This is a genomic window from Flavobacterium sp. SP2, assembly GCF_057626655.1.
The window spans coordinates 57,672-115,342 of the sequence record NZ_JBVHBT010000003.1 but is presented as its reverse complement, the minus strand read 5'-3'; the positions used below and the strand labels follow the sequence as shown (position 1 = coordinate 115,342).

Below are 57,671 nucleotides of genomic sequence, written 5' to 3'. Positions count from 1 at the left end.
GTAACGATTAATTTAAATCGATGTCCAGCTTCTGTAGCTTTTATTAATTGTTGTTCTAAATCTTCCATATTGGAATTTTCATAACGATATCTAGCTGCTTTACATAAACGAACGCCATCAATAATCGAGGCGTGATTTAAACTATCTGAAATAATACAATCTTCTTCTCCTAATAAAGGCTCGAAAACTCCTCCATTGGCATCAAATGCTGCGGCATATAAAATAGTGTCTTCGGTTCCGTAAAATTCGGCTATTTTTTTTTCTAATGTTTTATGAATATCTTGAGTTCCACAAATAAAACGTACCGACGACATTCCGAATCCATGAGAATCTAAAGCATCTTTTGCAGCTTGAACTACTTCTGGATGTGATGATAGACCTAAATAATTATTGGCACAAAAGTTTAAAACTGTTTCTCCATTCACAGTAATTTCTGCTCCTTGTGGTGATGTAATTATGCGCTCTTTTTTGAAAATACCATTTTCTTCAATGGTATTTAATTCGTTTTGCAGGTGTTGTTGAATTTTTCCGTACATATTTTGTTTGTTTTGATTCAAGAAACTAAAAATTGTGTTTCTCAATATTCAAGTTAATTTTTTATTTTTTTACAAATCTACAATTTCAATTTCTTCTCCTATATATATTAAGGTCTTTTTAACGACTTTGAAACCCATTTTTTCAATTGCCATTTGGTAACTTTCTAATTGTTGCTTGTATTTTGGTTGATGCGAACCTGTTTTATAATCCAACAGATACATTTCATTAGCATTAGAAAGCACCATCCTGTCTGGCTTAACAATACTTCCTTCCTTCTGAATGATGGTTTTTTCATTTAAAATTTTATGCTCCTTAGAAAAGAAAACTTCCAATTCTTCATGATTAACAATGTCATAGATTGTTTTTTCGAATAGTTCTTTATCAGAAGAAGTAATCAACCCATTTTCAATTGCCTTAGTGATTGCAAGTGAAACATCATTGCTCGTATTTATATATGATAAAATTTCGTGCAAAATATTTCCGTATTCTATTGCTTTTTGCTGCTGCGTATTCCACATCAAACTTTCTCGTTGTGCAATTTTAATGTTTTTCGGATTCAAAGTTGATTGCAACTGCGGAACTATCTCAGTTACATTCGCATCAATTTTAGTTTCTGATAATTTTGTAGACGAACCAAATTCATATTCCAATTGATTTTCATCAAAACCTTTATCTTGTAAAAATTTGATAAACAACGACGACATATTATTCGGTAATTTTCCGTCTTTGCCAATATTCAAACCTGAAATTATGTGCAATTGTTCTTCGGCACGCGTTAATGCAACGTATAAAACATTAATATTGTCTAGTAAATCTTCTTGTTTCTTTTGCAAATAAATTTCAGATGCATCGTGACCATAACTTTCTACTTTGCTGCTTTTGTCAACTAATGCTTTGGGTAATCCAACAATTTCTTCATCGGCGTTGAGCCACATTTTTTCTCTTGGACCTTTGCTGTAATCTTCTTCGGCAAACGGAAAAATCACCACCGGAAACTCCAATCCTTTTGATTTATGAATGGTCATAATTCGAACGGCATCGTTTCCTTCTGGCGACGGAATGCTTAATTTATGCGAATTGTTATCCCAATAATATAGAAAATCTGAAATTCCGGCTTGCTTTTTTAAGTCGTGTTCTAAAATCAAATCTAGAAAAAACTGAATGTATGCATTTCGCTTCTCGATTGGAATAACTTTAGAAATTATAATTTCAACAGCTTCGTAAAGTGATTTTTTTCTGATGTTTTGAAAAGAAAATTCAATTTCAAATTCCAACAACCATTTCTGGAAATCCTCTTCACTTTTTTGTTCCATTCCTTTCGAAATAAAATCATGAACAGGAAGCTGATTTTGATAATTATTAGCAATGTAATAAAGAAAATTAGCTTTAGCTTCTAAGTCAGAATTGTTTTTTAAATATCGCAATATATGAATGACATTTTTCACTTCTGATGATGCCTCAAGCATAAGACTTTCTGATGATAATATAGGAATTCCTTGTTCGGTTAGATAATTAGCAATTGCCGTTCCGTGCGCTTTTTTACGCGTTAAAATTACAATATCTTTATTTCTAAATCCTGTTGATTTTACTTTCAGAATTTTGTTTAAAACCGCCAACAAATACAGTTCATTTTTATCTAAACTTTCTTCTTCTGTGGTTTCAACTTTTGGAATAAAAGAAATGTTTACATAGCCACCGGTTTTAGAATTTGTCTTCTGCCGACTGTGATTTTTATATAAATCTTGATAATCTTCATTCGAAAATTCATTGGATAAAAATCCGAAAAAATCATTGTTGAAATTAATAACCTCCGAATAACTGCGAAAATTAGTATCTAAAGAAAACAACTTCTTATCTGGATTAACAAAGGGGTTTTTGTCTTTGCTAAGTTCAATAAATTGCTCTGCTTTTCCACCACGCCAACGATAAATAGATTGTTTCGGATCACCAACGAGCATCAAACTTCCCTGCTCGCCAGATAAATCTTCGCTAGAAAGTGAGTTGTCTATTAACGGAATTAGATTTTGCCATTGCATTTCTGACGTATCTTGAAACTCATCAATGAAGAAATGCTTGTATTTTTCACCTAATCGTTCATAAATAAATGGCGCTGGTTGGTTCTGAATTTGCTCGTTTATTAACTTGTTAAATTCGGCAATAGACAAAATATTTTGTTCTTTCTGAATTTTTGCCAACTCATTACTCACTGTGTTTAATAGCGAAAGTGGCGTAATATTTTTTAGAAATGCTTCGTAGAAATTTTTCTTTTCAAACTGTGAATAAATAGATTGTACTATTTGTAGCAATTCTGGAATAATACTTTCTATAATTCGAGCGTCTTTGGCAGATTTATTTATTTGAATATCATCAAACTCATAAAACATTTTATTATTAGGATTAAACTTTCCGATTTTGATGTTTTCTAAATGATTAGGAAATGTTCCTCTTGAAAATGATTTTAAATCGATTCCGTTACCTTCTATTAATTGCAAAGCTTGCGTCGCCAAGTCTTTGGTTTCGGTTTCTAACTGACTGCAGAGTTCTGCTAATTTCGTTTTTATGGAAACAAAATCAGCTATGGTTTTGTCATGAAAATGCATAATTTCTTCGCGATTGTTTTCGTTTAGAATTAATCGTCCAGTATCCATAATTTCTCTAGAAACATCCCAACTTTTATCGTCGTCGGTTTTTTCCATCGTGAAATCTACCAGTAAATTAGTCAAAGTTTCGTCTTCTCCAGCTTGTGCAATTATAGCATCGACGGCTTCTGTTAAAAGATTTTCAGTATCGAGCGAAACCTCGAAAGTGATGGGAAGATTTAAATCGTGTGCAAAGGCTCGAATGACTTTGTGTGTAAACTTATCAATAGTAGAGATGTCGAAAGCAGCGTAATTGTGAATTAGATTTTTAATAATTGCTTGCGACTTTTCTTTTATGGTTTGCAGACTCAAATTGGTTTCTTCACGAATAATTTGCATTAATTGCTGCGCTTTTTCCGATGGATTGTCTTTGGTAAATTCCGACAAGCTTTCTACCACACGACTTTTCATTTCGTGAACGGCTTTGTTGGTAAAGGTAATCGCAAGAATGTTTCGGTACGCATCGTTTTTACTCGATAAAAGAATAATTTTTAGATATTCTTTTACCAACGTGAAGGTTTTTCCCGATCCTGCCGATGCGTCATATATTGAGAATGCTGGTTTTTTCATTTGATTTTTGATTGCTGATTAACAATTTTTGATTTTTGATATTTTAAATAGTTACAAACAAACACTATTAGAGTAAATTCAAACATTTTAATCAAAGCAGAAAGTAGTATTTGCCACCAAGTAATTCCGACACCATAATTATATAAAGTCCAACTGCTTGGCAAATAATCTCTTTGAAATGACGTATAAATTATAACAAATCGTTCAAAAGTCAAAATAAAAAATATACAAATCAGTACTCTTAATAATAAATATTTTCTAACAAATTGAATTCTTAATAACTGAGTTAATGCAACCCAGAAAAGTGGTTGAAACCATAATCCAAATGAATATTTTCCAGTTAGTAATCGGATAAATTGAGATTTTTGATCTTCATCCATTTCAACAAAATAATTTAGAATTGATGCTAAAAACCAAACAATACCGTATAAAATTCCTAAATAAACAACTGTTCTACAGGCGCTTTTGTCAAATTCTATTAAAAATTCTTTCTTAACAGAAAAAAGTAACAATGAGAAAAAAACTATTGAATACCAACCAAAACCAATAATTAAATCAACGCTAATAAAGTCCAATAAAAAATCTAAAGCTGTTATCATTGATTTCTATTAATTTGATAAATATAATTCAATTTAGATTCTTCACCGAAATATTCTACTTCGAATTCATCAATTTTTATGGCGCCCAATTTTTCGATGGCTTTTTGTGATCTAAAATTGCTTGCGCCAATGTGAAAGATAATTGTTGACACATACTGAAACGCATAATCCATCATTAGTTTTTTAAGTTCTTTATTGTATCCTTTTCCCCAAAATTTTCTTCCTACAAAGGTGTAACCTATTAAAATTGAATTGTCTTCTTGATTGTAATCATAAAATCGGCTGCAGCCAATGGTTTCGCCTGTGATCGCTTCTAATACAAGAAATGCACCTTTAGATTGTATTGCGCCTTCGAAAAAGGTTTGGAAGACTTCACGCTTGTATCGGTTTTTATTGGGATGTTGTTCCCACAGAAGTTCATCTGAAGCTACGGAATACAGTTGCTCAAAATGATTTTCTTGAAGCGGAAATACTTGTAATAACTGACTTTTAAGATGTGATGGTTGTAAGTTGAAACTCATTGATGTATTGATTGTGTTAGCCCAGACAGCAACGGCATCCTTTTTCTTTTTTCTTTAAAAAGAAAAACATAGAGTATAGGGCTGGATTGGCTTCTAAAAATGATTTAATAAAATTATAACGCAATTGTGTAACTTTTTCTGAAGTTAAATTTATAACTTTGAATTTAGATATTTAATAATCTTTAAAAAAAATATATTATGGCTTTCGAATTACCACAATTACCTTACGCGTACGACGCTTTAGAACCACATATTGATGCTAGAACTATGGAAATTCACCATTCTAAACATCATAATGCTTATACAACCAACTTGAATGCGGCAATTGCTGGTACTGATTTAGAGGGTTTAACAATTGAAAATATCCTAATAAATTTGGATATGAAAAACGGCGCTGTTAGAAATAATGGTGGTGGTTTTTATAATCACAATTTGTTTTGGACGGTAATGTCGCCTGATGGTGGCGGATTGCCAACTGGAGAATTATTGGAAGCGATTGAAAAAGATTTTAAATCGTTTGAAGAATTTAAGGCGCAATTTGCTAAAGCTGGTGCCACTCAGTTTGGTAGTGGTTGGGCTTGGTTGAATGTTTCTAAAGGTGGAAAACTAGAAGTTACTTCGACTCCAAATCAAGACAATCCATTAATGCCTGGAATTTCTACTGGTTCAACTCCTATTTTAGGAATGGACGTTTGGGAACATGCCTACTATTTAAATTATCAAAACAGAAGACCTGATTATATTGAAGCTTTTTTTAGTGTAATTAACTGGACGGAAGTTGCAAGAAGATATGCTATTGAAAAATAAATAGGTTAAAAGTTTAAAAGACGTAAAGTCGAACACTACCACTTATAATTTAAAAACCCCGAAGAATTAATTTCTTTCGGGGTTTTTTATAAATTAAAAAGACGGAATTGCTTCCGTCTTTTTGCCCCAAATCTATCATAAACTTAACCTACTAAATCTATGATGTAACAAATTTAACAATTGTAAATGTTTTACTCCAACTCAGTTAACAATATATTGGCATTATAGTCAAATGAGTGTGAATTGATGTATTGTGAAAGATATTGTCTGTTAACAACTTATAGAAAATAAAAAAGGTGAAATTGCTTTCACCTTTTTTGCCCCAAATCTACCATAAACTTAACCTACTAATGCTATGGTGAATCAAATGTATATTGATAACGATTTCTTAGCAAACATTTAAGACCAACTACACCAAAAATCGTTTAAATGCTTATTTTTTATATAAATTAATAGGCTCTAGCGTTTTTACCTTCGTAAAAATTCATGAAAGCGCGATTTACAACTCGGTTTCCACCAGGTGTTGGATAATCTCCAGTGAAATACCAATCACCTAAATTCTTAGGACAAGCAATGTGTAAGTTTTCAACGGTTTGAAAAATGATTTTAACTTCCGCTTTTACATCTGGTGTGGTAAGTAATTCTGCAATTTTATCTGATATCTCCATATCGCTAAATGGCGAATAGATTTCTGTAACAAAATTAACCACTTCGGCGTCTTTTAGGTTTTCTTGCGCTTTACATTTTGCATAAACTTCATCAACAATATGATATAAATTTCGCTCTTTTAAAAGTGCAGTCGCAGCTTGAAACGCCACAAGACCTTCTAGCTTTGCCATGTCAATTCCGTAACAATCGGGATAACGTATTTGTGGTGCTGACGAAACAACTACTATCTTTTTAGGATTCAATCGATCCATCATCTTGATAATACTCATTTTTAATGTAGTTCCACGAACGATACTATCGTCAATAATAACAAGATTATCGGTTGGTTTTATAACTCCGTAAGTCACATCATACACGTGCGCTACTAAATCATCTCGATTGGCATCGTCGGTAATAAAAGTTCTTAATTTTGCATCTTTAATGGCAATTTTCTCGGTTCTAATTTTTACTGCTAACAACTCGTTCAATGTTTCAGCGGTTAACGTATTTCGATTATCTAGAATATGTTGGTTTTTTCTTTGATTTAAAAAATCATTTGCAGCTTCGACCATTCCGTAAAAAGAAGTTTCTGCAGTATTTGGAATATAAGAGAAAACCGTATTGTCAGTATCATCATCGATTGCATCTAAAACTGCTGGAAGAATTAACTTTCCAAGTTCTTTACGTTCCTGATATATTTCGGCATCACTACCACGAGAAAAATAAATTCGTTCGAACGAACATGCTTTTTTTACCGTTGGTGTAATAATTTCTTCCTCAGTAACTTTTCCGTTTTTCTTGATTATTAAGGCATGTCCAGGTTGTAATTCCTGAACTTTATTGAATTCTACATTAAAAACAGTTTGAATTACTGGTCGTTCTGAAGCTACAACTACAATTTCGTCGTCTTCGTAGAAATATGCTGGACGAATGCCTGCTGGATCGCGAAATACAAAAGCATCACCATGTCCAAAAAGTCCTGCCATGGCATAACCACCATCCCAACCTTTGGATGCGCGTCTTAATATTTTTTTGATGTCTAATTTTTCAGCAATTACTGGCGATGCTTCTCTTTTAGACAATCCGTTGTTTTTACATTCTAAGTATAAATCGGTTACTTCATCGTCTAGAAAATGTCCTATTTTCTCCATTACGGTAACGGTATCTGCCATTTCTTTAGGATGCTGACCAAGTTCTATCAAACTGTTGAAAAGTTCGGTAACATTCGTCATATTGAAATTTCCGGCAACAATAAGATTTCTATGCATCCAATTGTTTTGACGTAAGAACGGATGAACGCTTTCGATGCTGTTTTTACCAAATGTTCCGTAACGCACATGTCCAAGAAACAATTCGCCTATGTACGGAATTTTGGCTTTTTGTAATGCAACATTATGGGCATATTCTGGATGCAAAGTCAGTTCTTCATTAATGCGATCGTTTATTTGCTTGAACACATCTTGAATAGGTTGTGCATCATTCGATCGAACTCTGCTAATGTATCGTTCACCAGCTTCGACATCTAATTTTATAGAAGCAAATCCAGCACCATCTTGACCTCGGTTGTGCTGTTTTTCCATAAGAAGATACATTTTCTGAATTCCGTAGAAAGCAGAACCGTATTTTTCCTTATAAAATTCTAATGGTTTTTTTAATCTTAAAAAAGCTATTCCACATTCGTGTTTGATTGCGTCGCTCATAATTGTTGTGTGTTGTAGTAGTTATTATATTTTAAACAAACTTGTAAGGTTTGTACACTTTTGTAATTATCCAAATTTAATTTTGCAAAGGTAAAATAATCCTTTGTGATACTTAGTGAAATTCGTGTTAATTGAAATAAAAATGCCCCGAAACTTCGAGGCATATTTTTATGATAATTCTATATCGAATTGTGTTAATGCTTTAAATTGTTTCAAGCGACTTTTTACTTCCACTTCTTTTAATTCTACCATTCTATCGGTTCCAAATTTCTCAACACAAAATGAAGCTAAATTAGAACCTTGAATAATTGCGGTTTTCATAGTTTCGAATGAAATGTCACCTTGTTGTGTAATAAATCCTGCAAAACCACCTGCAAACGTATCACCCGCGCCAGTTGGATCAAAAACATCAGCTAATGGTAATGCTGGTGCGAAGAAAATTTCTTTTTCATGAAAAATTAATGCTCCGTGTTCTCCTTTTTTAATTACTACATATTTTGGACCCATTGTGTGGATTTTTGCTGCAGCTTTTACCAAAGAATATTCGCCAGAAAGCTGACGCGCTTCTTCATCATTGATTGTAATTACGTCTACGCGTTTTATAACGTCTAATAATTCTGGTAACGCACAATCCATCCAGAAATTCATGGTATCTAAAACTACTAATTTTGGTTTGGCTGTCATCTGATCTAAAACACCACTTTGTACCATTGGATGCAAATTTCCTAGCATCACAACATCTGAATTTTTAAAATTTTCAGGAACTATTGGGTTAAAATCGGCAAGCGTATTTAATTCAGTAGCCAAAGTGTCTCTGGTATTCATATCATTGTGATACTTTCCACTCCAGAAAAACGTTTTTCCACCTTTTACAATTTCTAATCCAGAAATGTCGATGTTTCTTGACGTCAAGAGATCTAAATATTCCTGAGGAAAATCGTCACCAACAACAGAAACTATCGCTGATTGTAATTTAAAATGAGAAGCCGAAAGACCTATGTATGTTCCTGCTCCACCAAGTATTTTATCTGTTTTTCCAAAAGGCGTTTCGATAGCGTCAAAAGCAACCGTTCCTACTATTAAAAGTTTGTTCATTATTAAGTTGTAAAATTAAAGGTGCAAAGATACATTTTTAGTTTAAAAGTTTAAAATGGTTTAAAGTTTAAAGTTTTGAATGGATTTTTGTAGATTTGGGTAAATTAATTTCTTCAAATGAAAAAACTGTATTTAATAATTTTTATATTATTTATAAGTTGCAACAAAAATGGAAACTTTGAAAATTTAATTACACATAAGGACAAACATTGGTTTTATTTTTATGATAAACCAGACACTTTGTTAAAAAATATTTATTTTTATAAATTTTCGAATGATGGAATAATTAATACTACCATGTATCTCGATGGCGAGGAAGAAGAAACCCTTTTTAATTTTGAAAACAAAAATCCTAAACCAGAAAAATGGAACTATAATAAATCTGATAGTATTTTATCTTTTTATGGATATAATTTTAAAATTATAAGATTTGTTTCCGATACAATTGTAGTAAAAAATTTAAAATCAAACACAAATAGTTATTTTGTAAATATGAAATTATCAAAGTAACTTCTCATCTTCATTTTCATAAAAAGCATCAATAGATAAATTTGGTAAACCTGATGCGTAAACGGCAAGTTGATCACAACGTTCGTTTTGAGGATGGTTGTTATGGCCTTTAATCCATTTAAAATCTACTTGATGTTTCCGATAAATTTTTAGAAAACGTTTCCACAAATCTGGGTTTTTCTTTCCCACAAAACCTTTCTTTTCCCAACCAAAAACCCATCCTTTTACTACAGAATCGATTACATATTTAGAATCGGAAACCACAAGAACTGTCATGTTGGGATTTTTTAGTTTTTCCAAACCCACAATTACAGCAAGAAGTTCCATTCTATTATTGGTTGTATGACGGAAACCTTCATAAAATTCTTTTTTGTGTGGCGTTCCTACCAATTCCATCACAACGCCATAACCACCGTTTCCGGGATTTCCTTTGGCTGCGCCATCTGTATATATATGAACTTCGTGTGTTTGCAAAATAATTAATTTGTTAGAATCATACTTTTTACGAGTTCGTCGAAAAACAACCGATTGTCTTCTTTACCAACTTGTTCAATAAAATTGACTGAAATATAATATCCATCTTTAGGAATATAGTAGCTGTTACTGATTATCTCATAATCAACAGCGCCATTTTTTAGAGAAAACTGCGACGAAAACTTTATAACATCACTATTAGAAATTTTAATAATTGAAGGATTATCGATAAATCTAAAATTAGTTAACGATTTTTTAGCGCTTTCACTTGAACTCTCTACAAATTTTAGGAAATCGGCTGTAGTGTTAGTCGGGTTTTTATTAGTTCTGATTTTTACTGTAGGAATAATTCCGCTAACTTTTTTAAAATCATATTTTGTAAATGTAGCTAAGTTTACCGATGAATTATTCGATTTTAAAAGTTCATCCAGTTGTTCTTGAGTAAAATCGTACTTATTCAAATTTTTCACAATGTCACCATTTTCTACCGAAATCCAATCTTTAGGAACAGCGATAGAAAAACCTAATTTTTTAACTTCAAAACGCTTTTGACCAAATCCGTTGACCGCACTAAAAGCTAAAAGCAAAACAATTAAACTATTTTTCATCCTTTTGACAGTATTTTTTCTATGACTTCTGGAAAATGCAAATGCTCTAATGCATGTACTTTTTCTGCAATTTCTTCTGGTGTTTTACAATGTTGAATCGCTACCGATTGCTGAAAAATAAATTCTCCTTCATCATAATGTTCGTTTACATAATGAATAGTAATGCCACTTTCCGATTCTTTATTCTCTAAAATAGCCTTATGAACATGCATGCCATACATCCCTTTTCCTCCATATTTAGGCAACAATGCTGGGTGAATATTTATTACTTTGTTAGGGAAATTTTCAATAATTGACACCGGAAATTTCAATAAAAATCCAGCAAGAACAATCAAATCTGGATTTATTTCTAGTATTTTATTTAAAAATTCAGGTTGTTCAAGTGCAGTCTTAGATACTATTTGCGTAGGAACATCATATTTTTTTGCTCTTTCTAAAACTTTGGCTTCAGGATTATTAGTGAAGATTTCAACAACCTTTGCCTGACTATTTTTTTCAAAATGCATCATGATTTTTTCGGCATTAGAACCCGACCCAGAAGCAAAAAGAATTATTTTTTTCATTTATACAACTATTATTATGGTACAAAAAAAAGAATAATAAATGATAATAAATAATATAAAAACAGACAATATGAAAATATTTTTTTAAATTCGTAATCATATTTATTAACTAAAAGCTGGTTTTAAAATAAAGTTTTTTATTTTTGCCAACAATTAAAATTTAAAAATCAAAGATTATGTCAGACATTGCATCAAGAGTTAAAGCGATTATCGTAGACAAATTAGGCGTTGACGAAAACGAAGTTGTACTAGAAGCAAGCTTCACAAACGATTTAGGAGCAGATTCATTAGACACTGTTGAGCTAATTATGGAGTTCGAAAAAGAATTTGATATTCAAATTCCAGACGATCAAGCAGAAAACATTGCTACTGTTGGTCAAGCTATTTCTTACATCGAAGAAGCTAAAAAATAATAAAATTCTAAACCCGTAAACATATTCATGTATGCGGGTTTTATTATTTTTTTTGGTTTTTGTAAAAAAAATGGATTATTTTTGATTGAATTTTCAATCACAATTATATTGAAAATACCCTTGTCTCTTTAATCTATTAAATGTAAAGAATGCATGGGTATTATTTATTTAAAAGATATTTAAAAAAAATTATATGCAATTAAAACGCGTTGTAGTAACTGGTCTCGGTGCTTTAACTCCAATTGGAAACTCTATTCAAGAATATTGGGACGCACTAATAAGCGGAAAAAGCGGCGCTGCGCCAATAACTTATTACGATACTGAAAAGCACAAAACTAAATTTGCTTGCGAAATAAAAAACTTCAATATTGAAGATTATATGGATCGCAAAGAATCTAGAAGACTTGATAAATTTGCCCAATATGCAGTTGCTGCAAGTGACGAAGCTATTAAAGACGCTGGAATTACATTAGAAAATTCTGACAAACATAGAATTGGTGTAATTTGGGGTGCAGGAATTGGTGGTTTAGAAACTTTTCAGGACGAAGTAATGTATTATGCCAAAGGCGATGGAACTCCAAAGTTCAATCCTTTCTTTATTCCTAAAATGATTGCCGATATTGCTCCAGCTCACATTTCGATGAGAAATGGTTATATGGGACCAAATTATACAACGGTTTCAGCTTGTGCCTCTTCTGCAAATGCTATGATTGATGCTTTCAATTATATCAGATTAGGAATGTGCGATGTAATTGTAACTGGAGGTTCTGAAGCTGCTGTAACTATTGCAGGAATGGGTGGTTTCAACTCGATGCACGCATTATCAACAAGAAACGAAAGTCCAGAAACTGCTTCACGTCCGTTTGATGCTACGCGTGACGGATTTGTACTTGGCGAAGGCGCTGGAGCTTTAGTTTTGGAAGAATACGAACATGCAAAAGCGCGTGGAGCAAAAATTTATTGTGAAGTTGGCGGTGGCGGAATGTCGTCAGATGCGTACCATTTAACAGCGCCACATCCAGAAGGAATTGGAGTAATTGCTGTAATGCAAAATACGTTGCGTGATGCAGGTATGAATCCAGAAATGGTGGATCACATCAATACGCACGGAACTTCAACACCACTTGGTGATGTTGCCGAATTGAAAGCAATAAGCCACGTATTTGGAGAACATGCGAAAAATATCAACATCAATTCAACCAAATCTATGACTGGCCATTTACTTGGAGCAGCTGGAGCGATTGAAGCAATTGCATCGATACTTGCAATGAAATATGGAATAGTTCCTCCAACAATTAATCATACTGTTGTGGATGAAAATATCGATCCTTCATTGAATCTAACTTTAAATACGCCTCAAAAAAGAGAAATAAATGTAGCAATGAGTAACACCTTTGGTTTTGGTGGACACAATGCTTGCGTTTTATTTAAAAAATTACAAGCATAAACTACAATGGGTTTATTTAAAAAATTATTTACTAAGAAATCCCGTTCTCAAGAAGGCGGGATTTTTTTTGATACTATCGAGAAAATCATAGGTTTTACTCCCGGAAACATTAAAGTATACGAAAAAGCGTTTACCCATCGATCCACTAATAAAATTGATGAAGACGGGTTTCCTATGAATTATGAGCGTCTGGAATTTCTTGGTGATTCCATATTAAGCTCGGTAATTGCAGCCTATCTCTATAACGAAGTTCCAACAGGAGACGAAGGTTACCTTACCAAGATGCGCTCTAAAATAGTAAGTCGAGAACATTTAAACGAATTAGGAAAAGATTTAGATTTAGTAAAATTTGTAGAAAGCAAAGTGCAAGTGCAACATTTTGGAGAGAATATTCACGGTAATATTTTTGAAGCACTGGTTGGCGCAATATTTTTAGACAAAGGATATACTTATTGTAACGAATTTATTCATCTCCGCGTTATAAAACCCTACGTAGATATTGCAAAATTAGAAGGTAAAGTTATAAGTTATAAAAGCTTGGTTATTGAGTGGTGTCAAAAAGAGAAAAAACATTTTTTTTATGATGTATATGACGATAATGCAATTGATGGACAACGCTATTTTGGAGTAAAATTAAGTATTGATGATAAAGTGATTGCAAAATCTCGTGCAACCTCTAAAAAGAAAGCTGAAGAAATTGCATCGAAGAGAGCCTATTTTGCATTTCAAGAAAAAATTAACAAAAAATAATTCATATTCTTAAAAAACTACAACGATTTCGTTTATAAAATAACGTTAATCTAACATTTCTGTTGTGTTTTGTTTCTTATAAATCTTATATTTACAACTTATTTAAACAGAAAATGGCTTCTACAATTAAAACATTTTTAGAAGAAATTAACGAAATAGAATACCAATTGATTGCAATTCATACTTCATTAGAAGATTATCGACTGGCCTATTTTATCAACCAACAACTTTCTGTAAATTTAAAAAAATGCAATAAAGACCTTCATGTAAAAGTCAAACAAGGTGAAACTCATTTTGCAAGATTTACGTTTGAAGACGAGAGCAACTCAATCGTTTGGAATTTAATTGAAAATAAAAACGATATTCTAAACATACAAAATGATGCTGTAAACGATTTATTTTCTTCTGAAGTAAATTCATTTTCATCAGCAGCCTATTTATTGCCCGAATATAAAAAAGTGAATTTTTTTCTGAAAATTGAATGTGAAAAGAACCTCAATTTATCAGAATTCATTTCAAAAATAAATACAATAGACAAAATAGCGATGGTATATTCCATTGAAAAAGACAAAATAAAATCTAAAAATAATTTAATTTTTTAATGCCAATGTCAACAAACAAAAAGACGAAAATTGTAGCAACACTTGGACCTGCATGCAGCTCGAGAGAAGTTATAAAAGATATGATTGATGCAGGAGTTAATGTTTTTCGTATCAATTTTTCTCATGCAGATTACGAAGATGTTTCCGAAAGAATTGAAATAATTAGAGGTTTAAATGAAGAGTTTGGGTACACAACTGCAATACTAGCCGATTTGCAAGGGCCAAAACTTAGAGTTGGTGTAATGAAAGAAGATGTAGTTGTAAAACCTGGCGACATTATAACCTTTCAAACTGCTGAAGATGTTCCAGGAACAGCAAGCAGAGTCTACATGAACTATAAAGAATTCCCTAGAGATGTAAATCCGGGTGAAAAAATATTACTTGATGACGGGAAATTAATGTTTGAAGCCATTGAAACCAACAGAACTACTGAAGTTGTATGTAAGGTTATTCAAGGTGGACCATTAAAATCTAAGAAAGGTGTAAACCTTCCAAACACTAAGGTTTCGCTTCCGGCATTAACCAAAAAAGATATTAAAGATGCCATTTACGCCATCGGAAAAGATGTAGATTGGATTGCGTTATCATTTGTAAGAACTCCAGAAGATTTAATCGAATTGCAAGAATTAATTGCAAAACATTCCGATCATAAAATTCCAATAGTTGCCAAAATTGAAAAACCAGAAGCTGTAGAAAACATAGATAAAATCGTAGCTTATTGTGATGGATTGATGGTTGCACGTGGCGATTTGGGAGTTGAAATTCCAGCACACGAAGTTCCATTGATTCAGAAAAAACTAATTCACAGAGCTAAAACTGCAAGAATTCCTGTAATTGTGGCAACACAAATGATGGAAACAATGATAACAAGCTTAACTCCAACACGTGCAGAAGTAAACGACGTTGCGAATTCTGTAATGGATGGAGCTGATGCTGTAATGTTATCTGGAGAAACATCTGTTGGAAATTATCCAGTTCAGGTTATCGAAAAAATGACACAAATTATCGAAGCTGTAGAAGATTCTCCGCTTATCGTTGTGCCACAAAATGCACCACATGTAAGAACCAAACGTTTTATAACTAAATCTATTTGTTATCATGCTGCAACAATGGCAAATGACATTAAGGCGAAAGCAATTTCAACTTTAACAAATAGCGGTTATACAGCATTTCAAATTTCAGCTTGGCGACCATCAGCACATATTTTAGTGTACACTTCAAATAAAAGAATACTTACACAACTTAATTTACTTTGGGGAGTTAATGCATTTTTCTATGATAAATTTGTAAGTACTGATGATACTGTAGACGACATTAACCTTATCGCTAAAGAAAAAGGCTATGTAAAAAAAGGTGATATGTTAATAAACCTTGCTGCAATGCCAGTGGCCAACAAAGGAATGGTAAATACACTTAGAATTTCTGAAATAGAATAGTTTCAAGAAATCTATATAAATTAAAGGATTGTTAAATTATCATTGGTAGTTTAATAATCCTTTTTTAATTTCAAAAAATAAAAGTATATTTGATACTCAAAAATTAATTAATTATGGAATCAAAAAATCCGTTTTTTAGAACAAAATCTTTTAACGAAAGTTCTTCATCCAATAGTTATGAAGCTCAAGTTATAGATTACAATAATACAATGACAGTTTCTGGAACTATAAACAAAACATTCATCATGCTTTTGTTACTAGTTGCTACCGCATTTGGAACATGGACACTTACTTTTAATGGATACAATCCTATGATGTTAGCCATTGGTGGTGCAATTATTGGATTTATTTTAGTACTAATTTCAACTTTCAAGCCGCATCTTTCTACCTATTTAGCGCCAGCTTATGCCTTGTTTGAAGGACTTTTCATCGGTGGAATATCAGCTGTTTTTGAAGCCAGATATCCAGGAATAGTTTTAAATGCTGTTTCGGCAACATTTGTAACTTTCTTAGTGTGTTTAGGACTTTACAAATACAATATTGTAAAAGTTACCGAAAAATTTAAGTCAATCGTAATTGCAGCAACAGTTGCAATAGCAGTATATTACTTAGGATCTTGGATTTTTTCTCTACTATTTAAAAGTTTTCAACCTGTACATTATGGAAATTCGACTGCAAGTATTGGTATAAGTATTTTTGTAATTATTATAGCAGCATTAAACTTATTTCTAGATTTTGATCAGATAGAAAAAAGTGCTGATCAAAAAATGCCTAAATACATGGAATGGTATGGTGCGATGGGATTAATGATTACATTGGTTTGGTTGTACATTGAATTCTTAAGATTGCTATCGAAACTAAGCAAAAAATAATTTTCAACCGTATTTAATAAAAAAACGTCAAGAGATTTAATTTCTTGACGTTTTTTTATTTGTAATTAAAGCTTTTATGCCGCTATTTTCTCAAATGCAATGAAGTTGGTAAGAATTCCTTTTTCGTTAAAAACTGGATATCCTTTAATATGGCATTTGTATAATGAACCATCTTTGCAATAATTCATAATAACTTTATCAAAAGGTTTTTGCTCTTTCACTGCAATACTAATTTCTTTCGAAACCTGTCTATCTGTTAATTCACCTTGAAACATTTTTGGCGATTTCCCAACCACTTCATTTGGCAAATAACCATTCATTTTCACGATATTTTTTGATGCAAAAACAATATTCAAAACAGCATCGGTTACAACAATAACCGTATCATCTTGTAGTTTTTGCTGAAAATCCCACTCTTTACTTTTAATTATTGAATTCAAAACCGATGAATCTCCTATAGAATTTTTGGTTTTATCGTAATAAGACCCAAAAAAATCCCACGAAGTTAAAGGCAGTGCTTGAATTGCTAAATTATTGAAATGCTTACTAATAGCATTCTCGTATTCTCTAAATTCCATTATTAATTCTTATAGTATTATTGGGCAAATATATAATGATTTTAAATACCTTAACTACAACAAGTTAAAGTTTAACTTTTGTTCAACATTTTAAAATTGACTTAATATTTCTAATAATTTTAATTCATTACTTTATATTTGACAAAATTGAAAACAAAGGCACATCATTTGCTAAATAATACAGAAACGAAATAAATGCATTTTAAAATTTTTATTCTAATATTTTCCTGTCTTTTTATTCAAATTGGATTTGCTCAAATTTCAAATGAATGGGTTTCGCCACAACTTGATTCAAATTTAGATTCCAAAATTAATAAAGAGAAAAACTATTTATATAATGTAAATTCACTTTTTCCTTTACTAACCAAATTGTATAAAATTAAGCATTACAGCAATGAAAAAGCGGTAATTGTTCACATTGGAGATTCTCATATTCAGGCAGATATGATGACATCAGTAATTCGAACTTCATTTCAAAACTATTTTGGCAATGCCGGTCGCGGACTTTTATTTCCATTTCAAGTAGCCAAATCTAATGCTCCTACCGATATAATTTCAAGCTCAAAAAACTCTTGGAAAGGCAGTCGTATTACTCGAGCAGACACAACGATAACTTGTGGCATTGCAGGATTTGGTTTGGAAACAACTGTTGCTAATTCTGACATAAATTTAGCATTAAGAAGCATCAATGGAACTAAAGATACTTTTGATAAAGTAACACTTTTTTTCAACTCAACTGCTACCGATTTACAAATAGAAAGTGAAACAAACGAAAGCGCTTATTTTTGTTTTGAAAAACCACAAGATTTTTTTACTGCACAACTTAAACAACCCACATCAGAATTTAAAATAACATTCCCAACATCTGAAACTGTTAAGTTTTTTGGAGCATCTGTCGAAAAAGATAGTGTTGGCGGCGTAATTTACCATAGTATTGGTGCCAATGGAGCCAAATTTTCTGATTATAATAAAACCAATTTCTTTTGGAAGCAGTTGCCCAATCTAAAAGCTGATTGCTACATCATTTCATTGGGTACAAACGAAGCGCAAGATCAAAATTTATCTGCAGAGTCGTTTTTACTTCAGGTTAAAACCATGGTTGAAAAATTAAGGATAGCATCACCAAATGCCGCTATTATACTATCAACACCACCAGTTTCTTATTTTAAAAAACTTCGTCCGAATACTTCTCTAATTACAATTACTAATGCATTAATTGAATATTGTAATCAAAACAACTTAGTGTATTGGGATTTATTCAATGCAAGTTTGGGTTCTGAAGGCGCCAAAAATTGGAAAAACAATCAATTGTTAAATACAGATCTAGTACATTTTACCAAAAAAGGTTACGCTCTTCAAGCCGATTTGTTTCTAACAGCATTTATAAAAACTTGGGAAGAGTTTCTTTTAAAGAAGTAGTTATTTGAATTTAAAATTGTAAATAAATAGGCATTACTGGTGTTGTACTTTTGAAGAAAGAATACAATGCAATAAAAAAAAATACTACAACTATATAGTATATTATAGAAAATTTCTTCTGTACTTCAATTAATTTGTCTTGAAAAGTATCTGGAATCAAGTGAATAGCATATCCTAAACCTATCATTAAAACAACATACTTGTAATTTTCAAAAAATTCATAACTACCTTCAAAAGTAAATTGATAAACTATTTGATGAATAAATTCTAAAGCGATATCTAAATTGGATGCTTTAAAAAATATCCAACAGAAACACACTAAATGAAAGGTTAGAAGCCCATAAAATAGATTGCTAACAACTTTTGGTACGATTTTGATTTTGCCAAACATTGAAGTCCATAGCTTATTGATAATTAAAGAAACTCCATGAATGGCACCCCAAATAATAAAATTCCAACTTGCGCCATGCCAAAAGCCTCCAATAAGCATGGTTAAAAACAAATTGACGTTGGTTCTAAATTTTCCGTGACGATTTCCACCCAAAGAAATGTACAAATAATCACGCAACCAACTTGATAGCGAAATGTGCCATCTGCGCCAAAACTCGGCAATAGAAGTACTTTGATAAGGTGACAAAAAGTTGGTAGGAATGGTAATTCCGAGCCATTTTGAAATTCCGATAGCAATATCACTATATCCACTAAAATCGCAATAAATTACTATTGCATAACCGTAAAGTGCGATTAAACATTCAAAACCGTTATGCAGATTTGGTCCGTCAAAAACATAATTTACCAAGTTTAAAGTAATGTAATCGGAAATAATAAACTTCTTGATTAAACCCGTTATTATCAAATAAAAACCTTTTGAAAAATCAGAATCACTAACAAAATAAGGCTGCTTTAATTGTGGAATAAAATCTTTGGCGCGAACTATTGGTCCCATTACCAATTTTGGGAAAAAAGAAAGAAATAACAAGTACGGAATTAACTTTTTCTCGGGTTCGATTTCTTTTCTATATACATCTATGGTGTAACTCAGATTTTCAAACGTAAAAAACGATATTCCAATTGGCAACAATATGTGTAAGAAATTGAATTTGGTTGTTGAAAAACTGTTTACCAATTCGATGAAAAAATTGGTGTATTTGAAATAAAACAGTAATCCTAAATTAAAAACTACACTTAAAAAAAGCAGCAATTGCTTACTAATTTTTTTATTTGACTTAAAAATTAAATTCGAAATTCCGAAATTAAAAATAGCTGAAACAATTACTAATAGCACAAAACTACCGCTTGCCTTGTAAAAAAAATACAAAGAAAACAAGGTTAGAACCGTGGCGCGATGCATAAAATTATGTCGGAAAATATAATAGCACAAGATAAACGCTAAAATAAAATACATAAAAAAACCATTGTTAAAAAGCAACGGATTTTTGGCATCATATAAAAACTGATTTAGTACGCTATTCCAATCTATTTGAATCATATAGCAACATCTTTTTTAACAATTGTATTCGATATTGGTTTAGTCTGTAGTTGTGAATTCTTGATTTTAAGTGCCTTATTATAATCGTTAATTAATGCTTTGTAAATAATTTTTGCTACCGATTTTGCTCCTCTAAAATTAAAATGAACATAATCTTTATTAGCAAGTTTTACGGTACTGTCAGCCCATTTTACAATTGTTCCATTTCCTCCAATAGATTGATAAAAATTATAAAAAGCTAGATTATTGTTGTACGCTAATTTGGCTTGTGTGTTTATTAATGAATCTATTCCAACGGCAGTTTTCCATTGTCCATCATAATTAAAAGCTCTATCGGAGCAACTTAACATGAGGAATTCCGTATCGGGCATGTTGGCTTTGAACTTTTTAAGCACATTTTTCATCGCACGATAATAATAATCATAATTGGTATCGTTGGGCTTGAACATCAAGTTTACGCCGTATTGAAATACAATCAAGTCATAATAACCCGAATCGTTTATTTCTTGAAGCATTTTACTATCTACTTTTTTAAGCTCAACACCAGTAATTCCTCTAAACGAAAAATTGTCTAAAACTATTCCTGTTTCTGGTTCTGAACTAACTCCGTAAAGCGGCGTTTTGTTAGACATTACTTGAAACTTGGCTTTGTTAGAAACGCCACTTCCAACCAAAATTCTATTAAAATCTTTTTCGGCTGGATATTTTCTAATCGAGTCATTTATCTTAACTGCAATCGAATCGCCTTTTCCATAAAGCAACCACTTTTGCGTTATTTGACCATTGTTTTTAATAACGTTATCTTTAAAATCTACTTGCAAATCATTACTAAAAAAAGAATATCCAGACAAAAATAAATTGGAATTAGTATGTTGCTTTTTTAAATTATCAGACGTTATTTCGCCAACAGTAAGCAATTGCGCTGAATGTCTAAAATCGGCAGAAACACTTGAAATTGGAACATAACCAACACCTTTCTGTTGACCAAAATAATTTTGAAGTAATTCGCGTAAATCTTGCGTGATGAAATCACCTTCTATTTGACTGTCACCAAACCACGCGATTCTTATTTTTACTTTTTTGTTAGCTGAAAGCGCCATTAATTTATCCGTAAATTTTTTCAATGCCGGATTTATGGTATCTTGATTAAAACTTATTAAAGTTCCTTTTTTGAGATATGCATCAAAATTATTTACAGGAGAATCGTAAGGAGAAGCTGCTGGAGCGACTGGAATTTTGTTGTTTTTTAGTTTCTTACTTCTTTCTGGTTTCAAAGCAATATCAGACACTAAATTAACATTTTTAAAACTTGGAAAATAACCAATAAAAGAATTTGAAAAAACAGATAATGCCAAGTGTATACTAATAACAACTAGTATAAAGAGAACAACTTTTCGATTATGGTTCATTGCAAATCGTTATAAAAAAATGAAGCTTGTACCGCTTAAAACTTCTAACTAAAATACTGTAAAAATATTGTGTTAAGCGATTGTAAATAGTAGCGCAAAAATAAAAAAAAGGACGTCTGTTTTACATTTTATCAAAAAATATTTTAAAATTTTTAAATCACTGTATATCAGATGAATAGTTTAAAATTACATTAATAAAAGTTAAAAATCGAAGCGCAATTGAACTACAACAGTTTTCTTTACATCAGTATTCAAATTACTAACCGAAATACCCAATAACCTAACCGAATCCTTCATTCGTTCTTGGTACAATAATTCTTTAGCGGTTTCGGCTAATAAACCTTTATCAGAAATAAAATAAGGCAATGTTTTACTACGTGTTTGCGTAGTAAAATCGCTGTATTTAATTTTTAAAGTAATTGTTTTCCCAGAAATGGTGTATTTTTTTAACCTTCGCTCCAACTCACTTGCTATTTGCTCAAGACGTTCTTGCATATAAATTTCTGAGGTAAGATTTTCATTAAAAGTATGTTCGGCTGCAACCGATTTAGAAATTCTATTGGGTTTTACTTCGCTGTTATGAATTCCTCTCACAATGTTGAAATAAAAAGAACCGCTTTTGCCAAAATGATGTTCTAAATATTCTAGCGACTTACTTTTAAGGTCTTTACCAGTAAAAATGCCGTGTTGGTACATTTTTTCTTTGGTTACTTTTCCGATACCGTAGAATTTTTTGATGTCTAAGTTTTCTAAAAACTCAATAACTTCATTCGGATTAACTGTCTTCTGTCCGTTAGGTTTGTTGTAATCTGAAGCAATTTTGGCAACAAATTTATTTATGGAAATTCCTGCAGAAGCCGTCAAACCAACTTCTTCAAAAATTCGTTTTCGTATTTCTTGAGCAATTAAAGAAGCACTTGGATTTCCTTTTTTGTTCTGAGTAACATCGAGATAAGCTTCGTCTAACGAAAGTGGTTCAACCAAATCGGTGTAATCGTGAAATATCTTTCTAATTTTTTGAGAAATTTCTTTGTATCGATCAAATCGCGGTCGAACAAAAATTAAATCCGGACAATTTCTTGCGGCTTGAACGCCACTCATAGCACTTCTTACACCAAATTTTCTTGCTTCGTAACTTGCAGCCGAAACTACACCGCGCACTTCACTTCCGCCAACTGCAAGAGGTTTTCCTTTCAGCTCTGGATTATCCATTTGTTCTACCGAAGCATAAAAGGCATCCATATCAACATGAATTATTTTTCGGTAAACAATTTCAGTTTCCATACAATTACTGCTCTTTTAAAGGAATAAAAAATGATAATGGTTTTTTTATAAAATGCTTCCAGATGGCTTTATTCATAATAAAAAGCTGTTTCACAGGGATATTTCTTGATCTAAAAGCTAGACCTAATGATAACAAAAAACTCACCATAAAATTAATAAATCCGATAATACCAATTCCGAATACCGACCAAAAAATAGTCCAATTAGTTACCAGAAAGTGATTTCCATAAACACCTAAAGCAAAATTTCCGCTAGCAAATGTAATGTGTCTAATGTCTAAATTAAGTCCAAAAAACAGTCCTAACGAAGCGGTACTTCCTAAAAAAATACCGAGCCAAGCATTAGAAACTATGCCAGCCCAATTACTTTCGAACCATTTTGAAATTCTTATAGTTCTCGAAATCCCAAATGTTTTTTTCAATACTGGATGTTCTTGCAACCTGTAATATACTTTGTGATGTTTGTTCTTATTGGATACATTACCCGAAATTATTCCCGACAAAAACAAGAAAAAACCAGCAATGGCAGCATGAAGAATCGATAAAGATAATATTGGATTTAAATCGGTTATAAATTTAGCCGCGCCTAGTTCTGCAAAATTATAATCAAAGAATAAATCTATAGAATAAATTATTCCTAATGAAACTGGAAAAGCCATTAGAATATTTCCAACGAATGCTATGAATTGCGAACGAAACAATCGTGCAAAAAGTTGCGCAAAAGCTTTGTGTTTGTTTTTACTATTTCCTGAAGCATTAGAATCGTTTTCTAAAACCTGAATTATGGTAGATGCCGTCATGGCTGGTTGCTTGGTTGCTAATGTAAATCCGAAAAGATAAATTGCTATAAAACCTAAAGCATAATTTAGACTATAAAGAAACGCATGCCCAAAATTGCTGGTTTCTACTTGTGAAAAAAACATTTTTATAACACATAAAATACCTACAATAAAGCCACCACCAAGTGCTGATTTGAACATTCCAAAATACTCTTTCTTCGATTCTGTAATATAATGTTCGCCTGTCTTGGCTGTATGTTGTGTAATTTCGTATGAAATTAATTGTGTGCTTTGATTTATGAGTTGACTTACATTGTTTTTGATACAATTTAGCTGAACCAATTGCTTGAACAAGTTAATTGAGTTTTCAATTTTACTAAACGAATCATTTACAATTAGGAATGGAAATAGATTTTTCAAGCGGTCTAATTGTTGTCTTATTCGAAGTAAACTTTGATTAACCTTTAATGATATCCCGAATTTAGAACTATTTTTGAATGCTTGCTCGACATAATCTTCGCACTGCTTGTGTAAGACTAAAAGTTGTTTGTAATTAATATCAGCATCGGTTATGTAATGAAAAGAATTCGTTTTTAGCGTACTTTCTATTTGTAATAATTCTTTTTCAAATGCTGCAAATGGACTTTCATACTGTTCGTATTCAGGAACCATTTTAAGCACATCATCTTCCATAGCACGACCGCTCATTCGTTGAGAAATTAAAGTCATCGCCGACATCATTTCTCGCAGCGGACTCAAGTCTTCAACCGACAAATAAATATCATGAAAATTAAGCAATTCGAATAATTCAAAAATCTCATTCTTTGGTATTTTATTGATCCAAACACTGTCGGTATCTTTATAAAACACTTGATTTAAAACATATTCTAGAGTATCTTTTTCGGGTTGATGCGGCAATAACTTTGCAAAAATTCTTTTTTTAATTTCAAATAAAAAATCAGAATCTTGTAAAATGCCAGAATTAGAAAGCATTCTAGTAATTTTTTTCTTTGAAAATACGACCTCCAAATATTCTTTAAAAAAAATTAATTTTGAAGGGTTTTCCTTTAGATATTCGATAAGTAATTGAATAGAAACCGTATCGATTTGCTTTTTTTGTGGACGAAAAAGACCAACCAATTCAATTAAAAAATCAAGTTTTATAATTGATTCCTTTTTTACAACCAAAGCACTTGACTTTCTAAAAAGAAGATCAATCTTAGTTGTTTTTGAAGGCTTTATTCTTTTAATCATTCTTTTTTATATAGGCATTTACAGTATTTGTAAAATTACATTTTTAAAAGGCAAAAAAAAACTTAACTTGCCCAATATTAGAAAAAAATTAGCAAATGATGATTGAAATTGAGCGCAAATACTTGGTAACCTCTTCCGATTTCATAGCGCAAAGTGTATGTAAAAATGAAATAGCACAAGGTTATATTTCCTCACATCCAGAACGAACTGTGCGCGTTAGAATTAAAGGTAATAAAGGTTTTCTAACTATAAAAGGCATCGGTAATGAAACAGGCGCTTCACGATTTGAATGGGAAAAAGAAATTGCAATTGAAGAAGCCAAAGCACTTTTAAAACTATGTGAAAAAGGTGTAATCGAAAAAACACGATATGAAGTACCTTCAGGAAAACATACTGTTGAAATTGATGTTTTTCATGGCGACAATAACGGACTTATTATAGCCGAAATCGAACTAGAACATGAATTTGAAACGATTGTAAAACCCGATTGGTTGGGTAAGGAAGTGACAAACGATGAACGGTATTACAATTCATACATTAGTCAAAACCCTTATATAAACTGGTAATTACTTTTGTAAAACTTCTAACGTTACATTAATATAACCAGCGCCACTACTTGATGCGATAGTGTAAAATGCTTTTCTAGACAAATCGATTTCACGGCCTTTTACAAATGGACCACGATCGGTAACTTCTACAATTACAGATTTACCATTACTTTCATTAGTTACTTTTAAGATAGTACCAAAAGGAAACTTTTTATGCGCGGCAGTTAATTTAGTTTTATCATATTTTCTTCCACTAGCGGTTCGACGACCATGAAACTTATCGTGATAATACGATGCATGTGCTTTTTTCTTGTAAGGTTTAAACTTTCCTTTGTATGCAATTATAGAATCAGAGGCGATTTCTAAAGTTGTCTTTTCTTTTTTCAAAGAATCGTTTTTAGCCTTTTTTAGTTCTTCTTGCTTTGCTTTTTTAGGATCTTCTTGTTTAGGTTTATGTGGATTTATAGTAAAACTAATTAACAAAAATGAAATGCTGCAAAGAAAAAGAAGTATTGAAATATATTTTTTCATTGGGAAACTTTTAAATTAAACATACAAAAATAATGCCTTTATCAAATTTAAGAAATAGAATTACGCTACTTATTCGATAAAAAAAGTCCTTTTCAGGACTTATTATTTTTGTTTTAAACCCATAGCGACCATGGAATTCTTGCTAAGATAAGAAGTAAACCAATTGCATAAAGGAAGGCTAAAGACTTAAATTTAGCTTCGCTTGTAGCTCCTTTTTTATGTTTAGACCAACCAATTGTAATTAAAACAATAGCAATGATATTAATTAAAGGATGTTCTAAAGATGTCAATCGTAAAGCTGCATCTTTCATGTTTCCTAAGCTTGCTTTTCCTAATAGAGAAACGAAATATAAAATTAAACCTACTACCAATTGGATGTGCGTAGCGATTAATGCATAGAGTGCAATTTTTTTATCTTTAGCGGTAAATTCTTTTTTAGATAAATATCCAATAAATGAGTTTACCACGGCAACTAAAAGTAATAAAAGTGCTAAGTAAGCCCAACCTGAATGAAATTTTTGAATAAAATGGTACATAGAAATAAGATTTATTTTAACAAATATATAAAAAGTAAAAACTCTTTCACAATAATTATGAAAGAGTTTTTAAATGTTTAAGCTTTTTATTTGATTAATTAAAAGTATATCTCACGCCAACTTGCATTTGCCATCTTGACGAGTTTAAACCTGAATCATCAATCTGATTTTTAGTTTCACTTACATTTGGATTGAATCTGTAGGTTGGTGTTCCTCCAGCATTTACAGCAACAAAATCTAACAATTGTACTTGATCAAATGTTGCAAAATATCTTTTACCCCAATCTTTGTTTAACATATTTGTAAAATTGAATATATCGGCAGTCAATTCAAATGTATGCTTTCTTTTTCCGCTGTAAAAAGATATTTCCTGTGCAAATTTCATATCGATTACATGACTCCATTTAAGACGATCTCCATTTCTTTCTGCATATTGACCTCTTCTTGTACGAAGGTATTTATCATTAGAAATATAAGAATCAAGCGCTTCCCATTGTTGTTGTGGAGTTAAGTTGGTAACAGGATCATTAACAAGGATTATTTCACCTTGTGATGCAGGTACATAAATCAACGCAGATTCTGAAAATGTGTCTCTTAAAATTCCTCCGTTGTCGTTGTATACATAACTAAATGGTGCGCCTTCAGTTCCTTCATAATAAAAACCTAGTCTAGTTTTTAAGTTTTTATTCCATTTATAAGTTAGAACTCCATTTCCTAAAAGTCTTGTTCCTTGTGAGAAATCTGAAATAGATGGTCCACCAATTTTATTAGAACCATTTACAGTTTCAATATTGTTCCATTGTGAACTATTTTGAGAAGAAGTTGCATCAAACAAAACAGTTGATCTTCCGTAAGCATAAGTTCCTTGAACATTTACATTCAATTTATCTGTAGTAAATAGTTTTGATAATGTTACAGATGTGTTGTATGCTTCACCTTTATCTGTATTAGAAGCTAAATATATTCCTTGATAAACAGGATCCAATCTTGTTGTACTGTATCTTGGTCTATTGTCTGCACCAGTTAAAAATTGTGTTGGTTCAGCTAAGTTTAAATTTTCATAAGTTATAGCTGATAGATTATCATTATAAGTAATATCAGCAGATAAAGTAAATCCTGCAGGCAATCTTTGATCTACAGCTAAACTTGCTTTAAATACTTGAGGTAATCTAAAATCTTGTGAAAAAAGGTCGATATTTCCACCAAATTGTCCTGGAGCTCCTACATTTCCTGGTACTGGTCCAAGAGCTACACCATTATTGTAAAGTTGACTATTTACACTTGGATTTGGATTAAAACTCGGCATTTGTGGATTGGTTGTCCCATTAATATCAATTGCTCCTTGAGTAACTCCATTATTATTATACGTTCCTCCTGGCCAAACTAGAGGTAATCTTGAAGTAAATATACCTACACCACCGCTAATTTGAGTTTTCTTATTACCATTTAAATCGTAATTAAATCCTAATCTTGGTGAAATATGAGCATAGTTATCAATTTTCTTTCCAACTCTTGCTCCTTTTAAATCTTTACCATTTGAACTTAAAATACCAATTGTTCTGTTGTTAAAATCGTCATTTTCTAATCCATTTTCCCAAACTGGAACGTCAACTCTAAATCCGAATGATAATTTAAATTTATCAGTTACTCGCATTTCATCTTGAATATAACCACCTAATTGCATAATATCAAATTCAGCAGCACCAAGAGAACCATCGCCTTCACCTCCTACTAGAGAATATCCTAAACGAAAACGATTAGGCTTTGCATTATTTAAGAAATCTGCTAAACTATTATATCGGTAGTATCCGTAGTTTCTTCCAAAAAATACATTTTTAGAACTTGAAAATTCGTTGTTAGTACCAATTGTGATATTGTGTTTTCCAGAACTAATTTCAAAATTATCTGTAACCGTTAGTGTTTTTTGCTCTAAAAAGTTAGATGTTGAAAATGCTTCAGAACCAAAGAATATAGTACCGCTACCATCACGTATTTCTAATGCTGGAAATGGACTTCCCATAGGATTTCTATCATCTTTTACTGTTGTATACCCAACAACTAAGTTATTAGAAAACTTATTATTAAAACGGCTATTTAATTCTAAACTCGTTGAATTAGTAATAGATGAAAAATCTACACCTCCATTACCAAAGTTGATTGCTCTAGCAGAAGAATTACTTGGAGATATGTTTATTGCTTTTACAAAACTATGACGCAAAGCTAACTTATGCTTCTCGCTTATATTCCAGTCAAGTTTTGCAATTAATTTATCACTACTTAAAGTTTGTACATTGTTACTAAATCCACCAGGATTATAACCATAATTAGTTCCTAAAAACGAAACCAAATTATCTAATTGTTGAGTTGCTAATGCGCCACTGTAAGGATTCCCACCAGCTATACCAATATTTCCTGTGTAATTATCAATATTAAAGGGTTGTGGTGTTTCATTTTCTTGTCTTTCATAGTTGATGAAATAAAACAATTTATCTTTAACTAATGCACCACCAGCTCTAACTCCGTATGTTCTTGCACTAAAATCTGAAAGTCTTTCTCTTGCATTTGACCCAGCTAAATCAGCAGGTGTTTTTCCAGCAATAGATTGATCTCTATTGAAAAAATAGGCCGAACCTTCAAACTCATTAGTACCCGATTTGGTTGTAGCACTAATTGCACCACCTGCAAAACCTGAAATTTTAACGTCAAATGGAGCAACACTTACTTGAAACTGATCAATAGCATCAAGAGAAATTGGACTAACTCCAGTTTGCCCTCCGTTAGTTCCATTAGCGGATAAACCAAAAACATCATTATTTACAGCACCATCAATGTAAATTGCATTGTATCTATTATTTTGACCACCGATAGAAATTACATCGTCACCTCTCAATTGTGCTTGAGGCGTTAATCTAGCAAAATCTGAAATATTTCTTGATAGTGATGGCAAGTTTTGAACTTTTCTCGAATCAATAATAGTTTGAGCTCCTGTTTTTTTGCTGTTAAAAACATTATCTTGTTTTGTTTTTACAACAACTTCCTCTAAAACACTTGCTTCAGAGATTAAAACTACATTGTTGTTACTAGTCTCTCCTAGTGATAAAAAAATGTTTTCCAAAGTTTCGGTTTTATAACCAACATATGAAAGAACCAATTGATAAGGTCCGCCAGTTCTCATATTTGATATTCTAAAATACCCATCTGCATCTGTAGAAGCAGAATACTTTGTACCAGATGGAGTATGGATAGCTAAAACAGATGCTCCAGGTAAAGACGCATCTTTATCTGACACCTTACCTGTCATTGCTGAATTGGTATTACCTTGTGAATAACCAAATGATACTAATAAAAATAGCATACTAAGTGATGCCCATTTCTTAAAATTTTTCATTTTCTTGTTGTGTTAAAATTTTACCGCAAAATTCCAACATTTATCTATTTCTAAAGTTAAGTAAATGTTAACAAAATAAAATATGTTGATTAATTATCAATGAAAACGAAAAACTAATTTAAAAATTCAATAAAATTAAGATTTTTAACAGTAAAAATAAAAAAACCTCAATTTATATCAAAATTGAGGTTTTAATTCCATATTCTCACAAAAAATTATTTTTTTTCGAGAAAATAACGTAATAAAAATTGTGTAGAACTATCGTGATGATTTACAGTTTTGGATTCAATTTCTGATAAAATGGAGTTTGCAAGCTGCTTTCCTAATTCAACTCCCCATTGATCGTAACTAAAAATATTCCAGATTATACCTTGTACAAATATTTTATGTTCGTACATCGCCACAAGTGAACCAAGTGTTTCTGGTGTTAATTGTTGTACCAAAATAGTATTTGTAGGTTTGTTTCCATTAAAAACTTTAAAAGGTTTTAAATAGTCAGATTTTGATTTCTCACTATTTTGCTTATCAAACTCTGCTTGTACTTGCGCTTCAGTTTTACCATTTAATAGAGCTTCTGTTTGTGCGAAAAAATTCGACATTAGTTTGTTATGATGATCCTCATTACCGTAAAGTGGTTTAACAAATCCAATGAAATCGGTAGGAATTAATTTAGTTCCTTGATGAATCAATTGAAAAAATGCATGTTGCGAATTGGTTCCTGGTTCACCCCAAATAATAGTTCCGGTTTGATAATTTACAGGCTTACCATCGCGACCCACACTTTTACCATTGCTCTCCATAATTCCTTGCTGAAGGTAGGGTGCTAATTTTTGTAAATATTGTGTGTAAGGAATGAGCGCTTCACTTTCGGCTCCAAAAAAGTTATTGTACCAAATACTAATTAAAGCCAAAATTACTGGAATGTTTTTTTCAAAAGATGCCGATTTAAAATGTTCATCCATTTGGTTTGCACCTTTTAATAATTTATCAAAATTATCATATCCAACAGCTAAACTAATAGATAATCCAACTGCAGACCATAATGAAAATCGTCCGCCAACCCAATCCCACATTGGAAAAATATTGTTTTCATTTATTCCAAACTCAGTTACTTTTTGAATATTGGTCGATACTGCTACAAAATGGTTTGCCACATCGTCTTGAGAAGCTGATTGTAAAAACCATTTTCTGATAGTTTCAGAATTGGTAAGTGTTTCTTGAGTTGTAAATGTTTTAGATACAATTACAAATAAGGTTGTTTCTGGATTTAGTTTTTTGATTATTTCATTTACATGATCACCATCAATGTTAGAAACAAAATGTAAGTTTAAATGATTTTTATAAAATTGTAGTGCTTCAACAACCATTGCTGGTCCTAAATCTGAACCTCCAATTCCAATATTTACGATATCCGTAAACGCTTTTCCTGTAAACCCTTTTCGTTTACCTGAAATTACTTCATTAGAAAAAACTTCGATATTTTTCTTAACCGATTGAATCTCTGGAATAACATTTTTTCCATCTACCAAAATCGTACTGCTTTCTGATGCTCTCAAAGCGGTGTGTAAAACTGCACGATTTTCGGTTTTATTAATCACTTCACCATCAAAATAGCTTTCTATTGCCTTTTTCAGTCCAACTTCATCGGCAAGTTGAACTAACAATGTGATGGTTTCGTTTGTAATATTATTTTTAGAAAAATCTATTAAAAAGTCATCCCATTGAATATTGAAATTTTTTACTCTATCCTCATCATTTAGAAACATCTCCTTGATAGAGTTGTGCTGCATCAATTTGAAATGGTCCTGAAGTTTAGACCAAGATTTAGTAGTTGAAGGATTTATATTTTGTAATGCCATTTTTTAAATTTTAAACGGCAAAATTAGATAAAAGAATGAACTTTAAACTACCAAAATGTAAATTTTGTCAAACAAAACCAAGCTAAATCGTTATAGTAGATTAAAATTTAAAAGAAAAAAGAAGCACTATTAAAAATTCGGAAACTTAATTTTTGTAACGCTATCTAATTCTCGTTTCAGAGGTTCCATTTGATTTTTAAACTTAGGAAGATTGCGACTTTCCATTGGTTGCGAATTTGGAAGTTTCATTTTAAGTGCATCTACTTGCACACCATTTTTCCAAAAACGATAGCATACATGTGGTCCTGAAGCTAATCCAGTGCTTCCAACCTTTCCAATAATTTGCCCTTGTTTAACACGTTGACCTCTTTTTACAAGAATTTTAGACATGTGTAAATATTGAGTAGAATAAGTTTTATCATGTTTTATTTTTACAAAATTTCCATTTCCAGCGGTATAACCTGCTTGTTCCACAACTCCAGCAGCTGTTGACATAATAGGAGTTCCTGTTGGCGCAGCATAATCGGTACCATTGTGCGGTTTAAATCGCAATTGCACGGGATGAAATCGATTTTTAGAAAATCTTGAAGTAATATTTACAAATTTCAGTGGTGCTTTAAGGAAAAAGTTTTTTAATGCCTTTCCATTCTCATCATAATAATCTGTCTTACTATTTTTTTCTTGAGCAAAAGGAAAAGCATAAATTTTTTCACCTTTATATTCAAAAAAAGCAGCACGAAGACTATCAATTCCATCGTAAATAGTATCGTTGATGTATCGTTCAGTATAACTAATGGCAAATTTATCTCCTTTTTTAGATTTAAAAAAGTCAATTGACCAAGCGTAAACTTTACTTAATCTTCCTGACAATGTAGGATCAACGTTGAGACTTTTTAGGGTTTTTGTAAGTGGTCCAGTTAGTTCACCTGCTACTGTTCGAACCTTAAAAGTTAATGGTCTTGATTTTTTGAAACCAATAATTGAATCGGTCAAGTCAACTAAATAATAATCAATTCTATTGGGCTGGTAAATTAAATATTGAAGTTTATTGTATTTATCTTTTGATCGCAAGGCAACATAAGGTCTTTTAAATCTTACGTTTGTAGAAAAAGAATCTTTTACAACACGTATAATGTCGGCTGCTCTTTTACCATTAAGATTTTGTTTTTTTAATATTCTTTCAAATGTATCTTGACTTTGAATGGTATCATAATGCACATTAAAATCGTCAAATTTAAACCCAAAATCTACAACGGGTTTGTGTGGCTCAACGTCTTCAATAATAAAATCTTCTTCTTCTTGTTTGCAAGAAAAAAATGTAGTCAACACCAATAAAATAATTACTAATTTTCTCAAGATGAGTTTTTTATATTATTTTAATTTTCTTCTCCCCAATTTTTCAATTCTTCTTCGCTCCACAATTCTGGAAAGAAAATACGGCGTTGGTATTTGGGATGCATGTATTTTTTCCAATCGCTACCACCGGTTGCTTCGCCATTACCTTTACCGCTTTCAATGTATTTTTTTGCAGCATTTAGATGTCCCATTACCCAAGTAATATTTACCGTCTTATCGTAATGACGCATTGCTTGAATTAGATCTTTGTTTAGTTGATCTTGTTGTGGTAAGCTTTTAAATTTTTGCCAGATATTGGTTGTATTATACGCTTCCATGTTTCTTAAAAACTCGGCTTTGTACTTGCGCTCAAACTCTAAAATTAAGAAACTCTTCTCTCCAGTTTTATAATCTTTTCCTGCAGCTTGCCAATATAAATGTTCGAAAGCATGTGTATAAGGTGTATTTCTATCAATTGTTGCTCTAAAACGATGATCTATTAAATTTATCAAATCGGTCGAAGCAAATTCAATTAATCGGTATTGGGCACTTTGAAAACCACTTGCTGGGGTTAATGTGTTTCGAAATTTCATGTATTGATCAACTTCCATACCATCGCCCATGATGTCAAAAGAAGTTGTAAGCATATTAAAATAACGACTTATACGCATTAATCTTTCTGTAAAAAATGTAGTCTCGGGTTGTGCACAAGTAGTAACTTGATTGATTTCCCAAAGTATCATTTTAAACAAAAGCTCGTTTACCTGATGGTACATAATAAAAACCATTTCATCGGGCAGAACAGTTCGTTGTGTTTGCAGGCTTAAAAGCGCATCAGTTTGAATATAATCCCAATAAGTGATTGGTTTAGACCACAATAAACCTTCCAAATGAGTTTCGGTTTTTTGGTTTATTGCATCAAATTTTTTTTCTAATTCGGCTAGTATTTGGGACGATATTGTTTCACTCATTACTTTTCAACTTTTACCATAAATGGACTTTTCAAACCTTTAAAAGATTCTAAATCGGCTTTTATAGAACCAACTGCCAAACTGGCTTTTATTCTTACTGGAATTTTATTGTCATCGTTTGAAATCCAAACGGTTAGACTTTCTTCTTCTTTAAAAACTCGTCCCGATTGAACCAATGGTCGAAATATTAAAGCAGATGTAACCCCAAATTTAGTTTTTATATCCTCTTTTCCTAGATATTTTAACTTAAATTTTGTGGTTTCATCGTCAAAAAACATATCTACCGCAATTGCTTCTCCAACTTTTAGCTTGTCAACATTTGGATGATTTCTTAAAAAATAAAATGTTGAAATAATATCTTGAACGTTTTCTGGTACCGAAAAGGTTTTCTCGGTTTTATTTTTATAATCTTTAAGTAAAACTTTATTGGTAGTTTGATTAAAAAATCCTTCTTGATTTTTTTTATATCCACCTTCATCAATTTTTCTGACAAATTGATAAGGCTGACCTGTAGTTTTATCAAAGTAACTTTCGTAATTATCATCGACTTTGAAGAAAAATCGAGACATTCCTGTGGTATATCCTTTGCCAATAGCATGGTATACTTTTTTATTATTTTTAACTGCTTCTTTAACCTCTAGCGTTGCATAACCAGCGTTTATAAGTCCATAATGGATTCTAAACTTAAACCACTCGCCTACTTGAAATGCATTTTCTCTTTGAGAATCGAAACTAACAGTTAAAAATAACAATGCGACTATTATGACTTTTTTCATTTGTTTTTTGAATTGAATTTATAACTGTAATACAATTTCTGTTCCAAATGTATAAAAACAAAAAAACCCAGTCAAATAATGACTGAGTTTTTATGCTATTAACCAACCAAAAAACTATAAATTATGAAAAACTTATATAAAAATCGAAGGAAACCACTCCTTCTCTTTTTTGTTGGTACAAAGATACTATGCTTTGTTGTGTTATTCGCAATAAAAAATTGACTTTAACATTTAATTATCAATAATGATGTTACTACAACGTTGTATTTTACGATATCTTTAAAATTATGTGAAAATTATAGTGTTCCTCTCAAAGCTTGTTCTCTCTCTATTGACTCGAAAAGGGCTTTAAAGTTACCGGCTCCAAAGCCTTTAGCTCCCATTCTTTGAATTATTTCAAAAAATAAAGTTGGTCGATCTTGGACTGGTTTCGTAAAAATTTGTAATAAATAGCCATCTTCATCGGCATCAACCATAATAGCTAATTTTTCGATTTCATTGATGTCTTCTTTCATCATATCCATGTGAACTCCCAAACGTTCTGGGATGGCTTGGTAATAAGTATGTGGAGGCGCAGATAGAAATTCTACTCCACGAGCACGCAATTCAGAAACTGTTTTTATAATATCATCAGTTGCAATAGCAATGTGCTGAATTCCTGGACCACCATAAAAATCTAAATATTCTTCAATTTGCGATTTTTTCTTTCCTTCGGCTGGTTCGTTTATCGGAAATTTAATTCTTCCATTTCCGTTACTCATTACTTTACTCATCAAAGCCGAATATTCGGTATTGATTTGTTTATCATCAAACGAAAGGAAATTTACAAATCCCATAACGTCTTCATAGAATTTTACCCAGGTATTCATTTCGTTCCATCCTACATTTCCAACCATATGATCGATGTATTTCAACCCAGTTGGAGTTGGATTGTAATCGGATTTCCATTCTTTATAACCTGGTAAGAATACACCGTTGTAATTTTTTCGTTCCACAAATATGTGAACCGTTTCGCCATAAGTGTAAATTCCAGAACGAATTACTTCACCAAATTCGTCCTTTTCGACTGTTGGCTCCATAAACGAACGTGCGCCACGCTTCATGGTCTCTTCGTAAGCAGATGTGGCGTCTTCAACCCAAAGTGCTGCAACTTTTACGCCATCTCCATGTTTTTGAAGATGTGCGTGAATTGGTGAATCCTGCGTTAGTGGCGTTGTAAGAACAATTCTAATTTTGTCTTGCTTTAAGACATAACTTGCTTTGTCTTTAACTCCTGTTTCCAATCCTGCGTAAGCTAACGATTGATAACCAAATGCGGTTTTATAATAATGCGCCGATTGTTTTGCGTTACCTACATAAAACTCTACATAGTCTGTTCCTAAAAGCGGAAGGAAATCTTGCGCTCCTTCAAATATTTTTTCTAATCCGTATTCTACTGATTTTACTTCTTTACTCATAATTTTATTTTTTAATTTCATCTACCGTAATAGAATCTGTGTATGTTGTGTCTTTTTCTTGGTACATTCCATCTATTTCTTTATCGATATAAATAGAATCTGTTTGTCTATCATTATTCCTAGCTTCTTCAAATTTTTCTTTAAGTAATGTTGTAAAACTCATTTGATAAAACAACATGAATATTACAATTATAAGTAAGAATATGCCGCTTAATATTGTTCCTATTAAAGAAAGGATTTTTCCGATGTAAACATTTTGCCTACTTTGGTGCGAATAATTTTCAGGATTTTGGTTGTATTCTTTTAAACTATTGGATGCTAAAACCAATCCTATTATACCAAGCGCAAGTGATATTACGGCTAAAAACCCGCAACAACATCCTAGAAACAAAATTACTAAACTGATGATTCCAAGTATTAAAGCTGTTGGATCAGCCGAAAGTTTATTATAATTCATTTTAAAATTTTATTACTTTATTATTATTCCAACCAAGATTTATAATACTTTCCATCGTCTAATCCCATGGCTATTTCTGTCACCATTAGCGGTCTGAATGTATCAACCATTACGGCTAGTTCTTCTGTAATTGTTTTGCCAATACTGCGTTCCATTGCGCCAGGTGCTGGACCATGAGGAATTCCTTTTGGATGCAATGTAATGTGACCAACTTCAATATTATTCCTGCTCATAAAATCGCCATCAACATAATACAAAACCTCATCGGAATCGATGTTGCTATGATTGTAAGGTGCAGGAATTGCTTTCGGATGATAATCGTAAAGTCTTGGACAAAACGAACAAACTACAAAAGTTGACGTTTCAAAAGTTTGATGTACCGGCGGCGGTTGATGTACTCTTCCTGTAATTGGTTCAAAATTGTGAATTGAAAATCCGTAGGGAAAATTATATCCATCCCAACCTACAACATCAAAAGGATGTGTTGCATAAATAAATTCATGCATCATTCCTTCTTTCTTAATTTTTACAAGAAAATCACCTTTTTCATCATGAGTTTCAAGTTCTGAAGGTAATTTAAAATCGCGTTCGCAAAAAGGAGAATGTTCTAAATGTTGCCCAGATTCGTTTTTATATCGTTTTGGAGTATAAAAAGGGGCAAAACTTTCTACATAAAACAATCTGTTTTCTTCGGTTTCAAATTGAATTTGATAAATCATTCCGCGTGGAATAATGAGGTAATCACCATATTCAAAAGAGATGTTACCCATCATGGTTCGCAATTTCCCTTTTCCTTTATGGATGAAAATCATTTCATCGGCATCGGCATTTTTATAAAAATATTCGGTTAACGATTTTCTTGGCGCTGCAAGTCCAATAGTGCAATCTTTGTTTAAAAGAAGTGCTTTTCGACTGTCTAGAAAATCATCTTCTGGTTTTAATTCAAAACCTTTTAACAATAATGATTTTATGTTTTTATCAATAGCAATTTTTGGCTCTACCGAATACGATTTTATAATCTCTTTGACTTGTGTTGGACGGTGAACATGGTATAACAATGATGAATGACCATGAAAACCTTCGGTTCCAAATAATTGTTCGTAATACAATCCGCCATTTGGTTTTTCGAATTGTGTATGTCTTTTTTGAGGAAAGTCTCCTAATTTATGATATAAAGGCATTTCTTTTTGTTTAAAAGTTTAAAGTTTAAAAGTTTAAGTAGCACTTAACTTTACTAACAATCAAAAAGCGATATTCTCATTCAGGATTTCTCTTGATGAGGAATTTGAGGTGTATTAATAATTCGGCCCAGTTTTTTGAAATAATCATATACAAATATCGTAAAAAATAAAAAAAAGCCACTAAAAAGTGGCTTAAATTTATTCTTGATTTTCTTTGCCTAGTTTAGCATTTCGCATTCCGTAAAGGAAATAAACTACAATACCTATTGCTAGCCAGCCTAAGGAAAGTAATTGAGCGTCTTTACTAAGATTTATCATTAGGTAAGTATTAATACATATTCCTGAAATTGCAATAACTGGCAATGCAGGAACTTTAAATGTTCTAACAATGTTGGGTTGCTTTACACGTAAAATCCATACCGCTATACAAACCATAGTAAACGCAAACAATGTTCCGAAACTGGTCATGTCTGCCAATTTATTGATTGGAGTAAAAGCTGCAACTACAGCAATAACACCTCCTAAAATCATTAAATTTGTTTTTGGCGTTCCAGAAAGCGGATTAATTTTAGAGAAAACTTGTGGAATTAATCCGTCTTTCGACATTCCTAAAAATATTCTTGATTGTCCCATAATCATTACCATTAGCACTGATATCAATCCAACAGTAGCTGCGATTGTAATAATATATCCTGCCCAAGCTTGACCAGCAATGTCAAAAGCATAAGCAACTGGCGCTTTAATAGCATCAGGATATTTACCTAGCGGATTAAAATCGGTATAATTCATCATACCTGTTAGCACTAACGATACTAAAATGTATAAAACAGTACATATTAATAAAGATGCAATAATTGCAAATGGCACATCTTTTTTAGGGTTTTTAGCTTCACCAGCTTGTGTTGATACCGCATCAAAACCTACATAAGCAAAAAATATCGCTGCAGCTCCAGAAATAATACCAGTAAAACCGTAGGCATTATGGGTTGTTTCTTTCTCCACAATTTGAGTTGCCTCTGGAATAAATGGAGACCAATTTTGAGTGTCAATAAAAAATAACCCAGCAATAATAACAAAAATAATTGCGGATACCTTTAAAAGTACAATCATATTGTTTGCTTTTGCAGCACTCTGCGTACCTTTCATCAAAATTGAAATTACAAAAATTACAATTAAGAAGGCTGGTAAATTCATCGAAAAACCTTCTCCGGTGTAGCTTGCAGGATCAGTTGTTAAATACTCTGGCAGTTTTATACCAAACATTTTAAGGAGTTTATTAAAATACCCCGACCATGAAACGGCGACCGTCATTGATCCCATGGCGTATTCTAAAATCAAGCCCCAACCAATTATCCAAGCAAATATTTCTCCAATAGTACCATAAGCATAAGCATAAGCCGAACCTTCAACCGGTAATATTGATGCAAATTCAGAATAACATAATGCTGCAAAAACGCATGCAACACCTGCAACAATAAAAGATAACGCTAATGCTGGACCAGCATGATAGTAAGCGCCAGTTCCAGTTAACACAAAAATACCGCCTCCAATAATCGCTCCTACTCCAATTGCAGTAAGGCTCCATTTTCCTAATACTTTTTTTAATTCACTTTTTTTCATGTCTGCTTCAAACGCAGAAACAGGTTTAACTCTCCAAATAGACATAATGTATCTTTTTTATTAATCTGTCCAAATATACTTTTTTTGTTTAATATTTCACAAAAAAAATAAATATATACGAATTTAAAACCAAAATCCTACACCAAACCACAAATAACCCTTTGGTAGTTCTGGCGACCACGAATATTTCATTTCAATTGGTCCAATTACAGTTTCGAGACCATAACCTACTGCATATCCTGAAAATTCTGGAGTTGAAAACCAATTTCCTGTTGAAAAAAGTTTGTTGCCAACATTAGCATAATTGGCTGAAAAGTTGATGTGGTTTTTTTTATAAAATTCGTAATCTATAGTTGCAGCACTTTTAATATAACTATTCCCAGAAATTGAAATAAAATCATACCCATAAAAATGTCGGAAATTATTGATGGTATTGAAACCATAGCCGCCTAAAACAAAATCTAGTGTTGAAACACTTTGCTCACCTACTGCAAAACCTGCTTCTGATTGTAATTTAAAGGTTGCCTTTTTTAAAAACGTTTTAGCAAAACCTGCATCACCTTTAACAATTGAAAATCGGTTGAATTGATTAGTAAAATTACTAGAAAACAAGTAGGATTGTATATCACCATTGAAATACCAACCTTTATTAGGAAAATATTTATTATCAAATGAATCGTATTTTATATATCCAAACGCACTTGTGTAATCGCTATTTTCAAAAATTGCTTGCGTATTTTCTAGTGTTTTAGATTCTACTTTTAAATGCTTGAATTCCAATCCTGCTCCGATTAGAAACTTTTGAGCAAATACGGTTTGCAAATAAGCTTGATTGGTAAAATCTGAATAATCAACGTTTATAGTACTAAATCCTGGCTGATCAAAAATGCCATTTCCAAACGTAGTCGAAATATTTCTGTTGAATTGGTTGTATCTAGATTTAAAACCGAAGCTGAAATAAAAACCGTTATCGATATAATAATCTAAATAATATCTAAAATTATCGCCAAGTGCTAAATCAACCGAAAGCACGTCATTCTTGAACAGTGATTTTTTATGAGTCAAGTTTACCAACACAGCACTTTTATACAATCCATCGTAGTGTAATCCGAATTTTAAAAATGTTTTATTGCTACTTTCAGTAAGGGTTACCGCAAGTTCTTCTCCAAGACTATTATCATTTATTTGATAAGAAATACTGTTAAAATTGCCCGATGCGTCAAGCTTGTTTACGCCATTCTTTAAATCGTCGTAACTTATTTTAGTTTTTTCTTTAAACCCAAGTTGTCCAATAATATAGGCTCTTGTATAATTTTTTAAACTATTTATTGAAATTGAATTAATATAAATACTGTCTTTTATACATTTTATATCGGGTCTGTTGTAAGGTGTATTTTTTTGAGCAACTTCCTTCAACTCTTCAAAAACTTGAAACGCTGCTTCTTCTCCTTTTTTAATGATTTCTTTTCCTTTATCAAAAGAAATTACAGTATACTTTTCGACTTCTGGTTTTATGTAGATGTCCGTTCTTTTTACTTTATCTTTCATCCCTTCTATCATGGAAAGATTGGATATTTGAACTAAAATTCGAGTTGCTTCTTTAAGTGCATTTCTGTCTTTTAGTCCGTCTTGAACGTCTACACCTATAATAATGTCTGCTCCAAGTTTTTTAACTTCGTCAATAGGATAATTGTTTACAACACCTCCATCTATGAGCATTTTTCCATTTATTTCAACAGGTGAAAAAAGTGTTGGAAATGATGAACTTGCCAATAGTGCTTGTGGCAAATATCCTTTATTAAGAAGTTCTTGTTCGCCAGTTTCAATATTTGTAGCGATGCATAAAAAAGGTATTGGCAAAGCATCAAAATCTCTCACATGACGAACTTTATGTGTTAGTCGTGTGAGCAAACTATAGTTGTATAATCCTTTAGATAATGCGATGGGAACACCAATGCTAAACTTATTGAATGGTAGTGAAATGGCGTACATTTCGTCATTTCGTTTTTCGTAAAAGCTCTTAGATGTTCTTGGAATATAATCTTGAAGTAGTTCATCAAAGTTGGTAGTACTAAAGATGGAGTCGAGTTGACTTGCATTATAGCCAGAAGCATACAAACCTCCAACAACAGCACCCATACTTGTTCCGCCAATGTAATCTATTTTTATTCCTGCGGATTCTAATACTTTTAAAACTCCGATGTGGGCAAAACCTTTAGCGCCACCACCTGTTAAAACCAATCCTATTTTTTTTCTTGCAATTGTATCTTGAGCAACACTGTTTTGAGGAATTAACAAAAGTAGTGTAGCAATTACGATGATAAAATTGGCAAATTGCGCTTTGTAGACGGTATTTTTTATTTGGAATACTGATTTTGGCAAAAGACCATTATAAAATAGCCCCGATAGCAACGAAAATCGTTTTTCTTTAGTTGCCAGATTATGGCAAGTAGAGAAAACGATTGCAGTGGATAGCGGGAATAAGGATTGAAAGTATGCCTTTAACATTTGCTACAACTATTAATTATCTTTTTTATGGTAAAAGTCGGTAATTTTTTTGGCTTTTGATCCACCTATGACCTCAGAAATTTCCTTTTCGGTGGCTAATTTTAATCTTTTAACACTTTTGAAATGTTTAATTAACGTTAGCATGGTTTTTTCGCCAATTCCAGGAATTTCTTCTACCGATGAGTTTAGCGCTGCTTTGCTACGTTTGTCACGGTGAAATGTGATTCCGAATCGGTGTGCTTCGTTACGTAAAAACTGAATTACTTTGAGTGTTTCTGATTTTTTATCGAGATATAGCGGAGCCGAATCACCTGGGTAAAACAATTCTTCCAAACGTTTTGCAATACCAACGATAGCTATTTTACCGCGAAGTCCTAAATCGTCTATACTTTTTAAGGCTGATGACAGTTGGCCTTTTCCACCATCTATAATTATTAATTGCGGTAAGGGTTGATTTTCGTCCAACATCCGCTTGTAACGTCGGTAAACAACTTCTTCCATCGAGGCAAAATCGTTTGGACCTTCAACTGTTTTAATATTGAAATGGCGGTAGTCTTTTTTGGATGGTTTTCCGTCTTTAAAAACTACGCAGGCTGCAACAGGATTGGTTCCTTGAATGTTAGAGTTATCAAAACATTCTATGTGTCTTGGCTCTACCGACAATCGTAAATCTTTTTGCATTTGCGCCATAATTCTATTGGTATGACGCTCTGGATCGATAATTTGAATTTGTTTTAATTGATCCAATCTATAGTATTTGGCGTTACGTTCTGAGAGTTCTAATATTTGTTTTTTATCGCCTAATTGTGGCACTGTAACTTTTATTTTGTCGCCAAAGTCTAGCGGAAACGGCAAAATTATTTCTCTGGTAAGCAGGTTAAAACGCTCTCGAAGTTCAATAACTGCTAATTCTAGAAGTTCTTCGTCGGTTTCTTCTAATTTCTTTTTTAACTCTAAGGTGTACGAACGAATTATAGCACCATGCGCTATTTGTAAAAAATTGACATAGGCAACTGCTTCGTCTGAAATGATTGAAAACACATCAATATTAGAAATTTTTGGATTTAAAATTGTAGAACGCGACTGATAATTCATCAAAACCTCAATCTTTTCTTTGATTTTTTGGGCTTCTTCAAATTGCATTTCTTGAGCAAAATGCTGCATTTTTATTTTAAAATCTTTAAGACTTTCTTTAAAATTTCCTTTTAAAATTTCGCGAATTGCATCAACTTGGCGTTGGTAATTTTCTAATGTTTCATAACCTTCGCAACCTCCTTTGCAATTTCCTATATGGAATTCTAAACAGACTTTAAATTTACCTGAATCTATATTCTTTTCGGTTAAATCGTAATTGCAAGTTCGTAAAGGATATAGCTCTTTAATCAATTCTAAAATGGTATTGACTGTTTTAAAACTAGTGTATGGTCCGAAGTATTCTGAACCGTCTTTTATCATTCTTCGAGTTGGAAATATTCTTGAAAAAGGTTCTTTTTTAATACAAATCCACGGATACGTTTTATCGTCTCTAAGCAAGACATTGAAACGCGGCTGTAGTTTTTTAATTAAATTATTTTCTAACAGTAAAGCATCTTGCTCACTCGAAACCACAATGTGCTTTATGGTAACAATTTTTTTAACCAACACATTGGTTTTTCGGGTATCATGAATTTTATTAAAATAGGAAGCAACACGTTTTTTGAGATTTTTTGCTTTTCCTACATATAAAATTTTTCCGTCTTTATCATAATACTGATACACACCAGGATTATCTGGTAAGGTTTGTATTTGAAGTTCGAGCGATGGATGGGTCATTTTTAAGAAATAGAATAAAAAGTATAGAAAATAGATTGTTCTTCTTTCTTCAAACAAATTTAACTTTAATTCTTTCATAAAGCAAATGCGTTTTTTACTTTTACTAAATGGAAAAAAAAGAGTTACGAACTAGATACAAACAACTTCGACATCAACTATCAACTGAAGAAATTGAAGAAAAAAGTTTGGCCATTGCCAATGCATTACTTCAATTGACTATTTGGGATAAAACATATTACCATCTATTTCTAAACATAGAAGAACAAAAAGAGGTTAACACCGAATTTATTCTGCATATTCTGCAAGGAAAAGATAAAGAAATTGTGGTTTCTAAAAGTAATTTTGAAACTTTAGAAATGTCGCATTATTTGTTAACAGACAACACTAAATTTATAAAAAACAACTACAATATTCCAGAACCAATTGATGGAATTGAAGTACCTGAAAACAAAATTGAGGTCGTATTTATTCCGCTTTTAGCTTTTGACAAAAAAGGAAATCGAGTAGGTTATGGTAAAGGTTTTTACGATAAATTTTTATCCAAATGTAACCCCGAAACAATTAAAATAGGTTTGTCGTTTTATGAAGCCGAAGATGTAATTACCGATTCTTTTGCAGGCGATGTTACCTTAGATTATTGTATAACACCATTAAAAAATTACCAATTTTAATTGTTTTTATGCTCTTCTTCTGGAGATAGAAACGTTACGTTAGGATGAAGTTTCACAGGTGCAAAAGCGCGTTTATTAAATACAATTAAGATTCCTACACCAACTGAAATAGCCAAATCGGCAACATTGAAAATAGCGTTGAAAAATCTAAAATTTTCGCCACCCCAAATTGGAATCCAAGAAGGCAAAGTACCTTCGTAAATTGGAAAATAAAACATATCTACCACACGACCATAAAACCAAGTTCCATAATGGTTTTCTGGAAAAATAGTAGCTAAATGAGTACTGGTACTGTTGTCAAACATTACGCCGTAAAAAACAGAATCAATAATATTTCCTAAAGCACCTGCAAAAATAAGTGCTATTGCCACACTTAAAAAATTAGATCTTCTTTTGGTTGATGTATCCCACATCCAATAACCAATTCCGCAAACAGCAAAAATTCTAAAAATAGTTAAAAACAGTTTTCCATATTGACCCGGAATTACAGTTCCCCAAGCCATTCCTTCGTTTTCTATAAAATTAATTTTAAACCAACTTAAAATTTCAACTTCTTCACCATAGTAAAAATTAGTTTTGACAAAGACTTTTGAAAATTGGTCTACAATTAGAATTGAAATAATTAATAATATGGAACTACTTAATTTCATTATTTTATTTTTTTGATGTGCAAAAATAGCAATTAAATAATATAAAAAAAGATAATTTGGCAATAACGAACAACATTTTATACTTGATAATTAAATAGTTGTACAGTTTTAACACTATTTTTTGAATTCACATGAACAATTGTTAAAGTGTAAAAAATAATTTATTACATTTGATACAATTTATAAATCATTAACTATGAAAACGTTAAAGTATTTAATTGCTGTTTTTGCAATCGCTATTTTTGCTTCCTGCGAAAATGACGACTCTAATTCTGAGAAAGTACAATTTGCAGTTCCAACCATAAAATCGTTAACAAAAATTAGATCGAATGTTTCGGTTACAGGAGCTAAAACAACTAGTTCGGACGGTAAAATATACGTTTCAGAAAATTATCTTTTCTACATTGCTCAGGAAGAAGGCGTTCATATTTATAACAATCAAAATCCTGCAGCGCCTGTAAATACAGCCTTCATTAATTTGGAAGGCGTTCATGATGTTGCGGTAAAAGGCAATTATCTGTATGCCGATAATTTTGTAGATTTATTAGTATTTGATATTTCTAACATCAACAATATCACGTTAGTACAAACGGTAGAAAATTCTATTTCATTTAGTCCAACCTATCCAACGGAAGCTGCATTTTATGATTACACAGTTTATCCAGCTGAAGGAGAAATCATTACCGGATTCCAACTACAATTAAAAAATAAACCTAATGATTCAGAGGTTGTTTTTGCAAACGATGCCTTGGCTGGATTTGAAAGTTCGGCTGCAAACAACGTTGGAACAGGCGGTTCTTATGCTAAGTTTCAAATCAATAACAATGCGCTTTACACCGTAGATTCGTATCAATTAAATGTATTTAACATCACGAATCCCGAAAACACGTTTTTTGACAAATCGGTTTATCTTAATACATGGATGAATGGAGGTGTTTTTGAAACCTTATTCATTCAGAAAGAAACATTATTTGTTGGTGCCACTTCTGGTATGTATACAGTAGATGCTTCGGATGAATTCAACCCAAATTTTGTTGGAGGTTTTTCTCACGCAACGGCTTGCGATCCAGTTGTAGTTTTTGCAAATACGGCTTACATTACCGTTCGCGGTGGTTCTAGTTGTGGTGCAATTGAAGATCAAGTGAATGTGATCGATGTGACTGATATTGCTAATCCAACTTTGCTTTCAACAACTTTACTAAATCAACCTTATGGATTGGGTATTCGCAATGGTGTTTTGTATGTATGTTGTGGTACAAATGGTTTGAAGGTTTTTAATGCCGCAAACAGCGCTAACTTAACGTTAGAAAATACGTACAATGAAAATGTAAAAGATGTAATTCCGATGGACAGTCATTTAGTTGTTGTGGGAAATAACAAAATCATACAATACAATTATGGTGCGAATTTTACATTGATTCCTATTAGTGAAATCAGTTTTTAAATAGTCTAAACAAAAAAAACCTCGCCAATTAGCGAGGTTTTATATTTTAACGATATATTATCGTTGTAAATTTTTAGCTTCAATGCTCATTGTAGCATGAGGAACGATTTTTAGTCTTTCTTTTCCTATTAACTTTCCGGTTACTTTACAAACACCGTAGGTTTTATTTTCTACACGGAAAAGCGCATTTTTCAAGTCACGAATAAATTTCTCTTGACGAATTGCTAATTGCGAATTCGCTTCTTTGCTCATGGTTTCGCTGCCTTCTTCAAAAGCTTTGAATGTTGGCGATGTATCATCAGTACCATTATTCAAATCATTCATATAAGCACTTTTGATTAAATCTAAATCGGCTTGAGCTTTAGCAATTTTTCCTAAAATTATTTCTTTAAACTCGGCTAAATCAGCATCAGAGTATCTTGCAATTTCATCTGTAATCATTTTATACTATTTTGAAATTAATATTTTTGTTTTTATCTCATCAAACTCAATTTCTATACCACTTTCTAAATTATCAACAAATTTTAATTCTTCTGTTAACGTTTCCGACTTGATATAGTCTTCGTTATTGTTTATTGCGTGTTCTAATTCGCCACTTTTTTGCAATTGTACTCGTATTTTATCGGTAACTTCAAATCCCGAATCTTTTCTAATATTTTGAATTCTATTTACCAATTCTCTAGCAATACCTTCTTGCTTTAATTCTGGAGAAATAGTAATGTCTAAAGCAACAGTAATTCCGTTAGCATTAGCAACCAACCAACCTGGAATATCTTGGGTTGCTATTTCTACATCTTCAGAAGTTAAAGTTATACTTTTTCCTGAAATAACAAGTGTTAGCTCGCCTTTGCTATCAATTTCGTTAATTTGATCTTGCGAAAATTTTTGTATATCACTAGAAATCAATCCCATATCCTTTCCAAAACGTGGTCCAAGTGCCTTGAAATTTGGCTTAATTTGCTTCACTAAAACGCCCGATGCATCGTCTAAAAGTTCAATTTCTTTGACGTTTACTTCGGCTTTTATCAGGTCAGAAACTGCCTCGATTTCAGCACGTTGATTTTCGTCAAGTATAGGAATCATAACCTTTTGCAACGGTTGGCGCACTTTTATCATTTCCTTTTTACGAAGCGATAAAACTAGTGACGAAACCGTCTGTGCTTTCATCATTTTACTCTCTAACGATTTATCAACAAAGTTTTCAACCGAATTTGGAAATTTCGCCAAATGTACTGACTCAAATTCCTCTGAATGTGTTGCTTGTGTTAAATCTCTGTAAAGTTTATCCATGAAAAATGGAGCGATTGGCGCACTCAATTTGGCAACAGTCAACAAACAAGTATAAAGCGTTTGATAAGCCGCAATTTTATCTGTTCCGTATTCGCCTTTCCAGAATCTTCTTCTGCACAAACGAACGTACCAGTTACTTAAATTTTCCTGAACAAAGTCAGAAATGGCTCTTGCTGCTTTTGTTGGTTCGTAATCAGCGTAAGCTTCATCAACCGTTTTTATCAAAGTATGTAATTCTGATAAAATCCAACGGTCAATTTCAGGTCTTTCGTTTAATGGAATTTCGGCTTCTTCATATTTAAAACCATCGATATTAGCATATAAACTGAAGAACGAATAAGTATTATACAATGTTCCAAAGAATTTTCTACGAACTTCTGCAACACCTTCGATATCAAATTTCAAGTTATCCCAAGGATTGGCATTCGAAATCATGTACCAACGAGTTGCATCTGGACCATATTCGGCCAAAGTGGTGAATGGATCAACGGCGTTTCCTAAACGTTTCGACATTTTTTGTCCGTTTTTATCCAAAACCAAACCGTTTGAAACTACATTTTTATAAGCAATTTTATCAAAAACTAATGTTCCGATAGCGTGTAATGTAAAAAACCATCCACGAGTTTGATCGACACCTTCAGCAATAAAATCGGCTGGAAATGCTTTATTCTCGTCAATCAACTCTTTGTTTTCAAATGGATAATGCCATTGCGCATAAGGCATTGCGCCTGAATCGAACCAAACGTCAATCAAATCACTTTCGCGTTTCATTAATTTTCCTGATGGCGAAACCAAAACGATATTATCGACTACATTTTTGTGTAAATCAACCAAATCGTAGTTTTCTTCGCTCATATTTCCAACAACAAAACCTTTGAATGGATTTTCTGATTGAAAACCAGCTGCGATTGACTTTTCAATTTCAGCATACAATTCTTCAACCGAACCAATTAGGATTTCTTCGGTTCCGTCTTCGGTTCTCCAAATTGGCAATGGAATTCCCCAATATCTTGAACGCGATAAGTTCCAATCGTTGGCATTTTTCAACCAATTTCCGAAACGACCTTCACCAGTTGCTTTTGGTTTCCAGTTGATGGTTTCGTTCAAATCAAACATTCTATCTTTGATTTCGGTTACTTTGATGAACCACGAATCTAATGGATAATATAAAATTGGTTTGTCAGTTCTCCAACAATGTGGATAACTGTGAACGTATTTTTCGACTTTGAAAGCTTTATTTTCTTCTTTTAATTGAATTGCAATTTCCACGTCGGCAGAGCGTTCTGGAGCTTCGCCATCGTTGTAATATTCGTTTTTAACGTATTTTCCAGAATAATTCCCTAAACCTTGAATGAATTTACCTTGTAAATCAACTAAAGGAACAGGATTTCCGTTTTCATCAAGAACCAACATTGGCGGAACTTCAGGCGTTGCTTCTTTGGCAACTTTAGCATCATCTGCACCAAAAGTTGGCGCTGTATGAACGATTCCAGTTCCATCTTCGGTAGTAACGAAATCGCCCGAAATTACTCTAAAAGCATCTTCCGAATTTTGATATGGTAAAACCAATTTCATCAATTGTTCGTAACGGATTCCAACTAAATCAGCACCTTTAAATTCTGATAAGATTTGGTATGGAATATTCTTATCGCCTTCTTTAAAATTTTCAAAATCAGAAGGTTCAACAGAGGCAAAAAATCCTTTTCCGAATTGTTTTCCGACAAGGTTTTTGGCCAAAATTACTTTAACAGGACGATAAGTGTATTGATTGAACGTTTCCACCAAAACATAATCGATTTTTGGACCAACGGTCAACGCAGTGTTTGATGGTAAAGTCCAAGGAGTTGTCGTCCAAGCTAAAATGTGAACTTCGCCAAAACCTTGTAAAAAGCTTGGTAAAGTTTCTGCTTTTGCTTGAAATTGAGCCACAACTGTTGTGTCGGTTACATCTCTATAACTTCCAGGTTGGTTTACTTCGTGTGAAGACAATCCGGTTCCAGCTTTTGGAGAATACGGTTGGATAGTGTAACCTTTGTATAATAAGTCTTTGTTGTAAATTTGTTTCAACAACCACCAAACGGTTTCCATGTATTTGGATTTGTAAGTCACATATGGATCTTCCATATCAACCCAATAACCCATTTTTTCGGTCAAATCGTTCCATACGTCGGTATAACGCATAACGGTTCGTTTACAAGCTTCGTTGTATTCTTCTACCGAAATGGTTTTCCCGATGTCTTCTTTGGTGATTCCTAATTCTTTTTCAGTTCCCAATTCAACAGGTAAACCGTGTGTATCCCAACCCGCTTTACGTTTTACTTGGTAGCCTTTTTGCGTTTTATAGCGACAAAAAATATCTTTAATAGCACGCGCCATCACGTGGTGAATTCCAGGTAATCCGTTTGCTGAAGGTGGACCTTCAAAAAACACATACGGAGTTGCACCTTCACGCGAAGTTACACTTTGTTCAAAAACGTTGTTTTTCTTCCAAAAATCAAGAACTTCTGACGCTACTGTTGGCAAGTCAAGTCCTTTGTATTCAGTAAATTTTGTGCTCATTTTGTCGTATTCTTAAATCAGTTTGCGAAAGTAGTAAATTTTAGTCATAAAGTCGAAAGTCTTAATGTCGAAAGTCCTAAAGTTTCTCAAAATCAGAAAAAGGTATGTTGTTGCATATAAAAATCGATTTTTATAAATATTATCTTAAATTTGAATTCTAAACGTTTTAATATGAAAACATTCATAATTTCTATCTTCAGTTTACTGTCTTCATTATTATCATTTGGTCAAAATCAACAACCAAAAATGATTGTTATTTTGCCGAACACAACATATTCTCATTACCAAAATACAAATTGTGTAGGCTTGCCTGTATCTTGTCCGCGTCAATTTAACGATGTCGGATTACAAACTATTTTTACCACCTATTCTATAACCGTTCCAGAAGTAGGATATTATGGATGTAGTACTCAAAATCAAAACTACAACGCAGTAGAGTTATATGGTATTTCATCTAGTACAAACCCCGCTTTTACACAAGATTTAGAAAATTATAATCAAGGTGTTATTGCAGTAGACTATTTACCTGGCATCCCAAATCAAGTTTATTATACTCTTATAAATAATTCGGTAGGAAGTTTTCAAAATATTACCAATGGCATTGTTACTACGAACAACGCTGCGCTAAATCAGATTTTTATTGATTTTAATGTCTTTAACATTACAGAAGTTAACCAGCAAAAGCTAATATCGTGCAATTGTAATGGAGTTCAACTGGCCAATACATTGAATAACTTGACAAATGTAACGCAATCATCTTTTACAAATTGTGGTGTAGCTTATTTAAATAATGAAAGTTTTTCTAAAAGTAGAAGTGTAATTTATCCAAATCCATTCTCGACTATTTTAAATATTGAAACATCTGAAAACGTAACTGTATTTAACGTTTATGATAGTTTAGGCAAAAAAATTATTGAAACATCTGTTAAAGATGATTTAAAAACTAAACTTACTCAAGTGAATTCAGGAATATATTTTTTGAATTTATTATTCGATGACGGAAAAATTGAAAACAGAAAAATTATTAAAAATTAGTTACTTCTAACTAAAAACTTCCTTTAAAACGTCAAGTGATTTGGGTTTTTTGAATCCGTCAATGTGAATGGAATAGTAATCTAAGAGAATTTTTAGGAGTAGTTGACGTTCGATACCTGCAAAGACTTTTTGATTGGAATCAAACTTTAGATTAATTAATTTTTTGAAAAGAAATGTTTCGTGCTCGTTAAGACAATTGGTGCCTTGAAATGGCGAAAAAATGCCATCAATCATTTCAAAATGTTTAAAATCTGCTTCGGAATTATCTGGATAAAATCCAAGGAATTTTGTGATTTCTAATAGTAAAATCAGATGGAAATTGGATGTTTCTTCGTGCGTATCTAACCACAGTAGCGCCGCTTCTAAAAAAGTAAATAAATCTTCATTTTTTTCTTCTTCGTGAATACTATGATGTAACATTTCGGACAAAAAAATAACGATGGTACTTTTAAAAATATCCGAATTTATTGTTTGGTAAGCAGTAGCTAATTTTATTTCTTTAAAATGTTCTAATGTGCCTTTATTTTTGTGATTGGCTTCTATTTCAAGAATAGTTAAAGGTTGAAAATAAGCAATTTTTTGGTTGGATTTTTTCCCAGAATAGGCACTTTGTACAAAGTAACTTTTTAAACCATCACTTTGCGTAAAACATTTTACAATCAAGCTTTTTTCTTGATACCTTAATGAAGAAATTACGATGGCTTTGGTTTTGACTAGCATACTGTTAATTACGAATTTAGAATTACAAATTACGATTGGAATTCGTTATTAATTTTATTAGAATGAATTTGTCAAGGTTGTTCATTATTTATAATTTTCTATTATTCAAGTGTTTTTCAAATCCTAATACTGCAATCACAAAAGCTATTCCTTGAACAGGCATCATAAATCTTGAACAATTTATTGGCCCAGTTACAATAATGTAGTAGAAAAAAAGTAAAACAATGTAGTACACATAGAAATCTTCTTGCAAGGCAAGCAATCCTTTACTAAAATAGAACCATTTAAAAATTGCGAATAAGAAAATTGGTATCAATAAAATGTAAATCAAAAAATAAGGATTTTTTGATAATGAAGAAAATGATTTTGTGCCATTTAAGATTTCTAAAAACCCTTGTTTACCATCTTCTTTTTTAAAAAAAGTCATTAAATCGAATCTGCCCGGATCCAAAACTCCTCTTAAAGCATTAATAGTGTGATAAAATGAATAGCTAATAAAATTATCTTTTATTTCTTTAAACCCTATACTTTTTAAATTTTCATTTTGTTCTCTAAAATCCATTTTTTGAAATTTAGCATCATAAACAGAATCTTTCCATTGACGTGCCTGTTTCTCTGAAGTGGTAAAAGATTTGAAATAGTATAAATTATAATTAATTAAATTGATGTTTTCTATTGACGAAAAATGTTTATATCCTGTTCTATATTCATTATAATTTAAATAAGCGAAAAGAGATAGTATGGGAAAAAATAGCCAAAAACTAAAAACTCTACTCTTCAAAAAATAAAAGAAAAAATAAACAAAATTTATAAATATAAATGGATAAAAAACTGGTTTAGTAAATGCCAAAAGCACAGTAATTATTTGTACATAAACAAAGTATTTTCTATTCCAACCTTTAATTAATAACCAAAACAATAAAATTAATAGAAAAAACAATATCCACTCAGACATCACTAATTGTGAGTATATAAAAATAGAAGGTGTAAATAGAAAAAAAAATATCAAATATGGTTTTATAGTTATCTTATAAAATTTTAAAATATCAAACAAAATTAATATCGAAAAAAACGAGACGACAGTTTGAAAGATTATAAGTATTATAATATGAAAACGATAAAAAAAAGCTAAAATTAAAGGATAAAAAAAAGGTCTTTTTGTAAGTAATGTATAATCTAAATTATCATTGAAATATGATAATGAGGCTATACTTTTGGCAATTTCAAGATATTCTAATGAATCTACTAAATAATAGTTTTGTGAGATAATTCTAAAAATTAAAAAAACAACAAACAATAAACCTATTGCAGATAAAACCTTTTTTTCCTCTTTATTGTAATTATTTATATCAAACATATTATCTGATGATCATCACTTTCTTAACTGTAGTATCAATGCCATCTTCCGCAGAAACCAAAATCATATAAACACCCGATGCGACTTTGTATTTACCAAATGCCTTGGTATCCCATTCGATTGTTCCACCTTCAGATGTGGTTTCGTATACTAAGTTACCTTCAATATCCGTAATTTTAATAACTGCTTTTGATGTTAAACCCGCGATTTTTACCGTTCCATCAAATCCTGGTCGTACTGGATTGGGATAGGCGTATACATTTTGCAAATCGTTGCTTGGCTTTGTCGAAGTTCCTTTGTAAGAAACCAACCCTTTATCGGTTGCAAAAAACACTTCGCCTGAAACTCCGTCAATTTCGATATCATTCACATCATTACTTGGTAATGGCGAATTTTCTTTGGTGAATTTAAAAATGGTTTCTTGACCATTGGCAGAAACCAAAAATACGCCACCACCCGCTGTTGACACCCATTTTCTGTTTGCGCCATCGACTGCAATATCTAGAATAAATTGCTCAAAAAAGAGTTCTTGTGCCAAATTATCTTCTAAAATAATAATCGATCTGGTTTCTATTTCATCTTGGGATAAAAATTGATCGACACTAGATATGATTCGCAATCCTTTTCCAGTTCCAATCCACATTTGATTTCTATTATCAATTGCAACACAACGAACATCGGCAATAGGCAAATTACCTTGTGTATCGTTCTTAATGACTAAAGATTTATTTACAGTTTCGTTAAAAGCTACCAATCCGTTACGTTGCGTTGGCAACCATTTTGTACTATTTTTATCTATAACTGGAATAGCATAACTTTCATTTAATGTTTCGGGAATAATATCGGACAAATCATAGGATTGCCACTGACCATTGGCGCGCAATACTTTTAATGCTTTTTCTACAAAATTATTGGTCATCCAAAGATTTCCTTCCTTGTCAAAAACTGGTCCGTTTACTCGTATATCAATATAATTTGGATCAGGAGTAGGAGTTAAAACTAAAGTTTCTAAACCGTTAGAACCTGTATTGGTATTATTAAAAATTTGAGTTGGCACTTCATCTTCAATCTTTAAAAGTCCAGAAAAATAGGAACTTACATAGAAATCATTTTGATTATTTGGGCTAAAAGCGATGTTGGAAAGTGATTTTGCTCCAAATAAATCGGAATACGGAATACTAGTCCAACCCAAATCAGACGAAAATTTGCTAATTGGAAATTCACCTGGAGTTGGATCGTACGGATTATACAATCTTGAGTACCTACCATACAATGCCCAAAGCGCTGTATTGGATTTTTTTACCCGAAAAACATTGTTTTTTACTGGACCATTTGGCATTATAAACTCAAAACTTGTAGGGTTTGCAAGCGGTGTTGATATTATACCATTTTCATTCGTACCAATATATACTATTCCGTTAATTACTGTTGCACATGAAAAAGTTACGGGAATTTCTGTAATTTGAAAACTTTGAACACGCGCTTGTTGTTGAAATGCTTCGTTATAAACATACACATTTGTAGCATTACTAACAATCAAATTACTTTGATATACTCTAATATCTAGCGCAAACTGATTGATATTTGCAAATTCTACTGCTACGTTGCCATTAAATCGGTACATTCTACCATCGGCATTGGCACCAACTAATTGATTGTTAAAAGTTACAACTCCTGTCCAAAAACCTCCGTCAAAAACTTGCCATTGACTAAAATCAACCAAATTAGGATTAGAAGCAGCTGCTTTTTTTATACCGTTAAATTGTGTTGTGGCATACAATTCATCATTAAATACGGTTATTTGCTGAATCTTAATTGAAGCTCCATTATCGCCAATAAAATAGGTGTCTCCAAACTCTAAGTTGGTTAGATCGAAAACAGTAATTCCGTAATCACATGAAATGTAAATTTTGTTATTGTATTCGTAAAAATGATTAATTCTTTTTATAAATGGAGAAACCGGAACCTCTTCTACAATACCATTTTTAAACAATACCGTTCCGTCTTGATTTACAACCAACAATAATCCGTTAGTGTTTCCGATAAAAGTTTTATTTATGGTACTACTGTGATAAACTGCTGAAATTGTTTCTGCTTTTAACCCATCAATAGAGTTGATTGTTTTTAGAGAATTGGAACTTAAATTTTTTAAAAAAAGTGCATTTTCTGAAGCCGCATATAATGTAGTTGGCGATTCTGCGATGTCTTTAACAAGATTATACGAAAAATAACCTTGCCAAAGCTGATTGGTTTGAGCAAAGCAATTTGATATAAAAATGAACGTTAAAAGAAAAAAACCTTTTTTAAACATTGCAATAAATTTAGTGTTACAAATATACTATAAAACGAAATTACTACTAGTTTCATATTTGCAAAATAAAAAAACCTTCTTTACAATTAAGAAAGAAGGTTTTAGATAAAATTATTTTGATGCTATTTACACTATTCCTTGTGCTAGCATTGCATCGGCAACTTTTACGAAACCTGCAATGTTTGCTCCTTTTACGTAATCTACGTATCCGTTTTCTTCAGAACCGTATTTTACACAAGAAGCGTGAATGTTCAACATAATATTTTTAAGTCTTTCGTCAACTTCTTCGGTTGTCCAGCTTAAACGTAATGAGTTTTGAGACATTTCCAATCCAGAAGTTGCAACACCACCAGCGTTAGATGCTTTTCCTGGCGCGAATAATATTTTTGCATTTTGAAAAACAGTTACTGCTTCTGGTGTAGATGGCATGTTAGCACCTTCTGCAACACAGATACAACCGTTAGCAATTAATGCTTTTGCTTCTTCTTCGTTCAATTCGTTTTGAGTTGCACAAGGTAAAGCTACATCACATTTCACTTCCCATGGACGTTTCCCTGCAACAAATTTTGCATTCGGATATTTAGTTACATAATCTGAAATTCTGCTGTAGTTTACGTTTTTAATTTCCATAACGTATGCTAATTTTTCAGCATCAATTCCGTCAGCATCATAAATATATCCTGATGAATCTGACATTGTAACTACTTTTCCACCCAATTGCGTCGCTTTTTGCGCAGCATATTGAGCCACATTTCCAGAACCAGAAACTACAACAGTTTTACCTGTAAAGCTATCGCCTTTAGTTTGCAACATACTTTGTGCAAAATACACATCGCCATAACCGGTTGCTTCTGGACGAATTAATGATCCACCAAAAGAAATTCCTTTACCAGTTAAAACTCCTGTAAATTCGTTTCTTAGTCTTTTATATTGACCAAACATGTATCCTACTTCTCTTCCACCAACACCAATATCTCCAGCTGGAACGTCGGTATCTGCGCCAATATGTTTAGATAATTCGGTCATAAAACTTTGACAGAATTTCATTATTTCATTATCTGATTTTCCTTTTGGATCAAAATCTGAACCACCTTTTCCTCCACCCATTGGCAAAGTCGTTAAGCTATTTTTGAACGTTTGCTCGAAAGCTAAAAATTTCAAAATACTTAAGTTTACAGAAGGATGAAAACGAAGTCCACCTTTGTATGGTCCGATAGCCGAGTTCATTTGAATTCTATAACCACGGTTAACCTGAGTATTTCCTGCATCGTCAACCCAAGTTACACGAAACATGATTACTCTTTCTGGCTCGACCATTCTTTCCAAAAGCATTTTGCCTTCGTATTTTTTATTTTTTTCAATAAATGGAATTACAGTTTCAGCTACTTCTTTAACAGCTTGTAAAAATTCAGGCTCGTTAGGGTTTTTCTTAGCTACCGCTTCAATAAAATTGTTGATGCTTTGTGACATAATTTTATACTATTAATGTTTAAGAAAACGTTTTCGTTAATTTCCGACAAAGATACATTTTATAAGAATAGTGCGATAATTTTTTTGAAATTCTCTTTCTTTTTATATTAATGTTAAAGAAATTTAAAGAAACGTATTTAAAATATGCCATTTTAAAACTTTTTATGATTTTTTTCGTAAGTA

47 protein-coding genes (1 of these 47 only partly in view) are annotated in these 57,671 nt (G+C 32.1%); 13 read left to right on the top strand and 34 right to left on the bottom strand.

Features of this window, described 5'->3' with window-relative positions; translation table 11 throughout:
- The 4 genes from kbl to ACZ098_RS08415 all read right to left on the bottom strand — a co-directional run.
- A protein-coding gene (gene kbl, locus ACZ098_RS08430; RefSeq protein ID WP_487311315.1) for a glycine C-acetyltransferase crosses the window boundary here: on the bottom strand, positions 1 to 536 show its 5' end (the start). Its footprint begins 655 nt before the window's first position; only the first 536 of its 1,191 coding nucleotides appear in the window; the start codon lies at positions 534 to 536; the stop codon falls past the left edge of the window.
- A gap of 69 nt (positions 537 to 605) precedes the next feature.
- Positions 606 to 3,746: a UvrD-helicase domain-containing protein gene (locus ACZ098_RS08425; RefSeq protein ID WP_487311314.1), complete on the bottom strand. Its 3,141-nt coding sequence runs from the start codon at positions 3,744 to 3,746 to the stop codon at positions 606 to 608.
- Entirely contained in the window at positions 3,743 to 4,345 is a 603-nt protein-coding gene (locus ACZ098_RS08420; RefSeq protein WP_487311313.1) for a hypothetical protein, read from the bottom strand. Before ACZ098_RS08420 ends, ACZ098_RS08425 begins: the two co-directional genes overlap by 4 nt.
- Positions 4,342 to 4,866, bottom strand: a complete 525-nt coding sequence (locus ACZ098_RS08415) for a GNAT family N-acetyltransferase (protein ID WP_487311312.1) — start codon at positions 4,864 to 4,866, stop codon at positions 4,342 to 4,344. The genes ACZ098_RS08420 and ACZ098_RS08415 overlap by 4 nt, the downstream gene beginning before the upstream one ends.
- A 198-nt stretch (positions 4,867 to 5,064) precedes the next feature.
- On the opposite strand from ACZ098_RS08415, the gene ACZ098_RS08410 reads away from it, so the two are divergent.
- Positions 5,065 to 5,673 carry a superoxide dismutase gene (locus ACZ098_RS08410; protein ID WP_487311311.1) on the top strand — a complete coding sequence of 203 codons (609 nt, stop codon included), beginning with the start codon at positions 5,065 to 5,067 and terminating at the stop codon, positions 5,671 to 5,673.
- A gap of 449 nt (positions 5,674 to 6,122) precedes the next feature.
- On the opposite strand, the gene ACZ098_RS08405 is transcribed toward ACZ098_RS08410, so the two are convergent.
- Entirely contained in the window at positions 6,123 to 8,021 is a 1,899-nt protein-coding gene (locus tag ACZ098_RS08405; RefSeq protein ID WP_487311310.1) for an amidophosphoribosyltransferase, read from the bottom strand.
- Between the two features lie 168 nt (positions 8,022 to 8,189).
- The gene (locus ACZ098_RS08400; RefSeq protein WP_487311309.1) at positions 8,190 to 9,116 is read right to left on the bottom strand and encodes a PfkB family carbohydrate kinase; all 927 of its coding nucleotides are present in this window, start codon (positions 9,114 to 9,116) and stop codon (positions 8,190 to 8,192) included.
- A 117-nt stretch (positions 9,117 to 9,233) separates the two neighbouring features.
- Between ACZ098_RS08400 and ACZ098_RS08395 the strand changes: the two genes are divergently transcribed.
- A complete protein-coding gene (locus ACZ098_RS08395) occupies positions 9,234 to 9,626 on the top strand; it encodes a hypothetical protein (protein ID WP_487311308.1) in 393 nt (130 codons plus the stop codon).
- Here the strand turns inward: ACZ098_RS08395 and rnhA are convergent.
- Genes rnhA through purN form a run of 3 tightly spaced genes read right to left on the bottom strand, consistent with a single transcriptional unit; the run spans position 9,618 to position 11,271 of the window.
- Positions 9,618 to 10,100, bottom strand: coding sequence for a ribonuclease HI (gene rnhA / locus ACZ098_RS08390; RefSeq protein ID WP_487311307.1), 483 nt, complete (start codon positions 10,098 to 10,100; stop codon positions 9,618 to 9,620). The genes ACZ098_RS08395 and rnhA overlap by 9 nt on opposite strands.
- Before the next feature lie 5 nt (positions 10,101 to 10,105).
- On the bottom strand, positions 10,106 to 10,708 hold the full coding sequence (locus ACZ098_RS08385; RefSeq protein WP_487311306.1) for a hypothetical protein: 603 nt from the start codon (positions 10,706 to 10,708) through the stop codon (positions 10,106 to 10,108).
- Positions 10,705 to 11,271, bottom strand: coding sequence for a phosphoribosylglycinamide formyltransferase (purN, locus tag ACZ098_RS08380; RefSeq protein WP_487311305.1), 567 nt, complete (start codon positions 11,269 to 11,271; stop codon positions 10,705 to 10,707). Before purN ends, ACZ098_RS08385 begins: the two co-directional genes overlap by 4 nt.
- Positions 11,272 to 11,447: 176 nt before the next feature.
- Between purN and ACZ098_RS08375 the strand changes: the two genes are divergently transcribed.
- The 6 genes from ACZ098_RS08375 (at position 11,448) to ACZ098_RS08350 (ending at position 16,791) form a co-directional block, all read left to right on the top strand.
- On the top strand, positions 11,448 to 11,684 hold the full coding sequence (locus tag ACZ098_RS08375) for an acyl carrier protein (protein ID WP_014082856.1): 237 nt from the start codon (positions 11,448 to 11,450) through the stop codon (positions 11,682 to 11,684).
- A gap of 193 nt (positions 11,685 to 11,877) precedes the next feature.
- The gene (gene fabF / locus ACZ098_RS08370) at positions 11,878 to 13,131 is read left to right on the top strand and encodes a beta-ketoacyl-ACP synthase II (RefSeq protein ID WP_487311304.1); all 1,254 of its coding nucleotides are present in this window, start codon (positions 11,878 to 11,880) and stop codon (positions 13,129 to 13,131) included.
- A gap of 6 nt (positions 13,132 to 13,137) precedes the next feature.
- Entirely contained in the window at positions 13,138 to 13,881 is a 744-nt protein-coding gene (gene rnc, locus ACZ098_RS08365) for a ribonuclease III (RefSeq protein ID WP_487311303.1), read from the top strand.
- 113 nt (positions 13,882 to 13,994) lie between these two features.
- The gene (locus tag ACZ098_RS08360; RefSeq protein WP_487311302.1) at positions 13,995 to 14,483 is read left to right on the top strand and encodes an IPExxxVDY family protein; all 489 of its coding nucleotides are present in this window, start codon (positions 13,995 to 13,997) and stop codon (positions 14,481 to 14,483) included.
- A gap of 5 nt (positions 14,484 to 14,488) precedes the next feature.
- A complete protein-coding gene (gene pyk / locus ACZ098_RS08355; RefSeq protein ID WP_487311301.1) occupies positions 14,489 to 15,919 on the top strand; it encodes a pyruvate kinase in 1,431 nt (476 codons plus the stop codon).
- Between the two features lie 113 nt (positions 15,920 to 16,032).
- Positions 16,033 to 16,791 (top strand): Bax inhibitor-1/YccA family protein, encoded by a 759-nt coding sequence (locus tag ACZ098_RS08350; RefSeq protein ID WP_487311300.1) that lies wholly within the window; start codon positions 16,033 to 16,035, stop codon positions 16,789 to 16,791.
- A 74-nt stretch (positions 16,792 to 16,865) separates the two neighbouring features.
- Here ACZ098_RS08350 and ACZ098_RS08345 read toward each other — a convergent pair whose 3' ends face one another.
- On the bottom strand, positions 16,866 to 17,369 hold the full coding sequence (locus ACZ098_RS08345; protein WP_487311299.1) for a PAS domain-containing protein: 504 nt from the start codon (positions 17,367 to 17,369) through the stop codon (positions 16,866 to 16,868).
- Positions 17,370 to 17,564: 195 nt separating this feature from the next.
- Here ACZ098_RS08345 and ACZ098_RS08340 point away from each other — a divergent pair, with 195 nt between their 5' ends.
- Positions 17,565 to 18,788, top strand: a complete 1,224-nt coding sequence (locus ACZ098_RS08340; RefSeq protein ID WP_487311298.1) for a GDSL-type esterase/lipase family protein — start codon at positions 17,565 to 17,567, stop codon at positions 18,786 to 18,788.
- A gap of 10 nt (positions 18,789 to 18,798) precedes the next feature.
- Here the strand turns inward: ACZ098_RS08340 and ACZ098_RS08335 are convergent, their stop codons facing one another.
- From ACZ098_RS08335 to ACZ098_RS08320, 4 genes are all read right to left on the bottom strand, one after another.
- A complete protein-coding gene (locus ACZ098_RS08335) occupies positions 18,799 to 20,277 on the bottom strand; it encodes an MBOAT family O-acyltransferase (protein ID WP_487311297.1) in 1,479 nt (492 codons plus the stop codon).
- Entirely contained in the window at positions 20,274 to 21,686 is a 1,413-nt protein-coding gene (locus tag ACZ098_RS08330; protein WP_487311296.1) for an SGNH/GDSL hydrolase family protein, read from the bottom strand. Before ACZ098_RS08330 ends, ACZ098_RS08335 begins: the two co-directional genes overlap by 4 nt.
- A 201-nt stretch (positions 21,687 to 21,887) precedes the next feature.
- Positions 21,888 to 22,970 carry a DNA polymerase IV gene (gene dinB, locus ACZ098_RS08325; protein WP_487311295.1) on the bottom strand — a complete coding sequence of 361 codons (1,083 nt, stop codon included), beginning with the start codon at positions 22,968 to 22,970 and terminating at the stop codon, positions 21,888 to 21,890.
- A 4-nt stretch (positions 22,971 to 22,974) separates the two neighbouring features.
- Positions 22,975 to 25,002 (bottom strand): recombinase, encoded by a 2,028-nt coding sequence (locus tag ACZ098_RS08320; protein WP_487311294.1) that lies wholly within the window; start codon positions 25,000 to 25,002, stop codon positions 22,975 to 22,977.
- A gap of 98 nt (positions 25,003 to 25,100) precedes the next feature.
- Between ACZ098_RS08320 and ACZ098_RS08315 the strand changes: the two genes are divergently transcribed.
- Positions 25,101 to 25,568: a CYTH domain-containing protein gene (locus ACZ098_RS08315; protein WP_487311527.1), complete on the top strand. Its 468-nt coding sequence runs from the start codon at positions 25,101 to 25,103 to the stop codon at positions 25,566 to 25,568.
- Here ACZ098_RS08315 and ACZ098_RS08310 read toward each other — a convergent pair whose 3' ends face one another.
- The 13 genes from ACZ098_RS08310 to uvrC all read right to left on the bottom strand — a co-directional run bounded on the left by ACZ098_RS08310 (position 25,569) and on the right by uvrC (position 43,981).
- Complete coding sequence (locus ACZ098_RS08310; RefSeq protein ID WP_487311293.1) at positions 25,569 to 26,081, bottom strand: septal ring lytic transglycosylase RlpA family protein; 513 nt, start codon at positions 26,079 to 26,081, stop codon at positions 25,569 to 25,571.
- Positions 26,082 to 26,194: 113 nt separating this feature from the next.
- On the bottom strand, positions 26,195 to 26,617 hold the full coding sequence (locus tag ACZ098_RS08305; protein ID WP_487311292.1) for a hypothetical protein: 423 nt from the start codon (positions 26,615 to 26,617) through the stop codon (positions 26,195 to 26,197).
- Positions 26,618 to 26,711: 94 nt separating this feature from the next.
- Positions 26,712 to 30,005: a TonB-dependent receptor gene (locus ACZ098_RS08300; protein ID WP_487311291.1), complete on the bottom strand. Its 3,294-nt coding sequence runs from the start codon at positions 30,003 to 30,005 to the stop codon at positions 26,712 to 26,714.
- A gap of 215 nt (positions 30,006 to 30,220) precedes the next feature.
- Entirely contained in the window at positions 30,221 to 31,864 is a 1,644-nt protein-coding gene (gene pgi, locus ACZ098_RS08295; protein WP_487311290.1) for a glucose-6-phosphate isomerase, read from the bottom strand.
- Positions 31,865 to 31,993: 129 nt separating this feature from the next.
- Positions 31,994 to 33,220, bottom strand: coding sequence for a peptidoglycan DD-metalloendopeptidase family protein (locus ACZ098_RS08290; protein WP_487311289.1), 1,227 nt, complete (start codon positions 33,218 to 33,220; stop codon positions 31,994 to 31,996).
- A 20-nt stretch (positions 33,221 to 33,240) separates the two neighbouring features.
- Positions 33,241 to 34,170, bottom strand: a complete 930-nt coding sequence (locus tag ACZ098_RS08285) for a tryptophan 2,3-dioxygenase family protein (RefSeq protein WP_487311288.1) — start codon at positions 34,168 to 34,170, stop codon at positions 33,241 to 33,243.
- Complete coding sequence (locus ACZ098_RS08280) at positions 34,170 to 34,946, bottom strand: DUF3108 domain-containing protein (RefSeq protein ID WP_487311287.1); 777 nt, start codon at positions 34,944 to 34,946, stop codon at positions 34,170 to 34,172. Before ACZ098_RS08280 ends, ACZ098_RS08285 begins: the two co-directional genes overlap by 1 nt.
- A 296-nt stretch (positions 34,947 to 35,242) precedes the next feature.
- Positions 35,243 to 36,403: a 4-hydroxyphenylpyruvate dioxygenase gene (gene hppD / locus ACZ098_RS08275; protein ID WP_487311286.1), complete on the bottom strand. Its 1,161-nt coding sequence runs from the start codon at positions 36,401 to 36,403 to the stop codon at positions 35,243 to 35,245.
- A 4-nt stretch (positions 36,404 to 36,407) separates the two neighbouring features.
- Positions 36,408 to 36,860, bottom strand: a complete 453-nt coding sequence (locus ACZ098_RS08270) for a CCC motif membrane protein (protein ID WP_487311285.1) — start codon at positions 36,858 to 36,860, stop codon at positions 36,408 to 36,410.
- Positions 36,861 to 36,883: 23 nt separating this feature from the next.
- Positions 36,884 to 38,041, bottom strand: coding sequence for a homogentisate 1,2-dioxygenase (locus tag ACZ098_RS08265; protein ID WP_487311284.1), 1,158 nt, complete (start codon positions 38,039 to 38,041; stop codon positions 36,884 to 36,886).
- A gap of 198 nt (positions 38,042 to 38,239) precedes the next feature.
- Positions 38,240 to 39,706 (bottom strand): APC family permease, encoded by a 1,467-nt coding sequence (locus tag ACZ098_RS08260; RefSeq protein ID WP_487311283.1) that lies wholly within the window; start codon positions 39,704 to 39,706, stop codon positions 38,240 to 38,242.
- A 78-nt stretch (positions 39,707 to 39,784) separates the two neighbouring features.
- Entirely contained in the window at positions 39,785 to 42,169 is a 2,385-nt protein-coding gene (locus tag ACZ098_RS08255) for a patatin-like phospholipase family protein (protein WP_487311282.1), read from the bottom strand.
- Positions 42,170 to 42,181: 12 nt separating this feature from the next.
- Complete coding sequence (gene uvrC, locus ACZ098_RS08250; protein WP_487311526.1) at positions 42,182 to 43,981, bottom strand: excinuclease ABC subunit UvrC; 1,800 nt, start codon at positions 43,979 to 43,981, stop codon at positions 42,182 to 42,184.
- A gap of 107 nt (positions 43,982 to 44,088) precedes the next feature.
- Here uvrC and ACZ098_RS08245 point away from each other — a divergent pair, with 107 nt between their 5' ends.
- Positions 44,089 to 44,652 carry a 5-formyltetrahydrofolate cyclo-ligase gene (locus tag ACZ098_RS08245; protein WP_487311281.1) on the top strand — a complete coding sequence of 188 codons (564 nt, stop codon included), beginning with the start codon at positions 44,089 to 44,091 and terminating at the stop codon, positions 44,650 to 44,652.
- Here the strand turns inward: ACZ098_RS08245 and ACZ098_RS08240 are convergent.
- The gene (locus ACZ098_RS08240; RefSeq protein WP_487311280.1) at positions 44,649 to 45,302 is read right to left on the bottom strand and encodes a lipoprotein signal peptidase; all 654 of its coding nucleotides are present in this window, start codon (positions 45,300 to 45,302) and stop codon (positions 44,649 to 44,651) included. The two genes, ACZ098_RS08245 and ACZ098_RS08240, sit on opposite strands and share 4 nt — an antisense overlap.
- Before the next feature lie 196 nt (positions 45,303 to 45,498).
- On the opposite strand from ACZ098_RS08240, the gene ACZ098_RS08235 reads away from it, so the two are divergent.
- A complete protein-coding gene (locus tag ACZ098_RS08235; RefSeq protein WP_487311279.1) occupies positions 45,499 to 46,746 on the top strand; it encodes an LVIVD repeat-containing protein in 1,248 nt (415 codons plus the stop codon).
- Positions 46,747 to 46,803: 57 nt separating this feature from the next.
- Here the strand turns inward: ACZ098_RS08235 and ACZ098_RS08230 are convergent, their stop codons facing one another.
- Both ACZ098_RS08230 and ileS read right to left on the bottom strand, forming a co-directional pair.
- Complete coding sequence (locus tag ACZ098_RS08230; protein WP_487311278.1) at positions 46,804 to 47,187, bottom strand: TraR/DksA family transcriptional regulator; 384 nt, start codon at positions 47,185 to 47,187, stop codon at positions 46,804 to 46,806.
- Between the two features lie 6 nt (positions 47,188 to 47,193).
- Positions 47,194 to 50,595: an isoleucine--tRNA ligase gene (gene ileS, locus ACZ098_RS08225; protein WP_487311277.1), complete on the bottom strand. Its 3,402-nt coding sequence runs from the start codon at positions 50,593 to 50,595 to the stop codon at positions 47,194 to 47,196.
- A 171-nt stretch (positions 50,596 to 50,766) separates the two neighbouring features.
- Between ileS and ACZ098_RS08220 the strand changes: the two genes are divergently transcribed.
- A complete protein-coding gene (locus ACZ098_RS08220) occupies positions 50,767 to 51,630 on the top strand; it encodes a T9SS type A sorting domain-containing protein (RefSeq protein WP_487311276.1) in 864 nt (287 codons plus the stop codon).
- A 6-nt stretch (positions 51,631 to 51,636) separates the two neighbouring features.
- On the opposite strand, the gene recO is transcribed toward ACZ098_RS08220, so the two are convergent.
- From recO to gdhA, 4 genes are all read right to left on the bottom strand, one after another.
- Positions 51,637 to 52,350, bottom strand: coding sequence for a DNA repair protein RecO (recO, locus tag ACZ098_RS08215; protein WP_487311275.1), 714 nt, complete (start codon positions 52,348 to 52,350; stop codon positions 51,637 to 51,639).
- Positions 52,351 to 52,438: 88 nt separating this feature from the next.
- Positions 52,439 to 52,912: a hypothetical protein gene (locus ACZ098_RS08210; RefSeq protein WP_487311274.1), complete on the bottom strand. Its 474-nt coding sequence runs from the start codon at positions 52,910 to 52,912 to the stop codon at positions 52,439 to 52,441.
- Positions 52,913 to 53,708: 796 nt separating this feature from the next.
- Entirely contained in the window at positions 53,709 to 56,018 is a 2,310-nt protein-coding gene (gene porZ / locus ACZ098_RS08205; protein WP_487311273.1) for a type IX secretion system anionic LPS delivery protein PorZ, read from the bottom strand.
- A 126-nt stretch (positions 56,019 to 56,144) separates the two neighbouring features.
- A complete protein-coding gene (gene gdhA, locus ACZ098_RS08200) occupies positions 56,145 to 57,488 on the bottom strand; it encodes an NADP-specific glutamate dehydrogenase (RefSeq protein ID WP_487311272.1) in 1,344 nt (447 codons plus the stop codon).
- Between the last annotated feature and the right edge of the window lie 183 nt (positions 57,489 to 57,671).

Excerpts from the sequence above, each read along its gene's own strand:
- ACZ098_RS08425 (WP_487311314.1), bottom strand. The coding sequence starts at position 3,746 with ATGAAAAAACCAGCATTCTCAATATATGACGCATCGGCAGGATCGGGA.
- ACZ098_RS08420 (WP_487311313.1), bottom strand. The coding sequence starts at position 4,345 with ATGATAACAGCTTTAGATTTTTTATTGGACTTTATTAGCGTTGATTTA.
- ACZ098_RS08415 (WP_487311312.1), bottom strand. The coding sequence starts at position 4,866 with ATGAGTTTCAACTTACAACCATCACATCTTAAAAGTCAGTTATTACAA.
- ACZ098_RS08410 (WP_487311311.1), top strand. The coding sequence starts at position 5,065 with ATGGCTTTCGAATTACCACAATTACCTTACGCGTACGACGCTTTAGAA.
- ACZ098_RS08405 (WP_487311310.1), bottom strand. The coding sequence starts at position 8,021 with ATGAGCGACGCAATCAAACACGAATGTGGAATAGCTTTTTTAAGATTA.
- ACZ098_RS08400 (WP_487311309.1), bottom strand. The coding sequence starts at position 9,116 with ATGAACAAACTTTTAATAGTAGGAACGGTTGCTTTTGACGCTATCGAA.
- ACZ098_RS08395 (WP_487311308.1), top strand. The coding sequence starts at position 9,234 with ATGAAAAAACTGTATTTAATAATTTTTATATTATTTATAAGTTGCAAC.
- ACZ098_RS08385 (WP_487311306.1), bottom strand. The coding sequence starts at position 10,708 with ATGAAAAATAGTTTAATTGTTTTGCTTTTAGCTTTTAGTGCGGTCAAC.
- purN (WP_487311305.1), bottom strand. The coding sequence starts at position 11,271 with ATGAAAAAAATAATTCTTTTTGCTTCTGGGTCGGGTTCTAATGCCGAA.
- ACZ098_RS08375 (WP_014082856.1), top strand. The coding sequence starts at position 11,448 with ATGTCAGACATTGCATCAAGAGTTAAAGCGATTATCGTAGACAAATTA.
- fabF (WP_487311304.1), top strand. The coding sequence starts at position 11,878 with ATGCAATTAAAACGCGTTGTAGTAACTGGTCTCGGTGCTTTAACTCCA.
- rnc (WP_487311303.1), top strand. The coding sequence starts at position 13,138 with ATGGGTTTATTTAAAAAATTATTTACTAAGAAATCCCGTTCTCAAGAA.
- ACZ098_RS08360 (WP_487311302.1), top strand. The coding sequence starts at position 13,995 with ATGGCTTCTACAATTAAAACATTTTTAGAAGAAATTAACGAAATAGAA.
- pyk (WP_487311301.1), top strand. The coding sequence starts at position 14,489 with ATGTCAACAAACAAAAAGACGAAAATTGTAGCAACACTTGGACCTGCA.
- ACZ098_RS08350 (WP_487311300.1), top strand. The coding sequence starts at position 16,033 with ATGGAATCAAAAAATCCGTTTTTTAGAACAAAATCTTTTAACGAAAGT.
- ACZ098_RS08345 (WP_487311299.1), bottom strand. The coding sequence starts at position 17,369 with ATGGAATTTAGAGAATACGAGAATGCTATTAGTAAGCATTTCAATAAT.
- ACZ098_RS08340 (WP_487311298.1), top strand. The coding sequence starts at position 17,565 with ATGCATTTTAAAATTTTTATTCTAATATTTTCCTGTCTTTTTATTCAA.
- ACZ098_RS08335 (WP_487311297.1), bottom strand. The coding sequence starts at position 20,277 with ATGATTCAAATAGATTGGAATAGCGTACTAAATCAGTTTTTATATGAT.
- ACZ098_RS08330 (WP_487311296.1), bottom strand. The coding sequence starts at position 21,686 with ATGAACCATAATCGAAAAGTTGTTCTCTTTATACTAGTTGTTATTAGT.
- dinB (WP_487311295.1), bottom strand. The coding sequence starts at position 22,970 with ATGGAAACTGAAATTGTTTACCGAAAAATAATTCATGTTGATATGGAT.
- ACZ098_RS08320 (WP_487311294.1), bottom strand. The coding sequence starts at position 25,002 with ATGATTAAAAGAATAAAGCCTTCAAAAACAACTAAGATTGATCTTCTT.
- ACZ098_RS08315 (WP_487311527.1), top strand. The coding sequence starts at position 25,101 with ATGATTGAAATTGAGCGCAAATACTTGGTAACCTCTTCCGATTTCATA.
- ACZ098_RS08310 (WP_487311293.1), bottom strand. The coding sequence starts at position 26,081 with ATGAAAAAATATATTTCAATACTTCTTTTTCTTTGCAGCATTTCATTT.
- ACZ098_RS08305 (WP_487311292.1), bottom strand. The coding sequence starts at position 26,617 with ATGTACCATTTTATTCAAAAATTTCATTCAGGTTGGGCTTACTTAGCA.
- ACZ098_RS08300 (WP_487311291.1), bottom strand. The coding sequence starts at position 30,005 with ATGAAAAATTTTAAGAAATGGGCATCACTTAGTATGCTATTTTTATTA.
- pgi (WP_487311290.1), bottom strand. The coding sequence starts at position 31,864 with ATGGCATTACAAAATATAAATCCTTCAACTACTAAATCTTGGTCTAAA.
- ACZ098_RS08285 (WP_487311288.1), bottom strand. The coding sequence starts at position 34,170 with ATGAGTGAAACAATATCGTCCCAAATACTAGCCGAATTAGAAAAAAAA.
- ACZ098_RS08280 (WP_487311287.1), bottom strand. The coding sequence starts at position 34,946 with ATGAAAAAAGTCATAATAGTCGCATTGTTATTTTTAACTGTTAGTTTC.
- hppD (WP_487311286.1), bottom strand. The coding sequence starts at position 36,403 with ATGAGTAAAGAAGTAAAATCAGTAGAATACGGATTAGAAAAAATATTT.
- ACZ098_RS08270 (WP_487311285.1), bottom strand. The coding sequence starts at position 36,860 with ATGAATTATAATAAACTTTCGGCTGATCCAACAGCTTTAATACTTGGA.
- ACZ098_RS08265 (WP_487311284.1), bottom strand. The coding sequence starts at position 38,041 with ATGCCTTTATATCATAAATTAGGAGACTTTCCTCAAAAAAGACATACA.
- ACZ098_RS08260 (WP_487311283.1), bottom strand. The coding sequence starts at position 39,706 with ATGTCTATTTGGAGAGTTAAACCTGTTTCTGCGTTTGAAGCAGACATG.
- ACZ098_RS08255 (WP_487311282.1), bottom strand. The coding sequence starts at position 42,169 with ATGTTAAAGGCATACTTTCAATCCTTATTCCCGCTATCCACTGCAATC.
- uvrC (WP_487311526.1), bottom strand. The coding sequence starts at position 43,981 with ATGACCCATCCATCGCTCGAACTTCAAATACAAACCTTACCAGATAAT.
- ACZ098_RS08245 (WP_487311281.1), top strand. The coding sequence starts at position 44,089 with ATGGAAAAAAAAGAGTTACGAACTAGATACAAACAACTTCGACATCAA.
- ACZ098_RS08240 (WP_487311280.1), bottom strand. The coding sequence starts at position 45,302 with ATGAAATTAAGTAGTTCCATATTATTAATTATTTCAATTCTAATTGTA.
- ACZ098_RS08235 (WP_487311279.1), top strand. The coding sequence starts at position 45,499 with ATGAAAACGTTAAAGTATTTAATTGCTGTTTTTGCAATCGCTATTTTT.
- ACZ098_RS08230 (WP_487311278.1), bottom strand. The coding sequence starts at position 47,187 with ATGATTACAGATGAAATTGCAAGATACTCTGATGCTGATTTAGCCGAG.
- ileS (WP_487311277.1), bottom strand. The coding sequence starts at position 50,595 with ATGAGCACAAAATTTACTGAATACAAAGGACTTGACTTGCCAACAGTA.
- ACZ098_RS08220 (WP_487311276.1), top strand. The coding sequence starts at position 50,767 with ATGAAAACATTCATAATTTCTATCTTCAGTTTACTGTCTTCATTATTA.
- recO (WP_487311275.1), bottom strand. The coding sequence starts at position 52,350 with ATGCTAGTCAAAACCAAAGCCATCGTAATTTCTTCATTAAGGTATCAA.
- ACZ098_RS08210 (WP_487311274.1), bottom strand. The coding sequence starts at position 52,912 with ATGGATTTTAGAGAACAAAATGAAAATTTAAAAAGTATAGGGTTTAAA.
- porZ (WP_487311273.1), bottom strand. The coding sequence starts at position 56,018 with ATGTTTAAAAAAGGTTTTTTTCTTTTAACGTTCATTTTTATATCAAAT.
- gdhA (WP_487311272.1), bottom strand. The coding sequence starts at position 57,488 with ATGTCACAAAGCATCAACAATTTTATTGAAGCGGTAGCTAAGAAAAAC.